Here is a 57,671-nt window from a genome sequence, read left to right as displayed (position 1 = left end):
CCGTCGGGGAGTTGATTGATGTGAGTTCATCGGGCTGTCCGGAACCACTGACGCCGCTTCGAGGTCGCTCCGCGTCACGTGTCTCCGGAGAGCGGCATCACGAGAGGACGGAGATGAACGCGGAGGCACTGCGGTTGCTCCTCACGGAGCGGCGAGCCTCAGTAGCGCCGGAATCCCATGGCCTCACGCGGCCCAGGGGAAAGGGCCGACGTGCCCCCGGTCTCGCCCAGCACCAGGTCGATCTCCTGCTCAACCGGGGCTGGGGGACCTATCAGCGTCTGGAGTCCGGCAAGTACCGGAATCCGCCCGTGGACTTTCTGCGGGATCTCGCCCTGCTGCTGCGGCTTTCCGAGCTGGAATGGGTGGCCCTGTGCCGCTACGCCGGCATCGGCGACCCGCCCAGGCCCCTCACGCCGCAGTCCGGGCAGGAGGTGCCCCAGGTGTGGCAGGAGGCTGTCGCCGGAATGACCCACGCCGCCTGTGTCATTGACGCGTCATGGAACATTCTTGCCCACAATCAGCCCTTCACCGATATTTTTCCGTACGGGAAACGCCCCACCAATACGATGCAGTGGATGCTCTTCGACGGTCGGCCCCTGCTCACCGACTGGGCCACCACCTGGGCACCGCACCTCCTGCCCCTCCTGCGGGCCGATCTGGCCGCCCGCCCCGACGACAACACGCTGCGCCGGTTCGAGGCGGCCGTACTGACGGATCCCTGCGCGGCGCCCCTCTACGAGACCGCCGGTGTGGCCGTCCACCCGGACGAGGACAGGCGTCCGCTGCAGCATGCGCGGAGCGGTCCGGGCTGGGTCAAGATGTGCATGGCACAGCCCACCACCTCACCCGGCACCCGCCTCATCATCCTGATCTTCACACCCTGCGCGGGAGGTCCGGCCGGTCCGGCGAGCGGCGTCTGCGGCTCGGCCACGTCGGTGGCCGGACGGATAGCCAGGCCGCCGTGTTGCGACAGCCGGCCCCAGCGGGACGCGCCGGCCCGAGCCGCGGAGAATCTCCGCGCGATACTCTCCGCCCACCGCTGAACCGTCGTTGCGGGCCGCCGCTCCCGAACGTGGTGGCTGGTGGCTGTCCGTCTCCCCTCCGTACCAGGGATCGAGTCGATGTCTGCTGCCCCGGAAGTGTCCGCCGCCCCGGACGGCCGTGCCCCACGGCGTGTGCTCTCCAGTTACCGGGACCTGATGGCGGTCCCGGGCTTCTGGAGGAACGCGCTCGTCGGAAGCATCTCCAAACTCCCGCCCAGCATGGTCGCATTGAGCCTGCTGCTGTTGGTCGGCCGGGACTACTCGTACGGCACCGCGGGCCTGATGGTGAGCGGTTCGGCGATCGGGCAGGGGGTGACGGCGCCGCTGCGCGGACGGCTGATCGACCGGTACGCGCCACGACCGGTCCTGCTGGGCTGCCTTACCGCCCATCTGACGGTGACCGCGCTGCTGCTGTTCATGGTGCGGAACGGGGGGCCCGCGCCGGTGATCCTGATCACCGCGGTCGGCCTGGGGGCCACCGCCCCGCCGGTCGCGGTCATGATGCGCGCGGTGTGGTGTTCGGCGGGCGAGGGGGCGACGCTGACGACGGCCATGGCCCTGGATTCGTCCATGATGGGTGCCGCGCTGATCACCGGCCCGGTGCTGGCCGGCTGGCTGAGCCTGTCGGTGTCGCCCGTCGCCCCGTTCTTCGTCACCGCGACGCTGACGGCGCTTTCGGTCCTCCTGCTGGTGGACGCCCCGCCCGCGCCGCGCTCCGCCGCCGGCGCCCGGGGGCACTGGCTGGGGCCGCTGGCCTCACGCCCCTTGCGGCGGCTGCTGGCCGCGAGCGGACTGTTCGTGACCGCCGTGACCGCCGTCGACGTGCTCCTGCCGCTGTACGCCAAGGAGCACGACGCCGGCGCGTACACCGGTCTCTATCTCGGCGCACTGTCCGTCGGCAGCGTGGTGGGGAGCTTCGGTCTGGGGGCCGTACCCGACCTGCTGGCCCGTGGGCCGAAGGCATTCGTCCTCCTGATCGTCTTCGTCCTCGGTACGGGAGTGCTGTGCCTGGGCACGCGGCTGTCACCGGAGATGGTGCTGCTGCTCTGCCCGGTGGCCGGGCTGGCCATCGGTTCCACGTTCGGGACGCTGCGGACGATCGGCGGCGAACTCGCGCCGCCCGGCCGGATGACCGAGACGATGTCCTGGCTCAGCAGCCTCGATCTGGCCGGGGGCGCGGTCGGCGCCGCGGTCTTCGCGCAGTTCGCAGCCGCCCGGGGAAGCGGGACGGCACTGCTCGTGGTGCCCGCGGTGGCTCTGCTGGCCGCGGTGTTCGGCTGGGGCGCGCGGACGCGTGCGGAGCCGCTGACGGCCGACGCGAACGGCTCCGGTGCCACGCGCGGTTGATGGCGCGGCTCCGGTGTCCGCGGGGGGGGGCCACGAGGCGTCGGCGGTGTGTTCGCGCGTGCGCGCCGCGAACTCCCCGACCTCATGAACGGTTGCAGAAAAAACCGTCCTTCACTGACCCGATAAATGGGACTATTGAGGCCGGGAAAGACGGGGAATGATAAATACAGAAAATTCTGTTTTATCGCTCTCCAGGAAACCTGTGCGCGGGCGCGGTAGGTGCGTCGGTAACAGCGCGCCCGGGCGGGCGTGCGCAGCGGGCTGTGAGGCAGCAGGGGGCGAGCCGCATCGGGCCGAGGCGCACCGCGGCGTCTGCCGGATGACATAACGAGCGTCCCACTGCCCCGCGGAGCTTGCACGCCCGGAGCTTCGGTGTCTTGTCATCGCAGTTCGAAACGACGGAGGTTGACTCCCCATGTCCAGCATCGTCGTCCTCAACCCGGTGAAATTCGGCCTCCATTACAAACGGGCGGTCCAGGCCAGAGGATACCGGCTCATTTCGCTTTACTCCTTCAGCAAGGAGTTGCTGGAAGAACGCTGGCCGTGCCATGCCGATGGTGACGATGTCTCCCTCTACAGCCGGGACCTCGATGGGATGCTGAAGGAACTGGAGCCGTACCGGGACGACATCCGCGCGGTGCTCTCCGGCAGCGATGCGTCCGTCGACTTCGCCGACCGTCTGGCCCACACGCTTCACCTCCCCGGCAACGGTGTGGAACTGGCCTATGCCAGGAACCACAAGGACGCGATGCGCCGGGTGGCCGGACAGGCGGGGCTGCGCATCCCCCGGTACCGGTCGGTCACATCGATCGCGGACATCCCCGCCGCCGCGCACGAGGTCGGCTTCCCCGCCATCGTGAAACACACCTATGGGGGCGGGTCCCACGGCGCCGTGCTGCTTGCCGACGATGCGGCGCTGGCCGGCCTGGGCCGCCTGGTGAAGTTCGACCACTTCCGTGATCCGGTCCGGAAGTGGCTGGTGGAACAGTACATCCGCGGCCGGGAGATCGCGGTGAACACCATGAGTTACGACGGGCAGCACCAGATCATCGACATGTGGTTCTACTCCCAGCCCGACGACTCGGACTACGACTTCCCCTACTGGAACAACGTCCAGATCAACCGCGAGGACCCGGACTGGGACCGGGTGGCCGCCTTTACGCACGAGGTACTGGATGTCTTCGGCGTACGTATCGGCCCCGGGCACACCGAGGTGAAGTGCAACGCGGACGGCGTGTACCTGATCGAGGTCGCCGCACGCCTGGCCGGCGGCCCCGTCACGGACATGTGGCTGGCGCACAGCGACTTCAACCCCTACTACGCCGATATCGACTGCCGCACCGGCCGGCGCCCGGAAGCGCTGGGGCAGCACATCACGTTCGACGCGGTCTTCGGCGCGATCGCCGTTCGCAACGAGGGCGCCCCGGGAGTCCTGCGGGAGATCAAAGGGCTGGACGCGTTCTCCACGGGCCCGGGTGTCGAAAAGGTACTGGTCGCCTATGCCCCCGGTGACTGGGTCCCCACCACGGACAGTACGACCAATATCCCGCTGGGCGCGTGGGTGTCCGGTGACACCGCGGCCCAAGTCCGTGAGCGAATGCACCGCTTGCGCGATCTCGTACAACTCGATATCGACCGGGAAGCGGACGGACCTTCTGATGCTTGACTTCCGCAGCGACACTTTCACCAGGCCCCACCCCGGGGTGACCGCGAGCAACCAGGTTGCTCCGCGGCGGTGCGCTCTGCCCACGCTGCTCGGCCTGCGGAAGACACCCCCGCGGGAAAGAGCGACGTACGGACACGAACGGAAAGGGAAAGGCCGATGACGTCGGCCAAGACGCTGGTCGTCCTGTCCGGCGGCATCGACTCCGTCGTGCTCGCCCACGCCTGCAAGGCCGAGGGAAGAGAACTATCCGCCATCGCGATCGACTACGGCCAGCGCCACCGCAAGGAACTGGAGTACGCGGGACGGGCCGCCGGAAAGCTGAACATCGACCTGACCATCGCCGATCTCGGCGGCTATTCCCGGCTGATGCGTGGCTTCTCCCTGACGGACGCCGACGTCACGGTTCCCGACGAGCACTACACCCGTACCGGAAGCGTCAATGTCGTCCCGAACCGCAACCCGGTCTTTATGACGGTCGCCTACGCCCATGCCGTACTGGCCGGAGCGCAGGAAATGTGTCTCGGGTTCCTCGCCGAGGACGCGGCCACCGCGCCGGACACTTCGCCCGCGTTTCTGACGGCGTTCAACGCGATGGAAGCCCGAGCCCTGGAAGGGCTCGCTGATCCACCACCCCGGGTGACCGCCCCGCTGCTCACCCTGCGCAAGGCCGACGTTCTGCTCCTGGGCGCGGAGCTCGGCGTCGACTGGCGCGAGACTTGGACGTGCTTCAAGGGCGAGCGGTTCCACTGCGGAAGCTGCGCGTCCTGCCACGACCGCCGGAACGCGTTCGCCGAAGCGGACCTCACCGACCCGACCCGATATCAGAGGTGAACTCCGCTTCCGGCGAGCCGAGAAGGACCAGGCGAAGCCGACCCCATGCCAGCCGAAACGGCCTGGCGAGTATCGAGTGACCAGAACGGACGGAGCTGCACCCATGTATGCGATCACCAAGGAATTTCACTTCTCCGCAAGCCACCAGCTCGGCGCCCTGCCGGCAGGACACCAGTGCGCCAGAATGCACGGCCACAACTACCTGGTGGTTCTCGAACTCCGCTGCGACGACACGGAACTCACCGAGACCGGTTTCGTACGCGACTTCGGGGAACTCGACGAGTTCAAGCACTGGCTCGACGCGACCTTCGACCATCAGCACCTCAACGACGCCGTCCCCGGAATGAATCCGTCCGCGGAAAATTTGGCCTGGTGGGTCTATCACCAGTGGGTCGAACGGCTGCCGGAACTGAGCTGTGTACGGGTATCGGAAACGCCCCGGACCTGGGCCACCTACCGTGGGAAGTAGGAGCGGTGCGATGAGCCGGCAGGAGACAACGCGCGGCCGGAAGATCGTCGTCAATGAAATCTTCGGTCCGACGATTCAGGGCGAGGGCCCCTCCATGGGGCGCATCTGTTCCTTCGTCCGGCTCGGCGGCTGCAATCTGACCTGTACCTGGTGCGATACGCCGTACACCTGGGACTGGACGGGGCAGAGCAACGAGGGCACGGCGTACGATCCGAAGGCCGAATTGCACGCGATGCACGTCCTCGACGTGGCGGACCTGCTCAGGGCCATGGATGTCCGGCTGGTCGTCATCTCCGGTGGTGAACCACTCCAGCAGCAGCAGACCGTGACGCTCCTGTGCCACATGCTGAAGGAGAGTGGGGTATCCGTCGAGATCGAAACCAACGGGACCATCGCGCCATCGCCCGCATTGACGGCGACGCAAGCCCGCTTCAACGTCTCGCCCAAATTGCGGCACAGCGGCATGGGGCCGGAACGGACGGTGGTACCGGTCGCGTTGCGGGCCCTGAACGCCACCGGTGGCGCGGCTTTCAAGTTCGTCTGCCGTGGCCCAGCCGATCTCGAAGAGGTCGACGCCATCGTCGCGCGCCACGGCCTGGAATCCGTCTGGATCATGCCGGAGGGACAGGACCAGGAGACGCTGACCCGCCATATGTCGTCGCTCGTTGACGCCGTCGTCGCCCGGCGGTGGAACATGTCGACCCGTATCCATGTGCAGGCGTGGGGGAACCGCAGGGGTGTGTGATGGTGAAAGCCGCCTGGGAAAGGCAGGAAGCGGTCGACGTATCCGTCGACGCCGCCCGGCTCGAAGAGCTGGCCCGGCAGATTCTGATCGAAATCGGGGAGGACCCGACCCGCGAGGGACTCCGCGAGACTCCGCGACGTTATGCCCAATGGTGGAAGGAGTTCGTGGAGTACGACGCCGGAAAGGTGGATACCCTGTTCGAGAGCAGTACCCTGGGCCAGACGGTCATGGTCTCGGGCATGGCCGTCTGGTCGTTGTGCGAACACCACTTGCTTCCGTTCAGCTGTGACCTGACTGTGGCCTACAAGTCCGGCGGGGTACTGCTCGGACTCTCGAAGTTCGCCCGTATCGCGCACAAGCACGCACACAAATTGCAGGTACAGGAACGACTCGTGGTCGACATCGCAGACGAGATCTCCGACATCACCGGGACGAATGACTTGGCCGTGATGGGGCGGGGTGAACATCTCTGCATGACCATGCGTGGTATCCGCACGCCTTCGACGATGTCGTCATCCATTTTCCGTGGGGTGTTCGACCAGTCGGAGCGTGCCCGGGCGGAACTCTTCGCCCAGCTCGGGGTGAAGTGACCGCGGCGGGCCGCGGGGCGATGGCCGGGGGCGCGGTCCCCGCACGTACGGGGCAGCCCCCTGTGGCCGCCGATTCCTGATCCGGATCGCCAGGGAGTGCACCACGAGGGCGGTCATGTCCTCGCCGGGGACGCTGGTGTGCTGGCCTTCGGCGGCTTGGACGGCCTTGGCGGCGAGTTCGTCGGCGTTGCGGGCCTTGCGGTTGCACAGCCAGGTGGCCATTCGTCGGCGGCCGGCCCGGCGGATGGCAGCCGGGGCCTGGTAGCCGGTTAGGAGAAGCAGGGGCCGACGCTCAGGTCGAGCTCGCGCTCCAGACCAGGGAAGATCTCGGTGAGGTGGCCGCGGAGCCGGTTGATGGTCCGGGTGTGCTCGTCGCTGAGGTCGCGGCGGTGCCGGGTGAGGACCTTCAGCTCGGACACCAGCTCGTCGCCTGACCGCAACACGGCGAGGTCGCGCCGGATGCGGGCCTGACCGGCGATCACCGCCGCGTCCTTCGCGTCGGTCTTGCCATCGCCGCGGTAGCCCTCAGAAGCTTTGTTGACCGCCCGACCGGGGATGCGGTCTCGTTGTTGGTGACGTGTCGGGACAGCGGCCGCTTACCGGTTTCATCGATCACCATGCAGTGGTGATGGGTCTCCCGGCGTCGATACCGGCCCAGATCGCTGTCACGTGCGGTCCACGGCTGTCTCGGCCGGAGACCGGACGGGCCCATCTCCCCAGATTCTTCCCAGCGGCCTGAAGGGGGCGCGCCGCGCGCACTCTGCGGCGTTCGACCCGCGGCACACCTGCGCTGACGCCGGTTGCTCAGAGCCAATCCCGGCGCTTGAAGATGACGTACAAACCAGTACATACGACCGCCATCAGGACGATGGCGAAGGGGTAGCCGAGCACCCAGTGCAACTCCGGCATGTGATCGAAGTTCATGCCGTAGATGGTGCCGACCAGGGTGGGGGCGAAGAGGATGGCCGCCCACGAGGAGATCTTCTTGATCTCCTCGTTCTGTTCGAAGCCCGCCTCTGCGAGGGCGCGCATCTCGGCGTTCTGTTGCTGGTTCACGAGGGTGGCGTTGACGGTGAGGATGTCCTGGAGGGCCTGGCGGAAGCCGTCCACGCGTTCGGTGGTGTGGGTGGCGTGGTCGGCGACATCGCGCAGGTAACGGCGGAGTTCCTCGTCGATGCCGTATTTCTCGAAGCCCGCGGTCAGGCTTTCCAGCATGCTGTTCAGGGGGCGGGTCGCGCGCTGGAATTCCACGATCTCGCGGGACAGTTCGTAGATACGGCGGGAAACGCGCGGGTCGCCGCCGAAGACCTCGGTCTCGATCTCGTCGATGTCGTTCTGGACACCGGCGATCACCGGAGCGTAATCGTCCACGACGGCGTCGAGAATCGCGTACAGGACCGCCTCGGGGCCGCGGTCGAGCAGTTCGGGGGCGGCTTCCATGCGGCGGCGTACGGCGGGCAGGTCGGGGGCGCCACCGTGCCGGACGGTGATCACGAAATCGGGGCCGACGAAGACGTGCAGTTCGCCGAAGTCGACCTCCTCGGGGTCGTCCAGGTAGCGCGCGGCGCGCAGGACGACGAAGAGGGTGTCGCCGTAACGCTCCAGTTTCGGCCGTTGATGGGCCTCCAGCGCGTCCTCGACGGCCAGCGGGTGAAGGTCGAATTCCGATGCCAGGGTGACCAATTCGGAGGACGACGGCCGGTGCAGGCCGATCCAGGCCATGGAGCCGGCCGTGGTGCGCAGGTGCCGGAAGGTGTCGGCGAGGGTTTCGTGGGTACTGAGGCGATGTCCGTCGCGGTAAAGAGTGGCATTGATGACACTGCCGGTGGACGGGGCTCCGGCGTCCGGCGCCGGCGACTCGTCCGTGGAGTCGGCTCGCGCCGCGGCGGCCGGCCGCTTCTTCGCCGGCTTGCGGAGCCCGCGCAGGCCGCGCAGCCCGCGGCCGGGAGGATCGACGCTCATGACGGGACCGACCTATGTAACAGAGGGAGTGAACAGGACCAAGGGATCTCGTCGCAGGATATATGTCCGGGGGGTCGGCGGTGATCAGTGGTCATGGTGCAGGATGGGAGCCGGGTGACGCCATCCGTGTGTCGCACCCGAAGACGTATATGTGTTTATCCCTACAATTACGCGATGCAGATAGCGAAGTTGTCCAGCCCCTCCGGGAGAGGTGATTCGGTGAACGGGCCCGACGCCACCGACGAACAGTGGGAAGGGCTCGCCGAGGTCGTTCCCCTTCGCAGCGGCAGTGAATGGCCCTCGTGGCCCGATCACCGTGCCCTGCCCGACGAGGAACCGGGCGAGGAGATGCGGCGGTTCGTCGTCATCCGGGTGCAGACCTTCGCCGACGCGCGTGAGGTCGCCGAGTACCTGATGGCGCAGATCCCCGTCCTGCTCGACCTCAGCAGCGCCGACGCCGACGTGGCCAAACGCATCCTGGACTTCTCCAGTGGTGTGGTCTTCGGGCTCGCCAGCGGGATGCACCGGGTCGACACCAACGTCTTCCTGCTCGCGCCCGTCGGCACCGAGGTCGCCGAGCCGCCGGCGGGTCTCGTACCCCGATCGTAGGAAGGCGTTGCAGCCGTAACGGTTTTGCTTTCGCCGGTTGCCTAGCGTCCTCGTATGGACACAGAAAGTGTGCGCCCGGCGGTCACCGAATTACGTCTGTCCGCCTTCAAGTCGCACCGTGGCGCGACCTTCCCGCTGGGCCCGTTGACCCTCCTGACCGGCGCGAGCGGCAGCGGGAAGTCCAGCGTGCTGCAGGCGTACGAGATCCTCGCGCGGCTCGGCAGCGGTGCCCGGCTCGGGCGGGCCGTGGCGGCGGCGCCGGGAGGCGCGGCCGGGTGCGTACCGGCCTGGGCGCGTCCCGACGGGCAGGGCAGACGCGGATTCCGCATCGGCTGCACGGTCGACGGCCCGGTCGGCCCGGTCCGGCTCGACGTCGCCGTACAGGCTGAGCCGGAACTGCGCATCGTCGGCGAACGACTGACGGGTGGTGGCGAGACCCTGCTGTCGACGGCCCTGACGGACCCTGCCCGGCGCGCGGTGCAGGCCGCCTGGTACACGGCCGGAGCGACACCCGTGACGCGCGCGCCGCTGCCCGACGACCGTCTGGGTACGGCGCTGCTGCCGTTACGGGTCGCGGGCAAGACGGCGGGGCAGCGGCTCGTGCTGGCGGCGGCGGAACAGGTGGTTGTGGCGCTGCGGTCGGTGTTCGCGTGCGATCCGCGGCCAGAAGTGATGCGCGGGGCGGGGCCGGGGAGCGGGTGCGGTGCGGGCGCGGCGGCGGGTACGGAGGCGGCGAGCGGACCGGGGCCCAGGGGGGCGACCAGATGCAGCTCCGGGAGCAGCGGGTACGGGACCGGGAGTGCGGCCGGCGCCGTGCCCGGAGCCCGCGCCGCCGGTGCCCGCGGTGCCGGCCGCGCAAGCCGCGAAAACGTCGGCGGCAGCTATGGCTCCCGTGCCGCCACCCCAGGACCGGTCGAGCCCGCCGGACCCGGACAGGGCGGGCCGGGTGGGCCGGGCGACCCGAGTGGGCCGCCGGACGGGCTGGGCGGTTCCATCGACCCGAGCGGCGCCGCTGAGCCCCGTGGAGTCCCAGGAAACCGTGGCACCACCGGGACTCGCGGCGCTGCCGGAACTCGTGGTGCCACTGGTTCCGGCAGCGCCTCCCGCCCTCCGTCCCGCGCCGGTTCATGCGCTGACGCGCGCACGGAGGGCGACCCGCCGGAAGGCTCTCCGGAAGCCTTCGCGGCCGCGTCCGGCGGTGCGGGGGTGGCGGACGACGGCGGCATGTTCGGCGGAAGCTGGGGATGGTCCGCCGGGGACGGGCGGCTGCGTACCGCCTGCGACAACCTACCCGCCGTACTGGGGCGGACGAGCAGGGAGTGCGCGCGGCGGCACGCGGTGCTGGTCGAGGCGGTGCGCGCCGGCTGCGTCGGGCCGGTCGCCGGTCTTCGGGCCGAACCGGTGGAACGCGGCGGCACGGTCGGCATACGGGCACTGGTCGAGCGCGGCGGGCTGCCGGCGACGCCGCTGGAGCAGCTCGGGGACGGCGAGCTGCGTTACGTCGCGCTCGCGCTGGTGCTCCTCACGGGCCCGGAGGTGCTGGCCATGGACCCGGCGGGCGAGGTGCTCGCCGCCCGCCAGGTGCTGGGGCTGATGGTGGACGGACTGGACCGGAGTCTCGACGGCCGGCAGGCGCGGGCGCTGCTGGAACTCGCCGTACGGATGGTCGGGCGCGGGCACGTCCGGCTGCTCGGGACGGTACGGGACGCGTCGGCCGCCGAAGGGCTGCCCGAGGTGCAGGTGCTACACCTAGGAGCATGAGTGAAGATCTCCATGCACTGCAGAAGCGGCTCGCCGAGTTCGCCGCGGCCCGCGACTGGAAGCAGTACCACACCCCCAAGAACCTGGCCGCGGCTCTCAGCGTCGAGGCCGCCGAACTCGTCGAGATTTTTCAGTGGTTGACACCGGAGGAGTCGGCACGGGTCATGAGCGACGCGACAGCCGCCGGGCGGGTCGAGGACGAGGTCGCCGACGTACTGGCGTACCTCCTGCAGTTCTGCGACGCCCTGGGCATCGATGTGCTGCAGGCGCTGGCCGCGAAGATCGAACGTAATGAGACACGATTTCCCGTGAAGGGGGCCGAACGAGCCAATCGTCACTCTATGGAGTGAAGGATCTTTCCACATCGTCTTGGTTGTCCACAGATTTGCGAATTCCTCTGGCCTTTTCGGCCTTTGAAGTTCACGCTGGGTAGTGGCAGGTAGGTGCGGCGAAGCTGACAGTGGTCTGAGGGAGGGGGTCGCGGATGGACGCGGTGCGCATCATCGCGGCCAGTCGGCGCGGTCTGGCGCAGGCGCAGACGGTCCAGGAGATCGTCGTCGAGGCGTGGCAGGCACAGGCATTGGCCGAGGCGGTGGGCAGCCATCTTGCGATATCCGGGCCGCACGAAGTGCGGTCCCGGGCGCGGGGATTGGGCGATGCGGGAGGGAGGACGAGCGCGGTACTGCTGATCTCCGCGCCGAGGATCGGTGGGCCACGGGCAGCCCAGCTCTCCGAAGTACGGGACACCCTGGCGGCCCTGCGAGGGCTGAACTGGCTGCTCGGCGAGGTGTGCGAGGCATTGGTGGGCGTGGTCTGCGCGGCGGACGAGGAGGGGATGTACTGGACCTGCGTGGAGGCGATGGACGTGGCCGACGAGTCCCGAGACCGGGTCACCGGCATACTCAAACACCTCGCCGTACGCTCCCCCGACACACCCTGACGGGCGCACGCACCGGCGCGAGCTACGAAGGGACCGACGCGAGCCGCCGGGCGCCGGCGGGAGCCGCTCCGGGCGTCCGTGGAAGCCGGCCCGGGGGTCGGCGGGGGCTGCTCCGGGCGTCCGCGGGAGCTGGTCCGGGTGCCGGCGGGGGCTGCTCATGGGTGCCGGTGGGGGCGCTCAGGGGTGTTGGCGGGAGTTGCTCCGGGTGCCGGCGGGAGGTGCTCAGGGGCGCCGGGGTGGGTGCTCCGGGTGTCGGCGGGAGTTGCTTCGCGGTGGCGGCGGGAGCTGCTCCGGGCGTCGGGGGAGCTGCTCCTGGGGAGCTGGGGCGGGTGTGTGCCGAGGGCGTGGGGTCCGGGGCGAGTGCGAGGTTGGTTGGGGCGTCGGCGGGGAGCTTGGCGCCTTGTGCCTGCCGCTTGTTTGCCTACGCTGCCGCCTGCCGCCTGCCCCCTGCCGTGTGTCGGATGCCCGCGCGCTTGCCTGGGAGCTGGATGGGGGCGACGGTGCGCGAGCTTGAGCGTGGGGAGTGCTTGAGTCTGTTGTCAGGTTGATGGGCGTGCAGTTCCTGCCTCGGGCTCCGGCCGGGAGCGGGAGCGGAAGTGGGGGTGGGGCCGGGGCGGGGGGAGGGGGGCCGCCCCATGCGGGGGCGCGATTTGGCCGGAGGTAGTTCCGGTCAGGCTGCCCTATGTGGGCGGCAGTTCGTCGGAGCTCAGAGCTGAGGGCTGAGGGGGCAGAGCTGAGGGCTGAGGGCTGACCTCTGAGAGGTCAGAGGCGGGGGGGAAGTCAGAGGCAAGACGTGGGAGGTCAGAGGGGAAGGAGGGGGCTGGGCCGGTGGGGGCGGTGTGGTGTGGGCGGGGGTTATCGGGTGCGTTGGTTGATGAGGGCAGCCAGGCCGTCCAGGATGCGCTGTAGGCCGAACTCCCATGCTTGATCTTGCCCGTCGGACTGGGCTGCTGAGGCGAGTGCCGAAGTGAGTGCGGGGAATTGGTCGCCGCGCGTCTGCATCAGGTCGGCGAGGATGGCTCCGAGCTGAGCCTCGGGGTTGCCCGCTGAGCCGGCCGCGCGGGCTTGCTGGGTGATGCCGCGTACGTGACCGACCAGCAGGACGGCCGCGTCCATCCGTTCGGCGCCGGTCAGTCCCGTACCGTCCAGTGCGTCGACGGCGCGCTCCAGCCAGGACAGCTCCCCGGGCCCCATGACCCGTGGCCCGATGGTGGCCTCCAGCGCCCAGGAGTGTCGGCGGAAGACGGCGAGCAACTGGCAGGCCCAGTCCTCCATCTGCTCCCGCCAGCCGGCACGTGCCCTCTTTGCCGCCGGGCAGGGGCCGATCGCGGCGTCGACCATCAGCGCGACCAGCTCGGCCTTGCCCGGCACGTAGCGGTACAGCGCCATCTTGGTGACGCCGAGTTGCGCGGCGACCCGCTGCATGGAGACATCGGACAGCCCGTCCGAGTCGGCGATCTGGATGCCGGCCTGGGCGATGCGATTCAGGTCGAGTGTCGGCCTCGGGCCCCGTGCGGGCTTGGGGTGCGGCCCCCACAGCAGTCGCACCGTCTCGGCGTGCTCGTTGCCCACGCTCCGCTCCCGCCCTGTCCGGTCGCACTCATTCGCGCACTCACGTACTCACGCACTCACGCACTCACGCACTCACGCACTCACGCACTCACGCACTCACGCACTTAACTGTGTCTATGGTACACAGTAGTAACAGTGTCCGCCGGACACGGTTTTTGCGGAAGAGGGGCCCATGAACAGGAACGTCCTCATATCCGGCGCGAGCGTGGCCGGTCCGGCGCTGGCCTACTGGCTGGGGCGCCACGGCTTCAACCCCACCGTCGTCGAACTGGCCCCGGCCCTGCGCGAGGGCGGGCAGGCCGTCGACTTCCGTGGCGAGACGCATCTGACGGTGCTGGAGCGCATGGGCCTGCTTCCTGAACTGCGCCGCATCCAGACCGGCGGCAGCCCGATGTGCTTCGTCGACGAAGACGGCCGAACGCTGCTGCGGCTGCCCGCCGAGTTCGCCGGCGGCGAGGTGGAGGTCCTGCGGGGAGACCTGGCCCGGGTGCTGTACGAGCGCAGTGCCCGGTACACCGAGTACCTCTTCGGCGACTCGATCAGCAGCCTCGACGAGACCCCCTCCGGCGTACGGGTCGACTTCCGCAGCGGCGCCTCACGCGACTTCGACCTGGTGATCGGAGCGGACGGGTTGCACTCCAACGTCCGCCGTCTCGCCTTCGGTCCGGAGGAGCGCTACGTCAGCCATCTTGGCTACTACGCCGCCACATGGCAGTTGCCCGATGGCGGCTGTCCGGGGCTCGAAAAGGGATCGGTCGGCTACAACGTGCCGGGGCGGCTCGCCTCCATCGGTGTGGACCACCAGGACGCGGCGCGGGCAGGGGCGTTCCTGGTCTTCGCCTCGCCGGCGTTGACGTACGACCGGCACGACCCCGAGCAGCAGAAGAAGTTGATCGGCGACGCCTTCTCCGGTCTCGGCTGGGAAGTGCCCCGCCTGCTCGCCTCCCTTCAGCAGGCGCCCGACCTGTACTTCGATTCGATCAGCCGGGCGGACGTGGACTCCTGGTCCACCGGGCGCGTATGCCTCGTCGGCGACGCCGCCTGCGGGGCCACCATCGGCGGTATGGGTACGGGAACCGCGATGGTCGCCGCTTACGTGCTGGCCGGCGAACTCGCGCGCGCTCAGGGCGAGTACCGGGCGGCCTTCACCCGGTACGAGAACAGACTCCGCAAGTACGCCAGGGGCTGCCAGGTGGGCGGCGACCGTACCGGAAAGTTCCTCGCCCCCGGCACCGCCATCGGCATACGCCTCCGCAATGCCCTGCTGTCCCGACGCCTGTTCCTGAACGGAATGCTCAAGCTGGGCGAGAAAGTCAGCAGCACCGTGGCTCTGCCCGACTATCCCGCCGCCTCCCGTACCCGCGGGTGACGGGTGTCGGGGTAGTGGATGGGGGTCAGGGGTTCAGCGCATGTCCACGGCGACGGAATTGTGGGTGGCGAAGGGGGCGTACCGGGTGTTGCCGTCGAAGCTGGTGTCATAACCCCCGGTCAGCAGTTTGACGGCGGATGCGAGGAACGGGGGGAGGCGGGATTTCTTGCACTCGGCGTAACCGTCGGTGTCCGTGATGGCCTCGCAGAGGAGAGCCTTTTCACCGGCCACGGTGAACTTGACCGGCAGACCCGCCACCGGTGTGCCGTCGAGTTCGCTGATCTTCGCCTTCAGGCCGCTGGTCTGGCGTGCCAGTACGTCGAACGACGCGTCATAGGCCCGTGCGTTGAGGCGCTTGAGGGGCGCGGGCCGGTCGTTGTGGTCGAGCGCGGACGCCACGGTGACGGTGAGGGCGCTGGCCAGGGTCAGTGCCGTGGTGGAGATCGCGGCTGCACGGGAGGTGGGACAGGGCACGTCATACCTCTTTCAGTAAGTCCTATCTCCGACTTACTGATCAACGTTCTGCGGCGCGGGAGGGGTGCGGGGGCGCCCGTTGTTGAGCCGAAAGGGTGAGGCGGGGGAATGCGGGAGATGGGGCGGGGAGCCCGGCTGACGTCGACTTCGGTGGCGGTCGCGCCAGATTGTGCAGGTGACGGGTGGGGGAGGGGTGGCGGGAAGGGCGGGGTCCGGGTGAGGAGAAGGGTGAGGAGAAGGTAGGGGGAGGGGTAGAGGTGGGGGTAGAGGTAGGAAGGATAGGGGCGTGTTATCGCACGATCCGATTGTCGTTTCGTGTGGGCCGTGGAATCGGTGGTTCGCGGAATCGGTGGGCTGTGCAACCGAGAGGGCGGCCTTTCCCGGCGCGGGGCCCGGGCGGGGAATGGGCGACCAGCGGCGGAAAACGCGGGGGATCGTGACCGCCCCGGTTCGCCCGGTTTCCCGGCTGTCTGTCGTCAGGTGGTCGGGGTCGGTCCCCAGGGGGTTTCCAGGGCTGCGCGGAGGGCATTGACCGCGTCGTGGCCGATGCGCTCGGCGAGTTGGCGTTCCAGGTCCTGGAGGAGGCGTTCGGCCTGGTGGTGTGCGCGCTCGCCCGCCGGGGTGCGGCGGATCAGCCGTTGCCGTGCGGAGGCGGGATCCGGTGCCTGCTCCAACAGCCCGGCCGACACCAGGCCGTGTACGGCTTGGTGTGCGGTCTGCCGGGTCACGCCCATGCGGCGGGCGAGTGCGGCGACCGTGGTGCCCTCCGCGTCCAGGACTGCGAAGAGCTGGACCTGGGTCGAGGTCACCGGAGGGCCGCCGGCCGCGTTCATGGCCGCCAGGAGGGCTTCCTCGAACCAGCGCCGGGCGTCGCCGAGCAGTTGGGGGAGGTTGCGGCGGGGAGAGGGCTGGGGCGAAGGCGCGGATGGCTGTGTGGATGGAGGCGTGGACGTGGGCATGGCCGGGCCTTGAGTGAGGGGAGGAAGGGGATGGGGGCGGTGGGACGGAAGGAGTTGCTTCCCGGACGGTCGAGGTGTCAGGGTACCTGACATGATGAACGTCAGGCTGCCTGACGTCGGGTGTCTCTTCCAGGAGGGTCCATGACCATCGAGTTCGCCACGCGCTACCGCCGGACCTCACGTATCCCGGCGGAACCGGGCCGGCCGTACTTCGTAGAGAAGGGCGAGGGGGACCGTGCCCACCTGTTCGGCGACCTGATCACCGTCTACGCCGGCGGTGAGCAGACCGGGAACGCCTTCAACTTCTTCACCGTCGAGGGCCCCAAGGGCGACCTCATCCCGGCCCATCTGCACACCGACACGTACGAGATCTTCTACGTCACTCAGGGCGCCGTCCGGCTGTTCGTCGAGGACACCGAGGGCGACCAGCAGGAGAAGCTGCTCACCCCCGGCGATTTCGGCTTCGTCCCCATGAACTGCCCGCACGCCTACCGCATGGAACGTCACCACAGCCAGGTCGTGGGCGTCGCCGCAGGTCCCGGCGGTACGTTCGAGCGGTTCTTCGAGAACCTCGGCGTCCCCACCGAGCAGCTCGGCCTGCCGCGGGAGCCGGTCGTCCCGGAGGCCGGCACATTCGAGACGGTTCCCGGGCAGTACGACGTGCGCTTCCTGCCGGGGCACGAGTGGCGTACGCGCTGAGGCGTACGGGGCGGCCGCAGGGGCCCGCGACCCGAGTGGGGGAACGACGGGCGCCGCCGGGTCGCCCGGACGGCGGGGGTTCGGGCGCGGTGCGAGACTGCGGTAGGAGGTGATCACGATGGCCGGCGAAGCCTTTGCGGATGCCTATCCGGGCGCCGAGGGCTACGGGATGCTCGAAGCGTTGCTGGAGCAAGCCCAGCGCGCGGCCCCCACGGACCTGCCCGACCTGGTGAACCGGCACGCCGCGGCCCTCGGCCTGCGGCACGTCGGCCTCTACCTGGTGGACATCCAGCAGCGGCAACTGTGCCCGATGGGTGTGGGGCAGCGTTCACTCTCCGTGGACGCCTCCCTCGCCGGATGGACGTACCGCACGCTGGCCATGCGGGTGGAGGACGTCGACGATCCGGAGGACGGCATCCGGGTCTGGCTGCCGCTGGTCGACGGGGTGGAGCGGCTGGGCGTACTGGAGGTACGCACCGACCTGCTGGACGGCGGGCGGATGCGCCGCTGCCGCGCTCTGGCCGCCCTGCTGGCCCCCGTCATCACCTCGAAACGGGCCTACAGCGACACGTTCGTACGGCAGGCGCGTACACAGCCGATGCAACTGCCCGCGGAAATGGTGCGCGCCTTCCTGCCGCCGCGCACGATCGGCAACGAGCAGGCGGTGTCCACGGCGGTGCTGGAACCCGCCTACGAGCTGGGCGGCGACGCGTTCGACCACTCCATGACGCAGGACACGCTGCACGCCGCCATCATCGACTCGATGGGCCACGACCTGGCCGCCGGCCTGGCCACGTCCGTCGCCCTGGCCGGCTGCCGCAGCGGCCGCCGGGCCGGCGCGGACCTGAGGGAGACGGTGGACACCGTCGACCAGGCGCTCTGCCAGTGGCTGCCCGACCGGTTCGCCACCGGCGTCTTCCTCCAGCTGGACCTCGCCGACGGCCGGCTGCGCTGGGTCAACGCCGGCCACCCGCCGCCGCTGCTCATCCGCCGCCACGCCGTCCTCGACCGGGCGCTGGAGCGGCCCGGCCAACTGCCGCTGGGCCTCCCCGCCGCGCTGAGCCCGGAGCCGCGCACCGTCCACGTCGCGGACCTGGAGCCCGGCGACCGGGTGCTGCTCTACACGGATGGTGTGACCGAGGCGCGGGACTCCAACGGCGCGCTGTTCGGGCTGGAACGGTTCACCGACACGATCATCCGGGCCACGGCCGGTGGCGAGCTGGCCTTCGAGACGCTGCGCCGCCTGATCCACTTCATCGTCGACGACCAGGGCAACGAGCTGCGGGACGATGCCACGCTGCTGCTCGTGGAGTGGCGCCCGGGGCCGTGGGGCCCGGGCGGGGAGGCGCCGGTGGTGTGAGGCCGGGCGGCGAGGCCGCGGTCGTACGGACCCCGCGGCCCCCGCACCCCGTCCCCGCACCACATCCCCACCCCCCGTCCCCGGGGACCTGCGCTCAGGCACCCCGCTCCCCAGCGCCCCGCTCAGGCACCCCCGCTCAAGCCACCTGCGGCATGACCTCGGAGGCGATCAGTTCCATTTGATCGAGGTCGGTCAGGTCGAGCATCTGGAGGTAGACGCGCTGCGAGCCGACGGCCGCGAAGCGGCCGAGGCGCTCGACGACCTCGGCGGGGGAGCCCGCCAGACCGTTGGCCTTCAACTCGTCGACCTCGCGGCCGATGGCGTCGGCCCGGCGCTTGACCTCCGCGTCGTTCCGGCCGACGCAGGCGACCAGGGCGTTGGAGTACACCAGGTCGTCGGCGTCGCGGCCGCGGTGCTCGGCTGCCGCCCGTACCCGCTTGAACTGCTGCTCGGTGTCGTCCACCGAGGCGAAGGGGATGTTGAACTCGTCCGCGTACTCGGCGGCGAGCGCGGGGGTGCGCTTCGCGCCGTGCCCGCCGATGAGGACCGGCACCTTCGGCTGCGCCGGCTTGGGCAGCGCGGGCGAGTCCGTCAACTGGTAGAACTTCCCGTCGAAAGCGAAGCGTTCGCCGGTGGGCGTCTTCCACAGTCCGGTGATGATCGCCAGTTGTTCCTCCAGCCGGCCGAACTTCTCCTTCGGGAAGGGGATGCCGTACGCCTTGTGCTCGTCCTCGTACCAGCCGGAGCCCAGGCCGAAGTCGATCCGGCCGCCCGACATCTGGTCGACCTGGGCGACCTGGATGGCCAGCACGCCGGGGAGACGGAAGGTCCCCGCGGTCATCAGGGTGCCGAGCCGGATGCTCTTGGTCTCCCGGGCCAGGCCGGCCAGGGTGATCCAGGCGTCCGTCGGGCCGGGCAGCCCGTCGGTGCTGCCCATGTGGAGGTAGTGGTCGGAACGGAAGAAGGCGCCGTAGTTCAAGTCCTCGGCGGCTCGCGCGACGCGGAGAAGGGTGTCGTAGGTGGCCCCCTGCTGGGGCTCGGTGAAGATCCGGAGTTCCATGCCGCCCATCTTGCCCTGCGGGTGCGGAGAGCCGGGAACAGGCACGGCAGCGTACGGGGGCGACCGGTGTGCCGAGGGGGCGGGACAGCGGCCGCCCCGCCGCCCATTTCTGTTCCCACCTGCAAAAACCGGTTCGTCAAACGGGTCGGTACCGGGCGATACTCGTACGCGTGTTCCTGACGATGACCACCACCGGAAGCGCTGAGCGCCCCGCGACCGATCTCGGATTCCTGCTGCACAAGCACCCCGGGAAGGCGCAGGCGTTCTCGACGGCGCACGGCACGGCCCATGTGTTCTACCCCGAAGCGGACGACAGCCGGTGCACGGCCGCGCTGCTTCTGGAGGTGGACCCGGTCGCGCTGGTGCGGCGCGCCCGGGGCAAGGGCCGGGGCGGCGCCCCCGACTCGGCGCTCGCACAGTACGTCAACGACCGCCCGTACGCGGCGTCCTCGCTGCTGGCCGTGGCCCTGAGCACGGTCTTCGCGAGCGCGATGAAGGGGCAGTGCAAGGCGCGCCCCGAGCTGCCCGCGCAGCCACTGCCGCTGCACATGGCGCTGCCCGCCGTGCCCGCGCGCGGCGGTGCCGACCTGGTGCGCCGGCTGTTCGAGCCGCTGGGGTGGACGGTACGGGCCGAGCCGGTGCCGCTGGACGAGACGTTCCCGGAGTGGGGCGACTCGCGGTACGTACGCCTCGGTCTGGAGGGCGAGCGTACGGTCGCCGACGCGCTGCGGCACCTGTACGTGCTGCTGCCGGTACTGGACGACGCCAAGCACTACTGGGTCTCGCCCGACGAGGTCGACAAGCTGCTGCGGGCCGGCGAGGGCTGGCTGGAGGACCACCCCGAGCAGAAGCTGATCGCCGGCCGCTACCTCGCCCGCCGCCGGACGCTGACCCGCGACGCGCTGGAGCGGCTGGAGCTGGCGCGGCTCGCCGAGGCGGACGACACCGCCGCCGAGGAGATCGACAACGCGGTGGAGGAGTCGGCCGACACCGAGGAGCGGCCGGTGCCGCTCGCCGTGCGGCGGCGGGAGGCGATCCTCGGCGTGCTGCGGGAGGCGAAGGCGGCACGGGTCCTGGACCTCGGGTGCGGGCCGGGGCAGTTGCTGGGCGAGCTGCTCAAGGAAGGGCAGTTCACCGACATCGTCGGCATGGACGTGTCGATGCGCGCGCTCCAGGAGGCGCGGCGCCGGCTGCGGCTGGACCGGATGCCCGAGCGGCAGTCCGAGCGGCTGCGGCTGGTGCAGGGTTCGCTGGCGTACACCGATGCCCGTCTCAAGGGGTACGACGCCGCCGTGCTGAGCGAGGTCGTCGAGCACGTGGACCCGTCGCGGCTGTCCGCGCTGGAGTACGCGGTGTTCGGCGCGGCCCGGCCGCGCACGGTCGTGGTGACCACGCCGAACGTCGAGTACAACGTGCGCTGGGAGTCGCTGCCCGCCGGGCACGTACGGCACGGCGACCACCGCTTCGAGTGGACGCGTACGGAGTTCCGGGCGTGGGCCCGGGAGGTCGCGGGGCGGCACGGGTACGAGGTGGAGTTCCGGCCGGTGGGACCGGAGGACCCCGAGGTCGGGCCGCCCACCCAGCTCGCGTACTTCCGCCAGGCGGCGCCGAACTCGGCCCGTACGCACGACACGCCAGCCACATCACCCAAACCAGCCACGTCCGCCGCTCCCACCCCCACCGATCCCCCCGCAAAGGAGGCCCAGGCATGACCGGTGCCACCCCCACCCCCACCCGCCGCCCCCTGGGCGTCCCCGACCTGTGCCTGGTGGTGCTCGTCGGCGCCACCGGCTCCGGCAAGTCCACTTTCGCCGCGCGTCACTTCAAGTCCACGGAGGTGCTCTCCTCGGACTTCTGCCGCGGGCTGGTCAGCGACGACGAGAACGACCAGAGCGCGAGCGGCGACGCCTTCGACGTCCTGCACTACATCGCGGCCAAGCGCCTCGCGGCCGGCCGGCGGACCGTCGTCGACGCCACGAACGTGCAGCCGGAGGCGCGCGCCCAGTGGGTGAAGCTGGCCCGGGAGCACGACGTGCTGCCGGTGGCCGTCGTCCTGGACCTGCCCGAGGAGGTGTGCGCCGAGCGCAACGCGGCGCGCGCCGACCGGGCCTCGATGCCGCGCCGCGTCATCCAGCGTCACCAGCGCGAACTCCGCCGCTCGCTACGGCACTTGGAGCGCGAGGGGTTCCGCAAGGTGCACCTGCTCAAGGGGGTGGAGCAGGTCGAGGCGGCGGAGATCGTCACCGAGCGGCGCTTCAACGACCTGCGGCACCTGACCGGACCGTTCGACATCGTCGGTGACGTCCACGGCTGCCGCTCCGAGCTGGAGACGCTGCTCGCACGGCTGGGGTACGAGGTCGAGCACGACGCGCTCGGCCGTGCCGTGGACGCCCGGCACCCGCAGGGCCGTACCGCGGTCTTCGTCGGCGACCTGGTGGACCGCGGCCCGGACAGTCCCGGCGTGCTGCGCCTGGTGATGGGCATGGTCGCCGTCGGGCACGCCCTGTGCGTACCGGGCAACCACGAGAACAAGCTCGGCCGCTACCTCAAGGGCCGCAAGGTGCGGCACAGTCACGGGCTCGCCGAGACCGTCGCGCAGCTGGAAGGGGAGGACGAGGCGTTCCGCGGTGAGGTCACCGCGTTCATCGAGGGCCTGGTCAGCCACTATGTGCTCGACGGCGGGGCGCTGGTGGTCTGCCACGCGGGACTGCCGGAGAAGTACCACGGCCGGACGTCCGGGCGGGTGCGGTCCTTCGCGCTGTACGGCGACACGACCGGCGAGACGGACGAGTTCGGGCTGCCGGTGCGCTACCCGTGGGCCGAGGAGTACCGGGGCCGCGCCGCCGTGGTCTACGGGCACACCCCGGCGCCGCGCGCGAGCTGGCTGAACAACACCATCTGCCTGGACACCGGCTGTGTCTTCGGCGGCCGGATGACGGCGCTGCGCTGGCCGGAGCGGGAACTGGTCGACGTACCGGCTGAGCGGGTCTGGTACGAGCCGGCCAAGCCGCTGGCCAGTGAGGCGCCGGGCGGGGCGGACGGGCGTCCGCTGGACCTGGGGGACGTCGCCGGGCGGCGGGTCGTGGAGACGCGCCACATGGGCCGGGTCGCGGTCAAGGAGGAGAACGCGGCGGCGGCGCTGGAAGTGATGAGCCGCTTCGCGGTCGACCCGCGGCTGCTGCCGTACCTGCCGCCGACGATGGCGCCCTGCGCGACGTCCAGGGAGGACGGTTACCTGGAGCACCCGGCAGAGGCGTTCGCGTCGTACCGTGCGGACGGCGTACGGCAGGTCGTGTGCGAGGAGAAGCACATGGGCTCGCGGGCCGTGGTCCTGGTGTGCCGGGACGAGGGGGCGGCGCGGGAACGGTTCGGCGCGGCGGCGGGCGTGAGCGGCGCGGTCTGCACGCGGACCGGGCGGCCGTTCTTCGACGACCCGGCCGCCACCGAGCAGGTGCTGAAGTCCGTACGGGAGGCCGTGGAGGGCGCGGGCCTGTGGGAGGAACTGGCGGACCCCGCCGCGGCCGGTTCCGGACACTGGCTGCTGCTGGACGCCGAGTTGCTGCCCTGGTCGCTGAAGGCGTCCGGGCTGCTGCGCGGTCAGTACGCGGCGGTCGGCGCGGCGTCCGGTGCCGCGTTCCCCGGGGCGCTGGACGCGCTGGAGGCGGCTGCCGCGCGGGGCGTGGAGGTGCCGGACCTGCTGGCGCGACAGCGCGAACGGGCGGTCGAAGCGGCCGCGTTCACCGAGGCGTACCGGCGCTACTGCTGGCCGGTCGACGGCCTGGACGGCGTACGGCTGGCACCGTTCCAGATCCTGGCCGCACCGGGCCGCAGCCTGGCCGCCGTACCGCACGACGAGCAGTTGGCGTGGCTGGACCGGCTCGTCGAGCACGACGGAACGGGACTGTTGCGTCGTACCGGCCGTCTGGTGGTCGACACGGAGGACGAGGCGTCGGTCGCGGCGGGCGTGCGGTGGTGGCTCGACCTGACCGCCGCGGGCGGCGAGGGCATGGTCGTCAAGCCGCTGGGCGCGCTGGTGCGCAAGGGCGACGGGCGGCTGGTGCAGCCGGGCGTCAAGTGCCGCGGCCGGGAGTACCTGCGGATCATCTACGGTCCGGAGTACACCCGCCCGGAGAACCTGGAACGGCTGCGCGTACGCCACCTGGGCCACAAGCGCTCCCTCGCGCTGCGCGAGTACGCCCTCGGCCTGGAGGCGCTGGACCGCCTGGCCGACGGCGAGCCGCTGTGGCGGGTGCACGAGGCGGTCTTCGCGGTACTGGCGCTGGAGTCGGAGCCGGTGGATCCGCGGCTGTAGCCGGTATCGGGTCCGGGGCCGGGGGCGGCAGCGGTCCGGGGCCCGTGCCGGTCCGGGGGCCCAGCGGCAAGGCCGTGCCCGCCCTCGTCACGGCCAGCCGCCGCTGTCACCACCGAGCCAGGCCCACGCCTGGTGGGAGTACTCAGCGGCGGCTGCTGCCGCGTCGCGGAGTTTCTTCGGGGCCGTGGCGCACTGGGCCGCTTCCTCAAGCGTGGCGTCCGCTTTCGCTACCGAGCCCGCCAGCCATGCGGCCACTTCCGCGATGTCCATGTCGTTCGCTCGCCACCGCAAGGTGAGCGAGCCTTCGCGCACCGCCGGCAGATCGCAGGCACGGGCGGCACTGCCGTACTTCTCGATCAGATGCTCTCCGAGGTATCCGGCGAGCACGGCACCGGCGCCGCCGCAGCACCGTGCAGCGCTCAGCAAGTTCTCCGCTCCCGGAGTCGCGCTCTCGCAGAGCCGGCCGCAGAGAGTGCTCACCACCGCGACGAGGCGCTGAGCGCAGGCCATCCGTACCGGCGCGGGCAGGCCGGCGGAGGCCGTCTTGCCCAGTGCGGCTTCGGCTGCCCGGACCTGTTGCCGGACCGATGCGGGCACCACCTCGTCGAGTCGCCCGTCCATCGTGTGTCCGCCCTCCACGGCGAGCGCTCCCCCCTCGGAGCGCCGTGCGCAGTCGGAGAGTGACGGCCCGGCGTGTGGCGCGTCAAGTGGCCGCCCCGGTTCCCAGGGGTGCGGCGAGCCATGATCGCATCCGGGCCGAGTGAGGCACACGTGTTCGGGGATGTCAAATCCCTTGTATGTTGCGGCAGTTGGGGTCTGAGAAAGCGTTGACGGGGCCCGATCACGACCCTAACCTTCTGTAACTCAACCGAGCGCAGCTCGATCAATTTGCGCAAGAACCCCGCCTGTAACGAAAGAAATTCAGAGACGAGCCCATTTCTCGGCCAGGCTGAGGAACCGGGCCGGGGCCCTGGGGCGACCAGATGCACAGAGGCGGCACGCCCGCCGTGCCGACGGGTGCCGGGGCCGGGGTGAGCGAGACCAGCGGGGGGAGGAGGCGGATGAGTCTCTTCGAGGACGGCAGGCCCTTCTTTACGGCGCTGCCGGCACAGGACCGGCGGGCGCTGCTCGCGCTCGGCCGGGGCCGGAGTTATGCGCCGGGCGAGGTCGTCCTCAGGGAGAACGACACCAGCACCTTCGTGGTGGCGATCGTCAACGGCTGGGCCAGTGTCTCCCTGGAGACGGAGCGCGGCGTGCGACTCATCCTCGCGCTGCGCGGCAGCGGCGAGGTCGTCGGTGACCAGGCCGCCGTCGACCACCGGCCGCGCAGCGCCACCGTCACCGCGCTCGGCCCGGTGGACGGGGTCGTCGTCCCCGGCGACCGGTTCCGCGGCTATCTGGCGGCGCGGCCCGTGGCGACCGTACTGATCATGCGGCAGTTCAGTTCCCGGCTGCGCAGCTCGGACGGCGAACGGCGGTCCCTGGCCTCGGAGAAGGTGCTGCAACGGCTCGCCGCGCGGCTGACCGAACTGGCCGAGCGCACCGGAACCCCCGGATCGGGCGGCGTGGACGTCGACCTGCCGCTGCCGCAGCACGACCTGGCCGCGGCCGTCGGCTCCACCCGCGAAGCGGTGGCCAAGGCGCTGCGCCTGCTGCGTGAGCAGGGCGTCGTGCAGACCGGCCCCCGGCGGCTGGCCGTGCTCGACCTCGCGCTGCTGCGGCTGCTCGCCGAGGGGCGCGCGGTCGGCGGCCGTACGCCGGCCGGCCCCGTCCCCATACGTCCCGAGCAATCCCCGCCGGCTGTGTAAACGGCTACAGCCCCGCCTTCCCGCCCCGGCCATGCTGCTTCATGTCGGCACGAACCTGGAGGTCCAGTGAGCACGGAAGCCTTGCACCGACTCGTCGTCAACGGAGATGTCTGCGGATCCGGACTGCTCGGCTGGCGGGCGAAGCTGCGGATGCGCGAGGCGATGTACGAGGTCTTCGAGGCCGGGTTCACCGCCGCCGGGATCACCGAGGGGGCCTACCACATGGAGGACCGCGGCGACGGCGTACTGGTCGCGCTGGCCCCCGACGTCCCGTCCGCGCAGTTGGTGGGGCCCTGGCTCGAAGGCGTCTACCAGAAGCTGCGCCAGGTCAACGAAGGGCGTCTGGAGCCGCTGCGGATGCGTGTGGCCATGCACGCGGGCCCGGTCGCCCAGGACACCAAGGGGCTGGCCGGGCGCGCCGTGGACCTCACCTGCCGGCTGTGCGACAGCGAGACCGCCCGCGGCGTCATGCGGCTGGCCGAACGGTCGCCGCTGCTCTTCGTCGTGTCCGGCTCGCTCTACGACGACGTCGTGACGGAAGGCGGCACCTGCATCGAGCCCGAGCACTACCGCCGGGCGCGGGTGTCGGAGAAGGAGACGGACGTCGAGGCGTGGTTCCACGTCCCCCGGCTGCCGTTCCCGCCCCTACCGGCGCAGACGTCGCACGAGGCACCGCCGTCACCGGGGGTGCCGGCGCGGGACCGGCCGTGCGCGACGGGGGTGCGCGCGGTCCAGGACCCGCCGCCGGAGCAGGGCGGCGGGGCGGGGCATGGGGGTACGGTCCCGCCGCCCGTTTCCGGCCCGAAGGGGGCGGGGGCAGCCGTCGGTACGGCTCCGGCGCCCGCCCCGTACGCGAACAAGTACACCTTCGAGTACGTAGGCGGCGACCAGCAGACCTTCCGGGACAACACCATCCGGACCAACGGGGACTTCGTCGCCATCAACAAGGCCCCCGCCCCGCCCCGTACGCCCGCCCCCGAACCGCCCGCCGACGACGCCCCGCACACCGGAGCCGCACCGGAAGGCGGCGACAGGTGACCGATGGGGACGAGGGGGCGCCGCCGGCCGGTGAGCGGCCCCCGCCGCAGCCCGACGGCCGGCCGGGCGGCCGGGACGACGACGCGCGGGCGGCCAGGGACGGCCGGGCGGCCGACGGTGACGGGCCGCCCGAGGAGAAGCCGCGCCTGGACGCCCCCAAGGGCAGCCCGCTGGGCGGCGCGGGAGAGGCGGGCGGTGCCCGTACCGCCCGTGAGGCCCGCACCAGCCTGCACATCGAGGGCGACGGCCAGGTCTTCGACGGCAACACCTTCTACCAGACGCAGGTCCGGATCGGCACCGACGACGTGTTCGTCGACGGGCCGGTGCCGGCCGAGGAACTGGAGCGCCTGGAGCGGGTCTACTGCCCGCCCCCCGGCTACGACGCGATGGAGATCCGGCTGCGGCGCACTCACCTGCTGGCACTCTGCGGCGAGCACGGCACCGGCCGTACCTCCACGGGACTCGCCCTCCTCCGGGACGTCGCCACCGAGGTGTCCCGCCTGGACCCCGCCACCGCGCTCGACAGCGTCGGCCAGGAGAAGTTCGCGACCGGCCGCGGTTACCTGCTCGAACTGCCCGCCGAGGACGCCGGCGCGGTACCGGCCGCTTCCGGGGGCAGCGGCCGGGGCGCCGGCCACGGCCCGGGGAAGGACGCCGGACCACAACCTTCCGACCTGCACCTGGACCGGCTCAGTGCGCTGCTCGCCCGGCGCGGGGCGTACGGCGTCCTGGTCGTGGGCGCCGGTGACTTCGCCGACCGCCTGGTGCGCGGCCGCTACGGCGCGCAGTGCACGCCCCCGCCCGCCGGCGACGTACTGGAACAGCATGTGAAGGACCAGCTCTCCGACGTCGGTCCGGAGCTGTGCCGACTGGCCCTGGACGTCGCCGAGCGCCCCGACGTGAAACAGGCGCTGGGCCTGGACGCCCTGCGGCCGGGCGAGGCGGCGCGGCTGGCCGACCACCTCGCGGCGTACGCCAGGGGCGAGGCCGACGACGCCCAACTGCTCGCCCAGTGCGCCACGTTCGCCCCACGCCAGGCGCGCGAGTGGCTCGCCGGGGCCGACCGTCCCGGCACCCTGCCCGAGGCGCTGCCCGCCCTGCGCGCCGCGGCCCTGCGGCTCTCGCTCGCGGCCTTCAACGGCTCCGCCGAGAGCCTGGTGACCGAGGCGGCCGAACTGCTCGCCTGGGAGCTGGCGGTCACCCTCGACCCCCAGTACGCACCGGGCCGCCCGCTGTTCACCGCGAAGACCGAGGCCCGGCTGGCCGCCGCGCGCGCCGTACCGGAGCAGGTCGTCGAGGATCTGGGCGACGCCGCCCTTCCCGTACGGGCGATGCGCTTCCAGGGGCGCAAGCTGGCCACCGCCGTCCTGTACGAGGCCTGGGACGGTTACCACAACGTCCGCGGCCCGCTGACCCGCTGGCTGCGCTCCCTGTGCGACGATCAGCGCCCCCAGATGTGGGTGCGCGCCGCGGTGGCCGCGGGCACGCTGTGCGCACGGGACTACCTGTACGGCCTCTCCGAACTGCTGCTGCCGCTCGCCCGCGCCGACCGCCCGGTGCAGCAGATGGCCGCGGCCACCGCGCTGGCCGAGACGTCCCGCGACCCGCAGGTGCGGCCCGCCGTACGCGGCCTGCTGCGCGAATGGGCACGCGGCGACGACCGGTCCGCCTGCGAGACCGCGGCGTTCACGCACGGCTACGGCATGGCGGCGGGCTCGGTCGCCGAGTCCCTGGACGAACTGGCGCGCATCGGCTGCCGGGAGGACGGCGGCAAGCCGGCCGACGCCGCCTCGTACAGCGTGGTGCGGCTGCTGGCCGGGTCCGAACCCGAGGTGGTGCTCAGGCGGCTGGCTCGCTGGCTCGGCGACCCTCGGCAGAACCGGCAGAACCTCGCGCTGATGGTGGTGCTGCGCGCGCTGTCCACCCGGACCTCCCACCTGTGGGGGCTCCGGGGCGACAGTCCCGTCCAGGAGTCCTACGGCTCCTGGCCGCTGGCGGCGGCCCTGGTCGCGGCCCACCCCGACCGGGCGCCGTGGCTGGCGGACCTGGTGCACAGCACGTTGAACACGGCGCGGGCGGGCGTCGCGGCACAGGAGCAGTTGGGCGGCTGGATGCGGCGGGCGGCCAAGGACCCGCGGCAGCTCGACGTGCTGTGCGGGTTCCTGCCGCGACTGGTGGAGGGGCGGCGCGACCGGGACCGGTTGCTGCTGCTGGTCGCCCGGCTGGAGCGGGACAGTGACGAACCGCTCGCCCCCCGGGCGGCCGCGCGGATGCGGGCGGTGCTGGAAGGAGAGGGACGACGATGACGCAAGACGGCCGGAACGGCGCGCGGCACGGCCACGGGCAGGGTCCGGGGCCCGGTGCGGCCGGGGGGCACGGCCAGGGGCCCGGAGGGGCGGTGCCGGGGCCGCTGGTGCAGGAGTACGAGTCGTCCGGCCGGTTCCGGCGGCCCAGTGTGCAGGTGGCCGCGGTGCTCATGTACGAGAACGGCGGCCACAGCGTGGTGTGGCCGGACCACCGTGAGGACGTCAACAAGCCGCTCTTCAGGGGCTCGTTCAAGGTGATGGAGGTGCGGGTCGGCCGCCATCTGACCGAGTTCCGCACCGAACTGCCCGCGGCCGGCGACGCGGAGTCCTTCCGCGCGGAGGTGCAGGTGCGCTGGCGCGTCGTGGACGCGTACGCGGCGGTCCGCGCCAACGTCTGGGACCTGGCCCAGTACTTCTCGCCGGTCCTGCTCCGGGGGCTGCGCGGGGTGACCAGGCGCTACCGCATCAGCGAGGCGGAACGGGCCGACCGGGCGGTGGAGAACGAACTGGCGGACCTGCGCCTCGGCCACGAACTCGGCCTGGAGACCGAGGTGTTCGTACGGATCGACCTGAGTGAACGCGGGATCAGCGCGGAGCGGCAGCGCACCGAGATCGACCACGAGGGCGACCTCGCGCGCCGGCAGCACGTGGAGGCACTGAGGAAGGAACGGCAGGAACAGGAATTGATCCGGATGAGGGCCGCCGAGCTGCAGGAGATGCTCAGTGGCGGCGACGACCGGCAGCTCGCGTACTTCATGGCGCGCGACTCCGCCCACGAGTGGGACATCCAGCAGGCGTTCCGCCGGGAGCGCCGGGAGGAACGGGTCCTGTCGATCGACACGGTGTTCCGCCTCGTCGACGGCGGCCTGATCGAGCGCCACGATCTCAACGACCAGACCCTGGCCGCCATCGACCTCATGCGGTCGTCGACGCGCGGCCTGGTGGGACGTGCGGCCGACACCTTCCTGGAGCAGCCGCCGCAGCGGCGCGCGCTGGAGAGCGGCGGGCCCCGCGGCGAACAGGAGCGGGTCCGCGGACGACAGCGGATGGACTGGGCGCACGAGCCCGATCCGGACGCCGGACCGGACTTCGAAGCGGGCCCCGGGCCCGACTCCGGACGGGATGTCGGACGGGACTCCGGACAGTACTCGGGACGGAGCCCCGGACGGGACTCCGGACGGGACTTCGGACGGGGCTCCGAGCCGGAACGGGACCGTGATTCGGGCCCCGGACCCGGCCGGGAGGCGGCGTACGACAGGCACGAGCCGAGGCGGCGCGGCCGTCCGGACGGTGACGCGTACGGCGGCGACGGGCGTCACGACGACGGCTACGGCGGCGACGGGCAGGGCGGCGTCGGGCAGGACGGCGGGCAGGCCGACGACCGGTACGGCGACCGCCACGGCGAGCCGTACGAGGACAGGCCGTATGAGGACGAGCCGTACGAGACGGACGACCGCGGCCGCGTCTACGAGCCCGACCGCGTCCAGTCGGCCGCCGAGCGCGACGACTACCGCACAGGCCGGCACGGGGACTTCCCCGACGACCGGTACGGGGAGCGGTACGACGGCCGGTACGACGGCCGCCGGGACGACCGGCGCGACGAACGGGACGACGACCACCGCGACGACGACCGGGAACGCCCCGCGCCGCGCCGCGGCCGCGGCGAAGGTCTGGATTGGGGAAAATGATGGCCACCAGCGCTCCGCCCGCGCCCACCCGGGGCACCGGCCGCGGCCCCGACCCCGGCCCCTGCCGCTGTTCCAGGGCCTGCCCCTGTACCGGCACCACCGCGGCCCCCGCCCCGGCCCCCGGCACCGGCAGCGACTTCGTCGCCGAACGCCTGCTGAAGGTCGTACGGGAAGAGATCAACCGCGCCGACACCAAGGCGTCCGTCATGATGACCGGCGCCACCGCGGCGCTGGTCCTGCTCCTCGGCCGCGACGGGCAGCTCCCGGCGATGCCCGCCACCCGCGCCGCCCTGCTGCTCGCCGGGGCCGCGCTGTGGACCCTGGGCATAGCCATGTTCGTGGTGGCGGTGCTGCCCCGCACCCGTACCGCGGCCGACGGTCACCTGACCTTCTTCCCGCAGCTTACCGGCGGGGCCACCGCCGAAGTCCTGCTGCCCCGGGTGGCCCTCGCGGGCCGGGACACCGGGCAGTGGGCCGTCGAGCAGGCGTGCGCGCTCGGCCGCATCCTCGGCGCCAAGTACCGCTGGCTGCGCTGGGGAGTCGGCTGCCTGGCGGCCGGCGGCTGCTGCGCCCTGACCGGAGGGCTGTGGTGAACATGCCGCACCGGACCGAACCGGCGACCGCGCGGACGCGGCGCAGAGTGCGCCGCGCCACCGTCGCCGCCCTCACCGCGCTCTGCGCGACCGTGCCGCTCGGGCCGCCGCCCGCATGGGCCGCGCCCGCCCCCGCCGCACCGTCCGTGGGCCCCACGCCCGTCGGCTTCTCCGTCGTCGTGGACGCCTCGGCCAGCATCGGCGAGGAGGCGCTGGCCCGCGAGGCGGAAGCGGCCGCGCTGATCGGCCAGGGCGAGATCTCCGACCGGTCCCGGGCGAGCGTCATCGGGTTCGGCAGCGCGGAGAAGGAGGGGCAGCAGCCCGTACGGGAAGTGTGCCCGCCCACCGTCGTCGACGCCGCCGGACGGCAGCGCATCAGCGAATGCGCCCGCCGGCTCACCGACCGCGAGGGCGCCGGTCTCGGCCCCGGAACGGACTTCCCGGCCGCCCTCACCCAGGCCCTGACCCGGCTGAAGGAGACCAGCAGGGAGGGCACGCCCAAGGTCGTCTTCCTGCTCACCGACGGCAGGCTGAACGTCGAGGACAGTCCCGCCTACGGAGCCGACCCCGCCGCCCGGAAGCAGGAGGGCGAGAAGCGGCTGCGCGAGGTCCTCGACCGGGCGCGCCGCGAACAGGTGCAGATCTGGCCGCTGGGCTTCGGCAAGGGCATCGACGAGAAGGCCCTCCGGCAGATGGCCGACGGCGGCTACCGCAACGGCTGTGCCGACGTGCCCGGCTCCCGCCCGCGGCCGGAGGTCGTCGACGGCGCCGCGGACGTGGACAAGGCGCTCCAGAGCGCGTTCGCCGCCGCCCGCTGCGCCCGCGTGGAGGAGGGCACCAGCAGCAAGCCGCCGGGCGAGCTGACGGTGGACATCCCGCCCATCGCGACCGACGGCTCGATCACCGTCACCAAGCGCGACCCGCGGGTGACGGCCACCTACTACGACCCCAAGGGCCGCAAGGTGCCCCTGCAAGGGGACTTCGACGGTTCCCGCTTCGAAGTCAGCGGCCAGGACGGGCCGGTCGAGGCGCTGCGGGTCAAGGACCCGCTGCCCGGCACCTGGCGCGTACGGCTGTCGGCGCCGCCGGGGCACCGGGACCAGCCCGCCACCGTACGGGCCATCTGGCAGGGCGTGCTGCGCTCTTCGGTCACCCTGGAGCCGTCCGCGCCCAGGCCCGGCGAGGACGTCGTCGTACGGATGCGGCTGCAGACCCGGCGCGGCGTGGTGATCACCGACCCCGGACAACTGGCCGGGGTACGGGCCGCCGCCCAGTTGTCCGGTGACGGCTTCGAGCCGGTGGACGTCCCGCTGCGCGACGACGGCGAGGGCCCCGACGACCGGGCGGGCGACGTGCTGTACGGGGCGTCGGTGACGGTGCCGAAGACGGCCACCGGCGCGCTGCGGCTGACCGGCGCGATCGCGGCACCCGGCGTGGTCGGGGACCGGCGGCCCTACGACACCCGGGTGTCCTCGGGTGCCGCGCCCGTGGCGGCCGGAGTGACACTGGAGGGCCACGACGTGCACCCGGGCGGCTCGGTCACCGGCAAGCTGGTCGCGCGGAACAACGACAGCCGTCCGCACACCCTGCGCCTCGGCCTGGCCGACCAGTCCACGGCGGCGGCACTGCGGATCAGCCCGGCCACCGTCACCGTCGCGCCCGGCGCGCAGGAGCCGGTGCCGTTCACCGTGTCCTTCGGCGCGGGCGCGCCGCCGGGGGACGCCGGCGGCCGGATCACCGTCACCGACCGGACCGACGGAGGCCGCGAGATCGGCTCCGCCTTCCTGACCGTCACCGTCACCCCGGCGCCCACCTGGTGGGACCGGTGGTGGTGGGCGGTCATCGGGGGCGCCGGGCTGCTGCTCGCCCTCGCCGCCGTCGTCGCGATCCGCGTCTGGTACGGGGGTGTCCGCAGCTCGCTGGGGGGACTGACGCTGGAACTCCGGCGCGGCGGCCATGTGCTGGACGAACTGGAGGTGCGCGGTCAGCGCACGAAGAAGTTCTGGTTCGCGGTGGAGGAGCCTTCCTCGGACCGCCCCGGCCTGCAGCTCCGCAACAAGCGCGCGGCGCAGGTGTACCGGCTCCGGCGCAAGGGCGAAGGGCTGCGGCTGCGCGGCCCCGACGGCAAGGAACGGACCGTGTCGCGCGGCGCGCCCGCCCGGCTCGCCCACGACCTGGAACTGTCCGTACGCGGCGGAAGCCGGGCGGACCGGGCACCCACGGGCCGGGGGCGTACCGGCCAGGGACGCCGCCCGGGCACGGCGGCCGGCTCCCGCGGTACGGCCGGCCTGTTCGGCGGCCGCACCGGCCGGGGCGGCACCGCGGCACCCGGCGGAGTGAACGGGCGGGGCGGGCGCGGCGCCCCGGCCGACGGCACCGGCCGACCGGCCGGGACGAGCGGCCCGGGCGGCTCGGGCGGCGGTCCAGGCGGAGCGGGCGGATCGTCCGGCTATGACTCCGCGTTCTGAGGCGCCCGCGCCACGGCGCCGAGGCCCGGGCGGCCGCCCGCCCGGACCACCGGCGGCACCACATCTCGCAGCACAGGCCGCCCACGACGGGCGGACGAGGGGAGCGACCACATGAAGATCTACCAGCCCATGCTGTTCGTGGGGCTGGGCGGCACCGGCGCCCGCATCGGCGCCGAACTGGAGCGGAACCTGCGCCGCGAACTGTGCGGCCCGGACGGTACCGACCTGGTCGGCCGCGGCAAGCAACGGGTCCCCTTCCAACTGCCGGACTGCCTGCAGTTCGTCTACGCGGACTTCAGCGAGGCCGAACTGGACCGGCTGCCGCACCTGAGCGCCCGCGGTCCGGAGGCGGCGGCGTACGCCCGTACCTCCCGCGCCGTGCACAACCTGCTGCCCACCTACGACAACTCACCCGAGATGACCCGGATGCTGCGCATCGCGCAGCACGACGAGACCGTGGGCTGGCTGCCGCCACGGGTCGACGAGCCCCGGGTCTCCCCGCTGCACACCGGCGCGGGCCAGCTGCCCACCGTCGGCCGGGCCGCGCTGTTCGCCACCCTGCGCAACGGCCCCGACCAGGTGCTCGGCCCGCTGCGGGCGGCGATCGACGCGCTCAGCAAGTCGGCGGGCGACCTCCAGGAGCTGGGCGGCGGCCAGATCCGCGGCTACGACGTGTTCGTGGCGTTCTCCGTCGCGGGCGGCACCGGCGCCGGCATCTTCTACGACTTCCTGCACCTGCTCGGGCACGCCTTCCACTCGGTGAACCTGCCCGGCGCCAAGATCTACCCGCTGGTCGTGATGCCGTCGGCGTTCCCGCCGGAGGCCGGCGGTGGCCGGGAGGCCGAACTGAACGCCGCACGCGCCCTGGTGGACCTCTCGCACCTGGTCGACGACCAGAACGCGGCGGACGCCACCCCCGACCTCGGCGACGTGGAGCAGCGCGGCTCGCTGAGCGTGAAGTACCCCGACATGGTGCCGGTCAGCCTGCGCACCTCCACCGTCCAGACGGCGTTCCTCTTCAGCCGTACCGCCGGTATGCGCCCCGACGACCTGCGCCGCTCCATCACCGCCATGGTGACCTCGCTGATCGGTACCGACCTGGGCGAGGAGAACGGCCGTGGGCGCGCCGACGACGCCTACCAGTCCTTCGCCGCCAGCTTCGTCAACCGCGGGGCCAGCCGGTCGGCGGCCGCCGCCACCGGCATCGGCCTGCAGGGCATGTCCACCAGCCTCGCGGCCTCCATGACCGTCCCCGTCGACGAACTCGCCGAGATCGTCGCCGCCCGGATGCTGGCCTGCGCCGTCCGCGGTCTGCTGGACCGCGCCCGGCAGGGCGGCGAGGACCACCGCGCCCTCGTCGTCGAGGCGTTCAAGGAGTCCGGCATCGAGGACGTGTGGGTCCGCGAGCCGCGGCCGGTGCGGGCGCCCGAGCAGGTGCCCAAGGGCGTGCGGGCGATCAGCCAGGAGCTGAATCACCGGCGTGCCAACATGGAGCAGCAGTTGCGCGCGCTCGACAAGGATCTCGCCCGCCGCACGGTGGAGAGCGCGGAGCGCTTCAACCCGCGCCGCGGACTGCTGCATCTGCTCAAGGAGCACGACCCGTTCCGGCTGGAGCGGGTGTTCACCGGCAACCCCGGCGACCGCGACCGGGTGGCCCGGGAGGGCTTCTCGGGGATGCTCGACAACCGGCGCAACCGTCCCGAGCGCCCCGAAGGGGTGGAGAACGACGCGCCGCAGGTGCCGAGGATCGGCCGCCGGATGGCCGGCGTGGTGCCCGCGCGCTGGGGCGACCCCGAGGTGGAGAACGCCATCCAGGAGCAGGACGCCTGGTACCGCTGGGCGACCAACCGGACGTGGCACGAGCGGTGGAAGGCGCAGGAGCCCCGCTGGCGGCCGATCGCCGACCGGACCATGAAGGAACTCTCCGCGCTGGTACGCGCCTTCCGCGACCACGAGGAGGGGGAGAACGGCCTGTTCCGCGAGCGGCGCCGGGAGCTGTACCGCGAGGACCGTACGGGCGTGTCGTACCTCCTGCCGCCGCAGAACTCCCTCGACGCGTTCTACGACGACGTCCTGACCCGCCTCCTCCAGCGCGAGGGCATCCCGGACAGCCAGGACGAGGCCACGCTGCTCGTCCGCATCGTCGAACCGCGGCACTGGGAACGCGCCCTGGAAGCCGTCCAGCGCTCGCCGCGCGCCGTCGTCAAGGAGGTCAAGCAGGTCCTGGAGGGCCGGATCAAGAAGCTGTTCGGCGAGGCCGGCGTGCACCACGAGCGGCCGCTGCTGCCCTCCCTCGGCGACCTCCTCGCGGCGGCCTCCGGGGACGAGGAGGCCGCCGACGCGGTCGACGAGAAGTGGCTGGAGCAGTTCCGCTCCCAGCTCGCCGGGCTGCTGCCGGCCGGTTTCACCCCGGACGGCACCGGCAAGCTCAAGACGCTCATCGTCCGCCCGCAGACCAAGGCCAAGGGCAGCGTGGACCGCTTCCTGGAGCAGTCGCTGCTGCTGCCGCGCGACGAGAACCGGCTGCCGCCCGAATTCCGCGCCGTGGTCACCGAGTCGATCACCGTCGTACTGTTCCGCAGCGAGATGAGCCTGACCGACATCTCCGAGGTACGGCAGGTGCTGCGCCTGTGGGGCCGGGCCAGGGACCGGGAGGGCCGCGAGGACCACCTCCAGTGGCGGCAGCGCACCGGCTACCGCGACTCCTGGCTCGCCAGCACGGAGAGCGACCGGCAGCGGGTGCTGCAACGCATGCTGAGCGCCATGTGGAACGGGCGCGTCGAGGTCACCGGCGACCCGCTCTCCCCGGAGTCCGTCTGCTTCCGGCTGCGCGGCGGCGACTCGGCCACCATGACCCTCGCCCTCCAGCCGTACGACCGGGACGTCTCCAGTTGGTCCGACCTGCTGCGGGCGTACGAGCGCTGGGCGCTGCTGGACGCCGGATCGGCGGTCAAGGACTTCTGCTCGGTGCTGATGGAGTCCCTGCCGGAAGGGCTGAGCACCACACCGAGGGAGCCGGACCGGCTGTTCTGGACCTTCCTGCGCCGGGTGGCACCGGCGGAGGCGGCACGGCTGCGGCAACGCGCCCACGACCTGAACGAGGACGAGCAGGACTGGATCGAGCCGCTGTCCCACTTCTGGACCACGACCCTGGACGGCGCCCTGGACCTGCGCTTCCCCAGGAGCCTGCGGGCCAACCGGCCCTCGCTGCGCGCCCTGGCCCAGGCCCAGGCCCAGCTCCGGGAGACCGGCACCGCCGCGTCGCGCCTGCACCGGGCCAACGGCCACGATCCGGCCGGTGACACGCGTACGCGGCACACCCAGCCGTACGAACCGGAACCGCACGAGCCCCCGCCCCCGCGGGCGAAGGACCCGCACGAGCCGCACGAACCGCACACCAAGGAACTGCACGGGTCGCCGGCGAAGCCCGCCGACGCGGACCGCCCGGGAGACGCGGCCGAGCACGACCTGTGGGCCGACCCGTGGGACGAGGAGCCGAGGGAGGAGGACCTGCTGTGAGCGCCCGCACCGCCGCACCGGTCGTCACCCTCGACCTGCGGGGCGACCACGCCGGCCTGGACGGTGCGGACGGCCTGCACAGAGCCGTCCGCACCGCGCTGGGCGGCGCCCCCGCCCAGGAGGCCGAACGCTTCCTGCTCGTGGACACCGCCACCGGACTCACCCGTCACCAGCACGTCTACGAACAGGTCCTCGCCTACGGCACCGGCCACGCGCTGTGCGTCGCCGTCGGCGTCCCGCCCGCGGAACCGGGCGACGGCGTCGCGGTACCGCCCGCGCCGACGCCCTGGGCCCTGGACCGCCCCTCACCGCTGCGCCCACCCGCCGTCGGCGTGCTGTGGATCCTCGACCCGCACGGCGGCACGGCGACCGCCCCCACCCCGGAGGAGGACGACGGCGCGCTGCGCCCGCTCCTCGAAATCCTCGCCGCCCCCGCGGTGTTCGACGCCGTCCTGAACGCGGTGTCGGGGCTGCCCGACGGCGTGGCCGTACCCGCCCTGCGCGTCCTGGAGCACGACCTCTCGCACCCGGCCCGCGACCGGGTCCGGCGGCAGGCGCTGGCCGGCCTGGTCGGCCAGGACGACCCCGGCGGCCGGATCGCGGTCACCGACCCGGAGGCGGGCGGGGTGCCCGCCGTCCTGGCACCCCTGGTCGGCGCCGGGACGACCGAGCCCGTGCACAGCGAGGAATGGCGACGGCCGGGCGGTGAGGCCGACGAGCGCTACTGGGCCTGCGAGTCGGCGCTGCTGAAGGCCGAGGACGCGTACGGGCGGCAGCGCGGCGCGGGCGGTCTGCTGCGCGGCGCGGCCGGGGACGTGGACCTCGCCGAGCGCCTCGACGCGGCCGCGGCGGAACTGACCGCGTACCGCGAGACCGTCGCCGAGACCCTGCGCGACGGGGACGGCGTCGGCCTCCCCCCGGAACAGCGCCGACGGCTGTACGAGCGCGGCATCGACCTGCCCCGCGTGCCGGAGGCCGACCGCGAACGCATCGGCCCCGGCCTGCGCGACTACACCCAGGGCCTGCTGGCGCAGCGGCTGCCGCTGCGCTCGACGGCGGCCCGGCTCGGCGCGGTGGCCGACCTGGCCACGCCCACCGGCAGCGCGGCCCGCCTCGGCCGGCTCGACGAGCTGTGCCCGCCCGGCCTGCCGCGGCGGATGGCCGGGCCCCGGCCGTTCGAGGTGCCCGGCGCGGCCGTCACGGAACTGGCGGGCGGCTGCGCCGTCGCCGCCGCAGCCGGTCTGTGGCCGGGTCCCGGCTGGGTGCTGGGACCGCTGGCGGCGCTGGCCGCCGCCGGGCTGACCACGCTCGCCCTGGCCCGCCGTCCCGGGCGCACCGGGGACGGGCACCTCGACGGCGGCGGACGGTCGGGCGCCCTGGCGCAGGCGGGCGCCGGGCTGCTCGGCGCGGCCGCCGGCATCACCCTGGGCCAGGTGCTCGCGGTGCCGGCGTGGCTCGGACTGAGCACCCTGCTGGTGGCGTTGATCGTGCTGCCGCTGCTGGCGGTGCGCCGCTGGACCGAGGCCCTGGACGTGTGGTGGGCGGCGGGCGGCGGCTCCGAGGGGCGGGACGTCCTGGACTCCCTCGACGGGCTGCTGGCCGACGCCGTCACCCACGACTGGCTGCTCGCGGACGCCCGCCTGTACTGCGCCGACGGCGCGCGGGCGGTGGCCGGGATGATCCGCCGCGCGGCGGCCGCCGCGGAGGGCCGCGATCCCGTACCCGTGGCGGACCGCGACGGCGGCCCGGCGGCCGGCCCGCCGGCCGACGACCTGCTGGACGACGACTGGTTCGGCCCGCCGTACGACCGGAGCGCCGCCGCGCCGGGCGCGTACGACTCCTTCGAGGACGCCGGCCCCCGGTACGACGACTCCACGGCCCAGGGGTGGGACGACTGGGACGACTGGGACGGGGATCCGGAGCCCGGCGGCGGACCGGCCGCCGGCCGCGGCGCCCCCTGGCGCGACCCGCTCGCCGACACGGTGCCGCCGCCCCGGCCGCCGGACAGCGCCGCGGCGTCCGGCCCCGCCGCCCCGGCCGCACCGCCGCCCCACGACATCCCCGTGCCCTGGCTGGAGCGCGAAGCGGGCGACGGCGGGCCCGAACTGGTCGCCACCCTCGTCGGCGACCTCGCCGACGGCGTCGCCGGGCTCCTGGACCCGTACTGGGGCGCCATCGAGCGGGACCCGGGTGCCGCCACCGCCCTGCCCCTCGACCGGGAGGTACGGGCGCTGATCGACGACGAGACCGCACGGCTGGCCCGGGACGGCGTCGCCGCCGCCCCGGCGTTCGCCCGCGACCCCGCGTCCCGGCCGGACCCGGCCGTCCTGCTCGGCCTGGCACCCGACCGGGTCGCCCGGATCCTCCGGGAACACGGCGACGGCACCGGCACGGTGCCGCTCTGCGCGGCCGAACACCGCCGGCTGCTCTCCCGCGACCGGTACGCGGGACGCGGGGTGTGCTTCGCCCCCGACGCGACCCGGCACGCCGAGGACCCCCTCGGCACCGACGACATGGTGTGGACCCCGGCCGGCCGGTACGCGGGCGTCTTCCGGCTGCTGCCGCTGCGTACCGGCTCGGTGCGCACGGTCCGGCTGCGCGACGGCGGCACCACCGGGCCGGAACTGCCCGCGAACGCGAACGAATGAGGGGACGTCATGGACGAGTGGGCGGACCGGCAGGACGCGCCGCGGGCGCCTGACCGCGGGCCGGACGGCGGCACCGAGCCCGAGGACGAGGTGCCCGGGGCGGCCGCCGCGCGGGGCGGCGGCCGCCCGGCCCGCGACCGCGTGGAACTGGCCTTCTTCACGGATGAAGGCTCGCTCGCCCGGCTCCCGGCGGCCTACTGGGGAGACCTGCCGCCCGGACAGCAGCGGCACGGGCTGCGCACCCGGCCGATGACCCTGGGCGAGGACTGGCGGGTGATGCAGTACCGCCTCGCGCACACCGTGCGCGGCGACCACCGGGCCCGCGACCGGCTGGAGGCGGAGGTGGGCGTCGGCCTCGCCGTACGCCGGGCGTTCGGCGACGCCCCGTACCACCGGCTGTTCGCCCGGCTCGGCGGCTACCACCTGGACGTACGGGAGCCGTTCGTCTTCTACGAACCCGCGCGCGGGCGCCCGCTGGCGGCGCTCGCGGGCCGCACCACGGTCAAGGAGCAGGAGCGCATCCGCAGCGAACTGGTGCTGGCCGTACGGCTGCTGGAGGCCGTGGGTGTCGTGCACCGCGGGCTGACCCCGCACTCCGTACGGTGGGACGGCCGCCACGTCCGGCTGCCCGAGCCCGGTCTGGCCACCCGCGCCGGGCACCCCCGCGAGGCGCTGGGCGAGGCACCCTGGGCCTCGCCGGAGCAGCGTGCCGGGCACGGCGCCGCGGACCCGCGCGACGACCTGTGGAGCGTGGCCCAGATGATGTACCACCTGGTCACCGGCCGCGAAGGGGAGCCGGACGGGCCGCCGCGCGACCTGGCGCGGCTGCCCGCGCTCGGCGTGCTGTCCACCGCCTTCGCGCCCAGGGCGGCGGAGCGCGGTCACCCCGTCGAGGTGCTGCGGATGCTCAACCGGCAGGACCCGCTCCAGAGCCGCCCCCTGCCGGCCGACCCCCTGGAGCCGGGGCGCCGCGCCTTCGACGAAGAACTGTCGCGCAAAAGAACGGAGTTGAGACTGAACGGCGACCAGGAGGCGGCGGCGGGAAACGGCGCCCGGGCGCCGGGCCGCGGGCTGCGCGCCGCCCTGTTCGGCACCGGCCGTACGGGCACGGGAGGGCGCCGGTGAGCACGTGGGAAGAAGAGTCCGGCGCCCGGCGCGTGGTGTGTCCGCACTGCCTCGACACGATCCATTACGACAGGACGCGGCTGTTCGTGCGGGATCACGAGAACAACTTCGTCTCCCGTGACATCGAGAACGACGACAACGAGCTGCGTCGCGAGGACGCCCTGCGCGAGGCCTTCCAGGAGTGCTCCAACTCGGGCGGCATGCAGCGTCACTTCCTGCCTGCGCCCTACCTCCGCAACGGCGAACCCCTGACCGTGGCCCTGGTCGGCAGCTCCCGCGCCGGCAAGACCCATCTGCTCGCCTCGATGATCGGCGAGGTGGAGCGCGGCGCGCTGGACGCCCACGGCCTCAAGGCCACTGCGCTGCACACCGATTCGCACCGCTCCTACCTCGACGAGCGGGTGCTCAAGCTGCGGGCCGGCGAGCTGCTGGCGCACACCGAGCAGACGGACTTCGCGGAGTTCGCCGACGGGTTGCTGGTCAGCGGGGGCGGCACGGACCGACCCCGGCCCGTGGTCTTCTTCGACCTGTCGGGCGAGGACCTGGAACGCACCGGCCGGGTGACCCGGTTCCTCGCCGCCGTCGACGCGTTCCTCTTCGTGGTCGACCCGCTGCGCGCGCTGCCGCTGCCGTACCTGGACGCCGTACGCGAACGCACCAAGCAGCGCACCGACGACCTCGGCGACCGCTCGTTCGGCACCGTGCTGGACCGGTTGCCGCGCCACGGGCGGCCGTACGTGGACAAGGCGGCCGCGGTCGTCGTGGGCAAGAGCGACCTGATCCGCTTCGAGCCGGCCGTGGCGCGCTGGCTGACCGCACCCGAGAGCGCCCGGCCGACGGCCCGGGCCCTGCGCGAGGAGAGCCGTGACGTGTACGCCTTCCTGCGCCACCACGGCGGGCCCGCCTGGCTCAAACCGTTCAGCGACTGCGCGCGGTGCACCCTGCACTTCGCGTCGGCCACCGGCGGCCAGGAGGACGCGGGCGGCTTCCCCCAGGGCGTACGGCCGAGGCGGGTGCTCGCCCCGCTGCTGTCGATCTTCGCGATGTGCGGGCTCCTGCCGGGAGCCGATTCCCAGGAGGTGGGACTGTGAGCGGGACCGACGCGCCGGTGCACCAGATCGTCTTCCGCTGGGACGCGGACCTCGCCGTCGGCGGCGCGGGCGTCGGCCCGGTCGCCTGGTCGGGCAACCGGGACGGGCTGGGGCCCATCTACCGCAAGGTCGCCACGCTGCTGAGCGTGCCCGGCGACGGGGCCCGCGAGAGCCTGGCCCGGGTGGAGCTGCGGGGGGAGCGGGGAGCCGAGAGTTCGGTCCTGCTGATTCGCCGCATCCCCGGCCAGGATCACGGCGGCCGTCCCACCACCTGTTCCCACGCGCTGCTGGGCAGCCCGTCCGTGCTGACGCCCGGCCGCTGCCTGGGCCTGCACTCCTGGCGCTGGGAGGGCAGCGGCATCGACCTGCTGGAGGCCGAGGGGCGGTCCCTGGAGTGCGTACCGGCCCAGGCCCTGCGGGCGGCCACCGAGCGGGCGGCGCCGGAACTCACCGAGCGGGCCCGTCTGTTCGACGCGGAACTGACGACGGTGCTCGCCGGGCGCCTGCGCGAACCGCGGCAGCGGCTCTCCGTGCGGGACCACACCGGCGGTGACGGCCCGGTCCACGTTCTGTGGGCGTTGTGGAACCTGACCGGCCGGGCGCTGCCCGGCTGGTCGTTCGCCACCCACGACACCCGGGACGGCGGACCGTTCCGTTACGTCTTCGTCCCGCGCTGGCCCGTGTCGGCCACTCAGGACCAGCAGTTGACCCGCCTGGACCCCGCCCGTCCGGACCACGGTGACCCGGCCGGAGAGGCCGCCGCCGGGCTGGCCGAGCACTACATGGAGATCCGCCACGACCCCGGCGCGCTGCGCGAGACCCGTCGCGCTCTGGCCGAGCTGCACGTCTTCGAGAAGGAACGCCTCGACGAGCGGGTACGCCTGGTGCACGAGGCACTGAAGTGGCTCAGTCACGCCGGGGACCACCGCCGCACCCGCACCGGCCGGACGGCCGAGCCACGTGAACCGCTGTACGACCGGGCCCGGGAGGAGCAGCGGTACGACAGCGCGGCGTACGGCGGCCAGCCGTACGACGCCACGGTGTTCGACAACATGCGGCAGGATCAGGACCAGGAGCGGCCGACGCGCCGCCGCACACCGGACCAGGGCCGGGACCAGGACTGGGACAGGGATCGCGGTCAGGATCGGGATCAGGGTCAGGACCGGGACCGGGGCCGGGGCCGAGATCGCGGCCAGGACCGAGGCCACGATCGGGACCATGACCGCCAGGCGTACGAACGGTCCCGCGACGGAGGGGACGGCCGGTCCTACGACCGGCCCGCCTCACCGGCCGTCCGGGCCGACGCCGGGCTCGCCCGCGGGGTGAGCGCCCAGGTGCTCGACGACGTCCTGCGCCGCGACGGCACGGAGGCCGGGGAGTACCTGGCCAACAGTGCGGACCGGGTGCTCCTGGAGGTGCTCGGCGGCGGCCTCCCCGCCCAGCAGGCCGACCGCGTGGCCCGGGTGCTGATCCTCCGGGCTCCGCACCGCTCCGCCGCCGACGCCCACGAGCTCGGCGAACGGCTGCTCCGGGCCCGGCTGTTCCTCGGCCCGCACGGGGACCGCCGTGCCGAGTACCCGGTCACCGGGCCGGCCGACCAGGGGCGGGTGCACACCGCCGTGCGCCTGTACGACGGGCTGGTGCGTCCGTACGGCGACCAGGGCCAGATCCCTGCCCTGCTGCGCCAGGTCCTGCCGGACCTGTGGAACGGCGACCAAGGACTGGGCCGTGAGGCGCTGGGGCACCTGCTCGACGACGGCAGGCCCACCGGTTTCGGTGAGCAGGGCTGGCGGGCGCTGTTCGGGGCCGCGACACACACCGTCCCGGAGACGACGGCGGCCTCCTCGGTGCGGGAAGAGCCGCGGCGAGGCGTCCGCGGGTTCGCCGGCCGGAGCGCCGGACGCGGCCTCCGGTCCTGGGTACCGCGCTCCCGCGGCGGCCGCGCGCCGGGCGGCGCACGGGACCCGGACCCGGACCGGGACGAGGCTCCGGCCGGCCGGATATGGGTCGGCGCGCTCCTCATGGTGGTGGCCGTAGCCGTGATCATGATCGCCGTCATCGCCCTGACGGGTTCCTAGGCGGCCTGCCCGCCCGGTACGCCCCGCGCCGGGGCCCGGACCACGGTCGTACGGCGGACGCGGAAACCCGTGGCGCGGCCGTTCCGTGACCCTCCGTCGGGGCCTTCAGCGGCGAAGATGGGGACATGGGATTCCATGTCGACTCCGAGGCCGGGCGGCTGCGCCGCGTCATCCTGCACCGCCCCGATCTGGAGCTGAAGCGACTCACCCCGACCAACAAGGACGCCCTGCTCTTCGACGACGTGCTGTGGGTGCGCCGGGCGCGTGCCGAGCACGACGCCTTCGCGGACATCCTCCGGGACCGGGGGGTCGAGGTGCACCTGTTCGCGGATCTGCTGGCCGAGACCCTTCAGGTTCCCGAGGCCCGGACGCTCGTCCTGGACCGGGTCTTCCACGAGAAGGAGTACGGACCGCTGGCCACCGACCACCTGCGGGCCGTCTTCGACGCGATGGCCGTCCCCGAGCTGGTGGAGGCGCTGGTCGGCGGGATGACCAAGCGGGAGTACCTGGCGGCGCACCCGGAGCCCACCTCGGTCCGCTTCCATGTGATGGACCTCGACGACTTCGTACTGCGCCCGCTGCCCAACCACCTCTTCACCCGCGACACCTCGGCGTGGGTCTACGACGGGGTGTCCATCAACGCCATGCGCTGGCCGGCCCGGCAGCGCGAGACCGTGCACTACGAGGCGATCTACCGGCACCACAAGCTGTTCCGCGGCGGCGGCTTCAACGTCTGGTCGGAGGGCCAGGCGGCCTATCCGTCGACCATCGAGGGCGGCGACGTGCTGGTGCTCGGCAACGGGGCCGTGCTGATCGGGATGAGCGAGCGGACCACCCCGCAGGCGGTCGAGATGCTGGCGCGCGGTCTGTTCGCGGCGGGGTCGGCCCGGACGATCGTGGCGCTGGACATGCCCAAGCGGCGGGCGTTCATGCACCTGGACACGGTCATGACGATGGTGGACGGCGGAACGTTCACGCAGTACGCGGGGCTGGGGATGCTGCGCTCCTACACGATCGAGCCGGGCGCCGGTGACCAGGAGCTGAAGGTCACCGACCACCCGCCGGAGCACATGCACCGGGCCATGGCGGCGGCGCTGGGCCTGGACGACATCCGGGTGCTGACCGCGACGCAGGACGTGCACGCGGCCGAGCGTGAGCAGTGGGACGACGGCTGCAACGTGCTGGCCGTCGAGCCGGGCGTGGTGGTGGCGTACGAGCGCAACGTCACCACCAACACCTTCCTGCGCAAGCGCGGCATCGAGGTCATTACCATTCCGGGCAGCGAGCTGGGGCGCGGCCGGGGCGGACCGCGCTGCATGAGCTGCCCGGTGGAACGCGACCCCGTGTAGGGGAGGAGCGGCCCGCGGCGGGGAAGAACAGCGGGAGGGTGCGGCGCCCTTACGGGCCGGGACCGGCGGCCTCTCTGTATAGAGATACGGGCTGTCGTATACACTTCCAACGTCCCGATCGCCGCGACCTAGGAGCCCACCCCATGGCGACAGACCTCAAGGGCCGCCACTTCCTCAAGGAGCTGGACTTCGGCGCCGAGGAGTTCCACGGCCTCGTCGACCTGGCCGCCGAGCTGAAGGCCGCCAAGCGCGCGGGCGAGGAGGTCGCGCGCCTGCGGGGCCGCAACATCGCCCTGATCTTCGAGAAGACCTCCACCCGCACCCGCTGCGCCTTCGAGGTCGCCGCCGCGGACCAGGGTGCCTCGACCACCTATCTGGACCCCGCCGGGTCGCAGATCGGGCACAAGGAGTCGGTGCGGGACACCGCCCGGGTCCTCGGCCGGATGTTCGACGCCATCGAGTACCGGGGCAGCTCGCAGTCGGTCGTCGAGGAGCTGGCCGCGTACGCCGGCGTCCCGGTCTTCAACGGCCTGACCGACGAGTGGCACCCCACCCAGATGCTCGCCGACGTGCTCACGATCAAGGAGCACGTGCCCGGCCGCCCGCTGACCGAGGTCACCCTCGCCTACCTGGGCGACGCCCGCTACAACATGGGCAACTCCTACCTGATCACCGGCGCGCTGCTCGGCATGGACGTACGCATCGTCGCGCCCGAGGGCCTGTGGCCGGACGAGGAGGTCGTCACCCGGGCCAAGGAGCTGGCCGCGCACAGCGGTGCCCGCGTCACCATCACCGCGGACGTGACCGAGGGCGTGCGCGGCGCGGACTTCGTCGCGACCGACGTATGGGTCTCGATGGGTGAACCCAAGGAGGTCTGGGACGAGCGGATCGCGCTGCTCGGTGCCTACGCCGTCACGATGGACGTGCTGCGCGCCACCGGCAACCCGGACGTGAAGTTCCTGCACTGCCTGCCCGCCTTCCACGACCTGGGCACCGCCGTGGGCCGGGAGATCTTCGAGCGGCACGGTCTGACCTCCCTGGAGGTCACCGACGAGGTCTTCGAGTCGGCGCACTCCGTCGTCTTCGACGAGGCGGAGAACCGGCTGCACACGATCAAGGCGGTCCTGGTCGCCACCATGGCCTGAGAGCCGTCGCCACGGCCGCGCGGCCCGGCGTCGCGCGGCCCCGCGCGCCCGTATTGCATGGCTATACGACCCCATGGGCGATCATGCAGGCATACGGGCTACCATCGAACGGACGCACGGGAACGGGCCCACCGGCCCCGGCCCCGCCCGGTACGCGGCCCACCCCGCCGCGCACCGCACCAGGCACCACGCACCACGCTCCACCAGAGATGAGAACCACCCCCATGCCTCCGTCAGGTCCGTCCGGACTGCGCATCAAGTCCCCCGACGTCCTCGTCGCCGAATCCGGCGCGGATCTCGAAGGCCACGGCCTCAAGCGCACCATGGGGCTCTTCCAGCTCGTGTGCTTCGGCATCGGCGCCATCGTCGGCACCGGCATCTTCGTCGGCCTGTCCGACACCGTCGCCCGGTCCGGCCCCGCCGTCCTCGTCTCCTTCGTGCTCGCCGCCGTCACCTGCGTCTTCACCGCCTTCTCCTTCGCGGAGCTGGGCGGCGCGATCCCGGTGTCCGGCAGTTCCTACTCCTACGCGTACGCCACGCTCGGCGAGCGCACCGCGTTCCTCGTCGGCTGGTGCCTGCTGCTGGAGTACGGCGTCTCCGTCTCGGCCGTCGCCGTCGGCTGGGGGCAGTACCTGAACGAGCTGCTGAACAGCCTCGTCGGCTGGCAGCTGCCCGCCGCCCTGTCCAGCCCGCCCGGCGACGGCGGCATCGTCAACATCCCGGCCGTCGTGGTGATGCTGCTGGCCGCGGTGCTGCTGGTGCGCGGCATCCGCGAGAGCGCCCGTGCGACCGCCGCGATGGCCGTGCTGAAGCTGGGCGTCCTCGTCCTGTTCTGCGCCATCGCCTTCACGGCCTTCCAGGACGGCAACCTCACGCCGTTCGCCCCCGAGGGGATCGCCGGCGTCACCTCCGGCGCTTCGGTCGCCTTCTTCTCCTACATCGGCTTCGACGCGATCACCACGGCGGGCGAAGAGGTGAAGAACCCGCGCCGGAACATTCCCACCGCGATCATGATCTGCATCGGTCTGGTGACCGTCCTGTACTGCGTGGTCGCGCTCTCCGCCATCGGCGCGCTCTCCGCCGACGAGGTCGGCGACAAGCCCGCGGCCCTGTCACTCGTCGTCAACCAGGTCACCGGCTCCGCCGTCGGCGGGGGCGTCATCGCCTTCGGCGCGGTCGTCGCCATCGCCTCCGTCGTCCTGGCCGTCATGTACGGACAGACCCGCATCCTGATGTCGATGTCCCGTGACGGGCTCGTCCCGCGGGTCTTCGAACGGATCTCGCCGAAGACCTCCACCCCTGTGGCGGGCACCTGGATCGTGGCCGTGCTCTTCGCGGTACCGGCCGCGGTGGTCCCGCTGGACGTCGTCATGAATCTGACGACCATCGGCACGCTCGCCGTGATGGCCGTGGTCAACGTCAGCGTCATGGTGCTCCGCCGCACCCGCCCCGGCCTGCCGCGCCGCTTCCGGGTGCCGCTCTTCCCGCTCAGCCCGGTGCTGGGCATCGCCTTCTGCGGCTACCTGATCTACGGGACGGGTCCGGCGACCTGGCTCCAGTTCGCCGGGTTCCTGGTGGTCGGCGCGCTCGTCTACGCGCTGTACGGGCGGCGGAACTCCCGGCTGGGGCGGAGCGGTGCGGAACCCGCCGGCGACGGCCGGGAAACCGCCGCCGCGGGCCACCGCGGCACGGTCGGCTGACGGGAGCGCCGCACCACTGCGGCAGCCGGGCGAGCAGGCCCCGCAGCGCGCAGGCGCTCATTCCGCTTCCGCCGCGCCCGCCTCCGACGCCACCGGCCGGTTATCGCGCACTCGTGACGACAGTCACGTAACGGTGATAGCTTCGAAGCGCGATTGCGTGTCTGCACCAGCCGTCCGGCTGAAGGGGGCAGTTGCCCGATGAGCCCGTTCACAGGTTCCGCCCGTACCACCGACGCATGGCAGCACATCCGCGTGACCAGGGAAGACGGCATCGTCACCGTCACCCTCGCGCGCCCGGACAAGCTCAACGCGCTCACCTTTGAAGCCTATGCCGACCTGCGGGACCTGCTCACCGAGCTGTCCAGGGAACGGTCCGCGCGCGCCCTCGTCCTCGGCGGCGAAGGCCGCGGCTTCTGCTCCGGCGGCGACGTCGACGAGATCATCGGCGCCACGCTCGCCATGGACACCGCACAGTTGCTCGACTTCAACCGGATGACCGGCCAGGTCGTCCGGGCCGTACGGGAGTGCCCGTTCCCCGTGATCGCCGCGGTGCACGGGGTCGCGGCGGGCGCCGGTGCCGTGCTCGCCCTGGCCGCCGACTTCCGTGTCGCCGACCCCTCGGCCCGCTTCGCCTTCCTCTTCACCAAGGTCGGCCTCTCCGGCGGCGACATGGGCGCCGCCTACCTGCTGCCGCGCGTGGTCGGCCTCGGCCACGCGACCCGGCTGCTGATGCTCGGCGAACCGGTCCGCGCCCCCGAGGCCGAGCGCATCGGCCTGCTCAGCGAACTGGCCGAGGAGGGCCGCGCGGACACCGCCGCGCACCTCCTCGCCCAGCGGCTCGCCGAAGGGCCCGCGCTCGCCCACGCCCAGACCAAGGCGCTGCTCACCGCCGAACTGGACATGCCGCTGGGCGCCGCCGTCGAGATGGACGCCGCCACCCAGGCGCTGCTGATGAACAGCGCCGACTACGCCGAGTTCCACGCCGCCTTCACCGAGAAGCGGCCCCCGAAGTGGCAGGGGAAGTAGGGGTGGCCGCCCGGAAGGTGGCCGTCATCGGGGGCGGCCCGGGCGGCCTGTACGCCGCCGCCCTCCTCAAGCGCCTGGACCCGGACCGCGACATCACCGTCTGGGAGCGCAACGCCCCCGACGACACCTTCGGCTTCGGCGTCGTGCTGTCCGACGAGACCCTCGGCGGCATCGAACACGCCGACCCGCAGGTTCACCGCGCGCTCCAGCGCGAGTTCGTCCGCTGGGACGACATCGACATCGTGCACCGCGGGCACGCTCTGACCTCCGGCGGGCACGGCTTCGCCGCCCTCGGCCGCCGTACGCTGCTGCGCATCCTCCACGAGCGCTGCCGAGCCCTCGGCGTACGGCTGAACTTCCGTACCCAGGCCCCGCCCGCCGCCGAACTCGCCGCCACGCACGATCTGGTGATCGCGGCCGACGGCGTGCACAGCCTCACCCGCGCCGCCCACGCCGACGTCTTCCGGCCCCGCGTCACCACCCACCGCTGCCGCTACATCTGGCTCGCCGCCGACTTCGCCCTCGACGCGTTCCGCTTCGAGATCGCTGAGACCGAGCACGGCGTCGTCCAACTGCACGGCTACCCGTACGCCCGGGCGAGCACCGAGCCCCCGTACGGCGCCAGCACCGTGATCGTCGAGCTGCGCGAGGAGGTCTGGCGCCGGGCCGGCCTGGACCGCTGCGACGAACGGGAGTCCGCCGAATGGTGCGCCAAGGTCTTCGCCGACGCGCTGAGCGGCCGCCCGCTGCGCTCCAACAACTCCGCCTGGACCGCGTTCCGTACCGTCGTCAACGAGCGCTGGTCGCACGGCCGTACGGTCCTGCTGGGTGACGCCGCGCACACCGCGCACTTCTCCATCGGCTCCGGCACCAAACTGGCCGTCGAGGACGCCCTGGCCCTGGCCGCCTGCCTGGAGGAGCACGCCGGTCTCCCCGAGGCGCTGGCCGCGTACGAGGCCGAGCGGCAACCGGTCGTCGCCTCCACCCAGCGGGCCGCCCGCGCCAGCCTCGCCTGGTTCGAGGAACTGGCGGAGTACGTCGGCCAGCCGCCCCGCCGGTTCGCCTTCAACCTGCTCACCCGCAGCCGCCGCGTCACCCACGACAACCTGCGGCTGCGCGACCCGGCCTTCGTCGCGGCGGTCGAGGAGGAGGCCGGCGTCCCGGACGGCACGCCGCCCATGTTCACCCCCTTCGAGCTGGGCGGCCTGACCCTGCGCAACCGGGTCGTCGTCTCCCCGATGGACATGTACTCCGCCGACGGCGACGGCACGCCGGGCGACTTCCATCTCGTCCACCTCGGCGCCCGCGCGCTCGGCGGCGCCGGACTGGTGATGACCGAGATGGTCTGCGTCAGCCCCGAGGGCCGCATCACGCCCGGCTGCACGGGCCTGTACGCACCGGAACACGAGACGGCCTGGCGCCGGGTCACCGACTTCGTGCACGCGCAGTCGCCCGGCACCGCCATCGGCGTCCAGCTCGGCCACTCCGGCCGCAAGGGCTCCACCCGCCTCATGTGGGACGGCATCGACCAGCCGCTGCCCGACGGCAACTGGCCGCTCGTGGCGCCCTCCGCGCTGCCGTACCGCCCCGGCGTCAACCAGATACCGCACGCCCTGACCGCACCCGAGTTGGCCGGCGTCCGCGAGCAGTTCGTACGGTCCGCACGCTCCGCCGCCCGCGCCGGCTTCGACCTCCTCGAACTGCACTGCGCCCACGGCTACCTGCTCTCCGGCTTCCTCTCCCCGCTCACCAACCGGCGCGCCGACGCGTACGGCGGCGACCTCACCGCCCGGCTGCGCTTCCCGCTGGAGGTCTTCGACGCGGTACGCGCCGTCTGGCCAGCCGAGCGGCCCATGACCGTACGGATCTCCGCCACCGACTGGGCCGAGGGCGGCACCACCGCCGAGGACTCGGTGGAGATCGCCCGCGCCTTCGCCGCCCACGGCGCCGCCGCCATCGACGTCTCGACCGGCCAGGTCGTCCCCGACGAGCAGCCCGAGTACGGCCGCTCCTACCAGACCCCGTTCGCCGACCGCATCCGCAACCGCCTGGGCGTCCCGGTGATCGCGGTGGGCGCCGTCTCCTCCTGGGACGACGTCAATTCCCTGGTCCTGGCCGGCCGCGCCGATCTGTGCGCCTTGGCCCGCCCCCATCTGTACGACCCGCACTGGACCCTGCACGCGGCCGCCGAACAGGGCTACACCGGGCCGGGAGCGCCGTGGCCCCTGCCGTACCGCGCCGGCAGCCGCACCCCGCCCACCGGCCGTACGGACGCGCCGAAGCCGCGGCTGACGCTGGGGTGAGCGGTCAGCCGGTGGGGGTGGGCCGGCCGGGGGCGGACCGGCTCGCGGTGCGGGCCGTGAAGACGGACCGGCCGTTCTGCTGGATGTCGATGTCGAGGAGGCGGCGGCCCCGTCCGTCGTGGCCGGGGGTCACCTCGACCCAGCACGGGGCGTCCAGTTCGCCGTAGCGGTGGAAGGAGCACTCCATGTCGGCGGGCAGCGAGAAGCCGGGGCCGGCGGCGGCGTGCGCGGCCTGCCGGGCGGCCTCCACCATCAGCATGCCCGGGGCGTGGTCCACGGGGTGGTCGAAGAGCACCGGGTGCGCGGTGTTCACCCGCAACTGCCAGCGGTTGGCGTGGCCGGTGGGGGAGAGGACCACGTCGTGGGTGCGGTCGCGTGCCACGAGGCGGGGCGCGACCGGCTCGGCCAGGTCCAGGGTGCGGGCGTTGGCCCGCTGGAGGTCGCTGTACTCGCCGCGCAGCCGGCGGTAGACGGCGGGGGTCTGACAGGCGAAGTGCAACTCGGCGGTGGCCAGCTCGGCGCCGTCCCGCAGGACGTGGTACCGCAGTCGCGCGCCCGCCAGCCGCCTGCCGCGGTACAGCAGGGCGTGGTCGGTGATGTGCAGTTCTATCTCGGCGGGAGCGCCGGTGACGCGCAGCGCCTCGGGATGGACGGAGTACCGCAGGTCCTGCCAGATGATCGGGTGGTCGAGCGGTACGCCGTGTGCCACGTGGGCCAGCAGGATGCTCGCCTGCCGCATCGTCTCCACCAGCAGCATCGGGTCGTGCAGACCGTCGACGGGGCCGTAGAAACTGTGCGCCCGCGGCCACTGGGCGCTCACCACCCAGGCCCCGGACCCCGCCCGGCGCCAGTCGGTCAGGAACACCTCGGACACGGCGGTCCGGTGCACGTACTGCCGGGGCACGGTCGTCGTCAGCGGCGGCAGGTCCGAGAGGCTGCGGTGCTCCCGTCCGGCGGACGGACGGTGGTCTGCTGCGGTGGACGGCGCGGTGAGCGTGGCGCTGGCCATGCGGATTCCTTCCCTGGTAGCGGCTCACTCCGCTCGGACGGAGTGGGCCTCGGTGGCGGACCGACGCGGCCTAAGATACAAACCGGATGGTTTGTTTTCTAGTGCTTCCACCGGCTTTCTTACCAAGAGTGGCGGCCGGTGCGGGAGGGGGTGACGGGGAGGGGCGGGACGGCGGCCGGTGTGGGGGGTGCGGCCCGAGGGGCCGTCAGGCCGCGGTCCGTACCGAGCGGCCGTGCGGGTCGAGATGGCTCAGCGCGCCCGGCGAGGCCAGCCCGGGGAGGATGTGCTTCCACAGTGCCGTGACGCGTTCGGGCAGGTCGTGGCGGTTGGAGGCGGCGTGCGAGAAGAGCTGCACCCCCATGTAGGCGGAGACGAAGAACTCCGCCGCCCGGTCCGGCGCGATCGCCGGGAGCAGTTCGCCCTTCTCCTTGGCGTCGGCGAACATCGTCGTCACGATGTCGATCCATGCCTGGTAGGGGACCAGCGGCTCGTCGGTGAACGTGGTCTCGACGGCGATCCGGGTGCCGGCCTGGAGCAGCGGGTCGTCCCGCAGGCCCACCGCCACCTGGTGCGTGAAGTCGATGGCGTCCTGCAGCCGGGAGTCGGTGACCTGCGGAATGAAGGGGTCGGTCTGTTCCGCGATGACGGCGCGGGCGAGGGCGTCCTTGGAGGCGAAGTGGAAGTACAGGGCGCCCTTCGTCACGCCGGCCCGCTGGATGATCTCCGCCATCGTGGCCGCTTCGTACCCGCGCGTGCCGATGACCTGGGCCGCCGCTTCGAGGACGGCACGTCGTGTGCGCACTGCGCGTTCCTGCTTGACCACCGATCGTCCTCCGTATGCTTTTCGAGTGCTCTTCGAGGGGGGTGTCGTGCTTGGGGGCAACCTTACGAGTCCGGTCCGTCAGTCTATTTTCGGCACGTTAAAAAAGCCAACCATGCGGTATTGAAACCGGCTGGTCGGGCGGTCCTCCGCCGGAGGCCGCCGGAAGCCGCCGACCCACAGGAGTTCTGTCGTGACCACACCGAACGCCGTACCCGAACCCCTCGCCCCCGGCGACCCGTCGGGCCCGTCCGCCCGGTTAGCCCCATCCGTCTCCCCGGCCCCGGCCGTTCCCGCCACCCACCGGGAGGTCCGGCTCGCCGCCCGCCTCCGGGGAGCCCTCGGGCCGGAGCACTTCACGCTCGCCGAGGCGCCGGTACCCACCGCGGGACCGGGCCGGCTGCTCGTCCGCAACCGGATCATGACGGTGACGGCGGCCATGTGCACGAAAATGACCGACGCCGAGCTGCCGATGCCGTCCTTCGTTCCGGGACAGGCGCTGTGGGGGCCGGCGCTGGGCGAGGTCGTACGGGCGTCCGACGGTGGATTCGCGCCGGGCGACCTGGTGGTGCACCCGTACGGCTGGCGGGAGTTCGCGGCGGTGGAGGAGGACCGGGCCCGGCGCGTCGGACCGGGGGAGCTGCCCGATCCCGCCGCGCATCTGTCCCAAGGCGCGACCGCCTGGGGCGCGTTGACCCGCGCCGCGCGGGTCGGGGCGGGCGACACCGTGTTCGTGACGGGAGCGGCGGGCGGCGTCGGGAGCATGGCGGGACTGCTCGCCAAACGGCTGGGCGCGGCCCGGGTCATCGGGAGCACGGGGTCCGCGCACAAGGTCCCGTACCTCCGGGAGACGCTCGGCTACGACGACGTGGTGCTCCGCGGTGCGGGCCCGGTCGAGGAGCAGTTGCGCCGGGCGGCGCCGGACGGCATCGACGTCCTGCTGGATCTCGTCGGCGGCGAACAACTGCGCGCGGCGCTCTCCGTGGCCCGTACCGGCGCGCGGTTCGCTCTGGTGGGCGCGCTCTCCGGGCAGTTGGGCGGCGGCGCGGGAATGGCGGCGCCGGTCGAGGTGGACTCCGTACTCATGGTGACGCGCCGGGTCGCGATGCGGGGCTTCTCGATGGTCGACCACCCCGATCTGGTCCGGGAGTGGACGACGGAGTTCGGGCGCGGGCTGCGGGACGGCTCCCTGGTCTTCGCCCACACCCGGGTACGGGGTCTCGACCAGGCACCGCGGGCCCTGTGCGAACTGACGCGGGGCTGTCATACGGGCGCGGTGCTGGTCGAGTGGTGAAAGAGCCGGTACCGGCCGGGTGGTGAGCTGCTGCGGACCGGTCAGTGGGCCGGTTCGGGGACGGGCTCGGCCACCGTCTCCGCCCCGCCGGGCAGTAACTGTGCCCACAGGTCCGTGACGACGTCCTTCTCCCACCAGGTACGGTCTTCCTGGCCCAGGTGCAGCAGGCCGACGACGAGTGCGGTGAGCAGTCGCGCGGAGCGCCGCGGGTCGTCGCCGGGCGGCAGCTTCCCGGCTGCCTGATCGGCCGTGATCTTCTCCAGAAAGAGGGCGAACCATCGCTGTTGGAGCTCCGGTTCGGCGATGCCCGGCGCGGTTTCCGGGCGCAGTTGGAGTCCGGCCCGTACGACGACGTCGGTGTCCACCCGGCCGAGCAGCCCGACGGCGAAGTCCCGTACGGCGGCGGGGGCCGGGTGCGGAGTGCGGGCCAGTTCGTCCTCCAGGATCCGCAGGGCGCCGAGGGCCTCGTCCCGTACCGCGAACGTGAGGTCTTCCTTGGACGCGAAGTGGAAGTAGAGGGCTCCTTTGCTCAGCCGGGCGCGTCGGCTGATGTCGACCATGCCCGAGGCGGGCACGCCCTTCTCGGTGAAGGCCTCGGCGGCCGATCGGAGGAGAGCCTGGCGGCTTTGTATCGCTCGATGCTGCGTCGGCACAGTGTCCGTCCTGTCTCTAGTCCGGCTGTGAGCGCACCGCATTCTACATACTAAACCAACCATGCGGTTCGGAAACTGGACCAGAGAGTGGCTGTTGTGGTCTCGGTGACCTTCTGATTCTGGTGGTGTGAACGTGTTTGCTGTTTGTGTCAATCGGTATCAGTTCCGCTGCCACCGGGGCGACATGGGTCGTTGTCGCCGGGGGCGGTGGGTACCGCAGGGTGCATTGACAAACAGCGCAGACGGTTTTTAAATCTGGCGGAGGCGAGGCAGGGGAGGGGCTCTGCCGGAGCGGACCGCTCCGGCGCGGGCGCGCCGCTCCTGGACACCGGTGTGCACCGGCGCGTCCGCCGCTTGCCGGGTGGGCGCCGTCGGCACGTCTTCCCGCGTCCGGCGCCGTCGTCGAAGACGGCGACCGGACCCACAGATGCACAAGGCTCACAGGAAATCGGAAGGTGTCGAGCAATGCGTGATTCAGCGGGAGCCGTGCCACGTCCCGGGGGTGCCGCGCGGGCCGCGGTCGGCGAAACCATCAGGGCCGCCGTCTTCGATCTCGACGGGACCCTCGCCAACACCCTGCCGGCGATCAGCAGGCTGCTGGTCAAGGTCGCCTCCGAACAGGGCCGTTCGGTCACGTCCCGGCAGGCCGCCGCCGCGATCGGCAAGCCGCCGGGACCGGCCTTCGGCAAGCTGCTGGGCATGCCGGAGGACCACGACGCGGTAGCGGCCGCCATCGGCCGCTACCGCGAACTGTTCGCGTGCGAAGTGCTGCGCGAGGGGCCCCGGTTGCTCTTCCCCGGAGTGGCCGCCGGACTGTCCGCGCTGCGCGCGCACGGCATCGAGCTGGCCGTGGCGACCTCGAAGGGGACCCGCGGCGCCGAGGCCCTGCTGGACGTGCTGGGCATCCGGGACCTGCTGGGCCCCGTCGTCAGCCAGGAGATGGTCCGGCGCGGCAAGCCGCACCCGGAGATGGTGCTGCGGGCCGCCGCGGACCTGGGCGTGGCGCCGTGGGAGAGCGCGTACGTCGGTGACACGGTCAGCGACATGCGGATGGCGGTGACGGCCCGCATGGAACCGGTCGCGGTCACCTACGGAGTGGGCAGTTTCGGTGAGTTGGCCGCGGTGGCCGGCACTCGCATGTGCGGCTCGTTCAAGGAGGTCGTCTCCACCATCGCCGCCGCCCGGCCGCGGCCGATGGCCGCCACCGCCTCCCACCAGAGAAGGCGCTGACCGCGCGCGGGCGTCAGGCGGTGGCCGCCGCCCGGCCCGGTCCGTCCAGCGCCGTCCGCACGAACCGGGCGCCCGCCGCCCGCAGCCGGGTGTGCAGTCGGCCGAAGACGTCCGCCGCGTGGCCGCCCGGCCAGTCCTCGGGCAGGAGGGGAGAGGGCAGGCCGGGGTCCGCGTAGGGGAGGCGGCGCCAGGCGTCGAGCGCCGTCAGGTAGTCGCGGTACGCCGCCTCGGGGGGGACGGGGCGGCGGCTGGACCAGTGGCGCAGCACCGGCTCGTGGGCCGCGAGGAAGGCCCGGTGCCGGCCGGCCAGGGACTCCAGGTCCCACCAGCGCGCCACCGCGTCCGCGGTCGGCTCGAAGCCCGCGTGCGCGCCCGTGAACAGGTCGACGTACGACGAAAGGTGGAGCCGGTCCAGGGTGTGCCGGGTCTCGTCGTACAGATGGGACGGCGCGATCCACACCCCCGGTGCCGCCGTGCCGAAGCCGAGCCGGGCCAGCCGCGAGCGCAGCAAGTGCCGCTTGTGCCGCTCCTGTTCGGGAACCGAGAAGACGGCCAGGACCCAGCCGTCCGACGGCGCGGGGGACGGCCGGCCGTAGATCCGCCGGTCACCGTCGTCCAGGAGCTGGTGCGCCGCGTCCGAGAGCCCGTACGCGGCGGCTCCCGACTCCGTACGGGCGGCGACCAGCAGACCGCGGCGTTTGAGGCGGGAGACCGCCGAGCGCACCGACGGCGGGTCGACGCCGAGCACTCCGAGCAGCCTGATCAGCGCGGCGACCGGCACCGGGCCCGGCGGGCCGCCCGGATCGTCCGAGCTGCCCGAGCCGCCCGGACCACCGGGACCGTCCGGCCGGCCGCGCCCGTACGCACCGTAGAAGGTGACGATCAGGGACCCCGGCGTGCCATGCGCGTACAGGTCGCTCACGTGGTCGTTTCCCGCCTTGTCGTGCTCCGGCCCGCGGCCCCGGGACGCAGGGGTGCGCGCGAACGGCAGCCGGACCGTGGCCGCTCAGGG

The 57,671-nt window shown here is 72.5% G+C and carries 43 protein-coding genes and 2 pseudogenes; 34 read left to right on the top strand and 11 right to left on the bottom strand.

Going from position 1 to position 57,671, the window contains the following annotated elements; translation table 11 throughout:
- The first annotated feature begins 308 nt into the window (after positions 1–308).
- From ACZ4QV_RS24170 to folE, 7 genes are all read left to right on the top strand, one after another.
- On the top strand, positions 309–1,043 hold the full coding sequence (locus ACZ4QV_RS24170) for an MmyB family transcriptional regulator (protein ID WP_361160934.1): 735 nt from the start codon (positions 309–311) through the stop codon (positions 1,041–1,043).
- Between the two features lie 78 nt (positions 1,044–1,121).
- Positions 1,122–2,390: an MFS transporter gene (locus ACZ4QV_RS24165; RefSeq protein ID WP_361616333.1), complete on the top strand. Its 1,269-nt coding sequence runs from the start codon at positions 1,122–1,124 to the stop codon at positions 2,388–2,390.
- A gap of 415 nt (positions 2,391–2,805) precedes the next feature.
- A complete protein-coding gene (locus tag ACZ4QV_RS24160; protein WP_361588855.1) occupies positions 2,806–4,056 on the top strand; it encodes an ATP-grasp domain-containing protein in 1,251 nt (416 codons plus the stop codon).
- 156 nt (positions 4,057–4,212) lie between these two features.
- On the top strand, positions 4,213–4,887 hold the full coding sequence (locus ACZ4QV_RS24155; protein ID WP_361160941.1) for a 7-cyano-7-deazaguanine synthase: 675 nt from the start codon (positions 4,213–4,215) through the stop codon (positions 4,885–4,887).
- Between the two features lie 103 nt (positions 4,888–4,990).
- A complete protein-coding gene (locus tag ACZ4QV_RS24150) occupies positions 4,991–5,356 on the top strand; it encodes a 6-pyruvoyl trahydropterin synthase family protein (protein ID WP_361160944.1) in 366 nt (121 codons plus the stop codon).
- A 10-nt stretch (positions 5,357–5,366) separates the two neighbouring features.
- Positions 5,367–6,101: a 7-carboxy-7-deazaguanine synthase QueE gene (locus ACZ4QV_RS24145; RefSeq protein WP_361588862.1), complete on the top strand. Its 735-nt coding sequence runs from the start codon at positions 5,367–5,369 to the stop codon at positions 6,099–6,101.
- Positions 6,101–6,691 (top strand): GTP cyclohydrolase I, encoded by a 591-nt coding sequence (gene folE / locus ACZ4QV_RS24140; RefSeq protein ID WP_361616336.1) that lies wholly within the window; start codon positions 6,101–6,103, stop codon positions 6,689–6,691. Before ACZ4QV_RS24145 ends, folE begins: the two co-directional genes overlap by 1 nt.
- A gap of 87 nt (positions 6,692–6,778) precedes the next feature.
- Here folE and ACZ4QV_RS24135 read toward each other — a convergent pair.
- Both ACZ4QV_RS24135 and ACZ4QV_RS24130 read right to left on the bottom strand, forming a co-directional pair.
- A pseudogene (locus ACZ4QV_RS24135) lies at positions 6,779–7,360 on the bottom strand (IS110 family transposase); the annotation flags it as partial.
- Positions 7,361–7,495: 135 nt separating this feature from the next.
- Positions 7,496–8,653 (bottom strand): magnesium and cobalt transport protein CorA, encoded by a 1,158-nt coding sequence (locus tag ACZ4QV_RS24130; protein WP_361616338.1) that lies wholly within the window; start codon positions 8,651–8,653, stop codon positions 7,496–7,498.
- Positions 8,654–8,827: 174 nt separating this feature from the next.
- Here ACZ4QV_RS24130 and ACZ4QV_RS24125 point away from each other — a divergent pair, with 174 nt between their 5' ends.
- The 4 genes and pseudogenes from ACZ4QV_RS24125 (at position 8,828) to ACZ4QV_RS24110 (ending at position 11,963) form a co-directional block, all read left to right on the top strand.
- Positions 8,828–9,262, top strand: a complete 435-nt coding sequence (locus tag ACZ4QV_RS24125) for a cell division protein SepF (RefSeq protein ID WP_241268080.1) — start codon at positions 8,828–8,830, stop codon at positions 9,260–9,262.
- Positions 9,263–9,316: 54 nt separating this feature from the next.
- Positions 9,317–9,961 (top strand): annotated as a pseudogene (locus tag ACZ4QV_RS24120) (AAA family ATPase); the annotation flags it as partial.
- 1,058 nt (positions 9,962–11,019) lie between these two features.
- Positions 11,020–11,373 (top strand): nucleotide pyrophosphohydrolase, encoded by a 354-nt coding sequence (locus tag ACZ4QV_RS24115; RefSeq protein WP_030021704.1) that lies wholly within the window; start codon positions 11,020–11,022, stop codon positions 11,371–11,373.
- 134 nt (positions 11,374–11,507) lie between these two features.
- A complete protein-coding gene (locus ACZ4QV_RS24110; RefSeq protein WP_361616339.1) occupies positions 11,508–11,963 on the top strand; it encodes a DUF6099 family protein in 456 nt (151 codons plus the stop codon).
- An 855-nt stretch (positions 11,964–12,818) separates the two neighbouring features.
- Here ACZ4QV_RS24110 and ACZ4QV_RS24105 read toward each other — a convergent pair.
- Positions 12,819–13,535 (bottom strand): TetR/AcrR family transcriptional regulator, encoded by a 717-nt coding sequence (locus ACZ4QV_RS24105; RefSeq protein ID WP_361151127.1) that lies wholly within the window; start codon positions 13,533–13,535, stop codon positions 12,819–12,821.
- A 172-nt stretch (positions 13,536–13,707) separates the two neighbouring features.
- Between ACZ4QV_RS24105 and ACZ4QV_RS24100 the strand changes: the two genes are divergently transcribed.
- Positions 13,708–14,904, top strand: coding sequence for an FAD-dependent monooxygenase (locus ACZ4QV_RS24100; RefSeq protein WP_361151130.1), 1,197 nt, complete (start codon positions 13,708–13,710; stop codon positions 14,902–14,904).
- Between the two features lie 33 nt (positions 14,905–14,937).
- On the opposite strand, the gene ACZ4QV_RS24095 is transcribed toward ACZ4QV_RS24100, so the two are convergent.
- Both ACZ4QV_RS24095 and ACZ4QV_RS24090 read right to left on the bottom strand, forming a co-directional pair.
- The gene (locus ACZ4QV_RS24095; protein WP_361151133.1) at positions 14,938–15,378 is read right to left on the bottom strand and encodes a hypothetical protein; all 441 of its coding nucleotides are present in this window, start codon (positions 15,376–15,378) and stop codon (positions 14,938–14,940) included.
- Between the two features lie 476 nt (positions 15,379–15,854).
- Complete coding sequence (locus ACZ4QV_RS24090; RefSeq protein WP_361151136.1) at positions 15,855–16,337, bottom strand: MarR family winged helix-turn-helix transcriptional regulator; 483 nt, start codon at positions 16,335–16,337, stop codon at positions 15,855–15,857.
- A gap of 141 nt (positions 16,338–16,478) precedes the next feature.
- Here ACZ4QV_RS24090 and ACZ4QV_RS24085 point away from each other — a divergent pair, with 141 nt between their 5' ends.
- Both ACZ4QV_RS24085 and ACZ4QV_RS24080 read left to right on the top strand, forming a co-directional pair.
- Positions 16,479–17,036 (top strand): quercetin 2,3-dioxygenase, encoded by a 558-nt coding sequence (locus ACZ4QV_RS24085; RefSeq protein ID WP_361588873.1) that lies wholly within the window; start codon positions 16,479–16,481, stop codon positions 17,034–17,036.
- A gap of 118 nt (positions 17,037–17,154) precedes the next feature.
- Positions 17,155–18,396 (top strand): PP2C family protein-serine/threonine phosphatase, encoded by a 1,242-nt coding sequence (locus tag ACZ4QV_RS24080; protein ID WP_467763396.1) that lies wholly within the window; start codon positions 17,155–17,157, stop codon positions 18,394–18,396.
- A 136-nt stretch (positions 18,397–18,532) separates the two neighbouring features.
- Here ACZ4QV_RS24080 and ACZ4QV_RS24075 read toward each other — a convergent pair whose 3' ends face one another.
- Positions 18,533–19,456 (bottom strand): LLM class F420-dependent oxidoreductase, encoded by a 924-nt coding sequence (locus tag ACZ4QV_RS24075; RefSeq protein WP_361588879.1) that lies wholly within the window; start codon positions 19,454–19,456, stop codon positions 18,533–18,535.
- 170 nt (positions 19,457–19,626) lie between these two features.
- Here ACZ4QV_RS24075 and ACZ4QV_RS24070 point away from each other — a divergent pair, with 170 nt between their 5' ends.
- Both ACZ4QV_RS24070 and ACZ4QV_RS24065 read left to right on the top strand, forming a co-directional pair.
- Positions 19,627–21,168, top strand: a complete 1,542-nt coding sequence (locus tag ACZ4QV_RS24070; protein WP_467763395.1) for a 3' terminal RNA ribose 2'-O-methyltransferase Hen1 — start codon at positions 19,627–19,629, stop codon at positions 21,166–21,168.
- Positions 21,165–23,768 (top strand): polynucleotide kinase-phosphatase, encoded by a 2,604-nt coding sequence (locus tag ACZ4QV_RS24065; protein ID WP_467763394.1) that lies wholly within the window; start codon positions 21,165–21,167, stop codon positions 23,766–23,768. Before ACZ4QV_RS24070 ends, ACZ4QV_RS24065 begins: the two co-directional genes overlap by 4 nt.
- Positions 23,769–23,855: 87 nt before the next feature.
- Here the strand turns inward: ACZ4QV_RS24065 and ACZ4QV_RS24060 are convergent, their stop codons facing one another.
- On the bottom strand, positions 23,856–24,407 hold the full coding sequence (locus ACZ4QV_RS24060; RefSeq protein ID WP_361588883.1) for a hypothetical protein: 552 nt from the start codon (positions 24,405–24,407) through the stop codon (positions 23,856–23,858).
- 422 nt (positions 24,408–24,829) lie between these two features.
- Between ACZ4QV_RS24060 and ACZ4QV_RS24055 the strand changes: the two genes are divergently transcribed.
- The 16 genes from ACZ4QV_RS24055 to ACZ4QV_RS23980 all read left to right on the top strand — a co-directional run bounded on the left by ACZ4QV_RS24055 (position 24,830) and on the right by ACZ4QV_RS23980 (position 51,653).
- Positions 24,830–25,576, top strand: a complete 747-nt coding sequence (locus tag ACZ4QV_RS24055; protein ID WP_467763393.1) for a Crp/Fnr family transcriptional regulator — start codon at positions 24,830–24,832, stop codon at positions 25,574–25,576.
- A gap of 66 nt (positions 25,577–25,642) precedes the next feature.
- Complete coding sequence (locus ACZ4QV_RS24050) at positions 25,643–26,614, top strand: nucleotidyl cyclase domain-containing protein (protein ID WP_361151158.1); 972 nt, start codon at positions 25,643–25,645, stop codon at positions 26,612–26,614.
- The gene (locus ACZ4QV_RS24045) at positions 26,611–28,920 is read left to right on the top strand and encodes a hypothetical protein (RefSeq protein WP_467763392.1); all 2,310 of its coding nucleotides are present in this window, start codon (positions 26,611–26,613) and stop codon (positions 28,918–28,920) included. Before ACZ4QV_RS24050 ends, ACZ4QV_RS24045 begins: the two co-directional genes overlap by 4 nt.
- A complete protein-coding gene (locus ACZ4QV_RS24040; protein ID WP_467763391.1) occupies positions 28,917–30,608 on the top strand; it encodes a hypothetical protein in 1,692 nt (563 codons plus the stop codon). The genes ACZ4QV_RS24045 and ACZ4QV_RS24040 overlap by 4 nt, the downstream gene beginning before the upstream one ends.
- Positions 30,605–31,201, top strand: a complete 597-nt coding sequence (locus ACZ4QV_RS24035) for a Pycsar system effector family protein (protein WP_361151167.1) — start codon at positions 30,605–30,607, stop codon at positions 31,199–31,201. The genes ACZ4QV_RS24040 and ACZ4QV_RS24035 overlap by 4 nt, the downstream gene beginning before the upstream one ends.
- Positions 31,202–31,203: 2 nt before the next feature.
- On the top strand, positions 31,204–33,669 hold the full coding sequence (locus ACZ4QV_RS24030; RefSeq protein ID WP_467763403.1) for a VWA domain-containing protein: 2,466 nt from the start codon (positions 31,204–31,206) through the stop codon (positions 33,667–33,669).
- A 111-nt stretch (positions 33,670–33,780) separates the two neighbouring features.
- Entirely contained in the window at positions 33,781–37,188 is a 3,408-nt protein-coding gene (locus ACZ4QV_RS24025; protein WP_361588896.1) for a tubulin-like doman-containing protein, read from the top strand.
- Positions 37,185–39,836 carry a hypothetical protein gene (locus ACZ4QV_RS24020; protein WP_467763390.1) on the top strand — a complete coding sequence of 884 codons (2,652 nt, stop codon included), beginning with the start codon at positions 37,185–37,187 and terminating at the stop codon, positions 39,834–39,836. The genes ACZ4QV_RS24025 and ACZ4QV_RS24020 overlap by 4 nt, the downstream gene beginning before the upstream one ends.
- 9 nt (positions 39,837–39,845) lie before the next feature.
- Positions 39,846–40,961 (top strand): protein kinase family protein, encoded by a 1,116-nt coding sequence (locus ACZ4QV_RS24015; protein WP_361616355.1) that lies wholly within the window; start codon positions 39,846–39,848, stop codon positions 40,959–40,961.
- Complete coding sequence (locus tag ACZ4QV_RS24010) at positions 40,958–42,052, top strand: TRAFAC clade GTPase domain-containing protein (protein ID WP_361151177.1); 1,095 nt, start codon at positions 40,958–40,960, stop codon at positions 42,050–42,052. The genes ACZ4QV_RS24015 and ACZ4QV_RS24010 overlap by 4 nt, the downstream gene beginning before the upstream one ends.
- Entirely contained in the window at positions 42,049–44,130 is a 2,082-nt protein-coding gene (locus tag ACZ4QV_RS24005) for a hypothetical protein (protein WP_361588905.1), read from the top strand. Before ACZ4QV_RS24010 ends, ACZ4QV_RS24005 begins: the two co-directional genes overlap by 4 nt.
- Positions 44,131–44,255: 125 nt before the next feature.
- The gene (locus ACZ4QV_RS24000; protein ID WP_361151183.1) at positions 44,256–45,479 is read left to right on the top strand and encodes an arginine deiminase; all 1,224 of its coding nucleotides are present in this window, start codon (positions 44,256–44,258) and stop codon (positions 45,477–45,479) included.
- A gap of 143 nt (positions 45,480–45,622) precedes the next feature.
- Complete coding sequence (argF, locus tag ACZ4QV_RS23995) at positions 45,623–46,624, top strand: ornithine carbamoyltransferase (protein WP_361151186.1); 1,002 nt, start codon at positions 45,623–45,625, stop codon at positions 46,622–46,624.
- A gap of 224 nt (positions 46,625–46,848) precedes the next feature.
- A complete protein-coding gene (locus tag ACZ4QV_RS23990) occupies positions 46,849–48,324 on the top strand; it encodes an amino acid permease (RefSeq protein WP_361588908.1) in 1,476 nt (491 codons plus the stop codon).
- Positions 48,325–48,522: 198 nt separating this feature from the next.
- On the top strand, positions 48,523–49,350 hold the full coding sequence (locus ACZ4QV_RS23985) for an enoyl-CoA hydratase family protein (RefSeq protein ID WP_361151192.1): 828 nt from the start codon (positions 48,523–48,525) through the stop codon (positions 49,348–49,350).
- Between the two features lie 2 nt (positions 49,351–49,352).
- Positions 49,353–51,653: a bifunctional salicylyl-CoA 5-hydroxylase/oxidoreductase gene (locus ACZ4QV_RS23980; RefSeq protein ID WP_361588911.1), complete on the top strand. Its 2,301-nt coding sequence runs from the start codon at positions 49,353–49,355 to the stop codon at positions 51,651–51,653.
- Positions 51,654–51,657: 4 nt separating this feature from the next.
- On the opposite strand, the gene ACZ4QV_RS23975 is transcribed toward ACZ4QV_RS23980, so the two are convergent.
- Together ACZ4QV_RS23975 and ACZ4QV_RS23970 are read right to left on the bottom strand one after the other, a co-directional pair.
- Positions 51,658–52,662, bottom strand: a complete 1,005-nt coding sequence (locus ACZ4QV_RS23975) for a ScbA/BarX family gamma-butyrolactone biosynthesis protein (RefSeq protein WP_361151198.1) — start codon at positions 52,660–52,662, stop codon at positions 51,658–51,660.
- Between the two features lie 205 nt (positions 52,663–52,867).
- The gene (locus ACZ4QV_RS23970) at positions 52,868–53,464 is read right to left on the bottom strand and encodes a ScbR family autoregulator-binding transcription factor (protein ID WP_361151201.1); all 597 of its coding nucleotides are present in this window, start codon (positions 53,462–53,464) and stop codon (positions 52,868–52,870) included.
- 211 nt (positions 53,465–53,675) lie between these two features.
- On the opposite strand from ACZ4QV_RS23970, the gene ACZ4QV_RS23965 reads away from it, so the two are divergent.
- Positions 53,676–54,776 carry an MDR family NADP-dependent oxidoreductase gene (locus ACZ4QV_RS23965; RefSeq protein ID WP_467763389.1) on the top strand — a complete coding sequence of 367 codons (1,101 nt, stop codon included), beginning with the start codon at positions 53,676–53,678 and terminating at the stop codon, positions 54,774–54,776.
- A 41-nt stretch (positions 54,777–54,817) separates the two neighbouring features.
- On the opposite strand, the gene ACZ4QV_RS23960 is transcribed toward ACZ4QV_RS23965, so the two are convergent.
- Positions 54,818–55,471, bottom strand: coding sequence for a TetR/AcrR family transcriptional regulator (locus ACZ4QV_RS23960; RefSeq protein WP_361151207.1), 654 nt, complete (start codon positions 55,469–55,471; stop codon positions 54,818–54,820).
- A gap of 423 nt (positions 55,472–55,894) precedes the next feature.
- Between ACZ4QV_RS23960 and ACZ4QV_RS23955 the strand changes: the two genes are divergently transcribed.
- Positions 55,895–56,659 carry an HAD family hydrolase gene (locus ACZ4QV_RS23955; protein WP_361151210.1) on the top strand — a complete coding sequence of 255 codons (765 nt, stop codon included), beginning with the start codon at positions 55,895–55,897 and terminating at the stop codon, positions 56,657–56,659.
- Between the two features lie 13 nt (positions 56,660–56,672).
- On the opposite strand, the gene ACZ4QV_RS23950 is transcribed toward ACZ4QV_RS23955, so the two are convergent.
- On the bottom strand, positions 56,673–57,581 hold the full coding sequence (locus ACZ4QV_RS23950; RefSeq protein WP_361151213.1) for a PaaX family transcriptional regulator: 909 nt from the start codon (positions 57,579–57,581) through the stop codon (positions 56,673–56,675).
- Between the last annotated feature and the right edge of the window lie 90 nt (positions 57,582–57,671).

The organism is Streptomyces sp. NPDC026394, from assembly GCF_055567735.1.
Note: the sequence above shows the minus strand (reverse complement) of the source record. Positions and strands in the feature narration are given on the sequence as shown.

Bases quoted from the DNA above. Each gene is read 5' to 3' on its own strand.
- ACZ4QV_RS24040 (WP_467763391.1), top strand. From the start codon at position 28,917: ATGACGCAAGACGGCCGGAACGGCGCGCGGCACGGCCACGGGCAGGGT.
- ACZ4QV_RS23990 (WP_361588908.1), top strand. From the start codon at position 46,849: ATGCCTCCGTCAGGTCCGTCCGGACTGCGCATCAAGTCCCCCGACGTC.
- ACZ4QV_RS24130 (WP_361616338.1), bottom strand. From the start codon at position 8,653: ATGAGCGTCGATCCTCCCGGCCGCGGGCTGCGCGGCCTGCGCGGGCTC.
- ACZ4QV_RS23960 (WP_361151207.1), bottom strand. From the start codon at position 55,471: ATGCGGTGCGCTCACAGCCGGACTAGAGACAGGACGGACACTGTGCCG.
- ACZ4QV_RS24085 (WP_361588873.1), top strand. From the start codon at position 16,479: ATGACCATCGAGTTCGCCACGCGCTACCGCCGGACCTCACGTATCCCG.
- ACZ4QV_RS24125 (WP_241268080.1), top strand. From the start codon at position 8,828: ATGCAGATAGCGAAGTTGTCCAGCCCCTCCGGGAGAGGTGATTCGGTG.
- ACZ4QV_RS24160 (WP_361588855.1), top strand. From the start codon at position 2,806: ATGTCCAGCATCGTCGTCCTCAACCCGGTGAAATTCGGCCTCCATTAC.
- ACZ4QV_RS24035 (WP_361151167.1), top strand. From the start codon at position 30,605: ATGATGGCCACCAGCGCTCCGCCCGCGCCCACCCGGGGCACCGGCCGC.
- ACZ4QV_RS23955 (WP_361151210.1), top strand. From the start codon at position 55,895: ATGCGTGATTCAGCGGGAGCCGTGCCACGTCCCGGGGGTGCCGCGCGG.
- ACZ4QV_RS23985 (WP_361151192.1), top strand. From the start codon at position 48,523: ATGAGCCCGTTCACAGGTTCCGCCCGTACCACCGACGCATGGCAGCAC.
- ACZ4QV_RS24030 (WP_467763403.1), top strand. From the start codon at position 31,204: ATGCCGCACCGGACCGAACCGGCGACCGCGCGGACGCGGCGCAGAGTG.
- ACZ4QV_RS24100 (WP_361151130.1), top strand. From the start codon at position 13,708: ATGAACAGGAACGTCCTCATATCCGGCGCGAGCGTGGCCGGTCCGGCG.
- ACZ4QV_RS24015 (WP_361616355.1), top strand. From the start codon at position 39,846: ATGGACGAGTGGGCGGACCGGCAGGACGCGCCGCGGGCGCCTGACCGC.
- ACZ4QV_RS24025 (WP_361588896.1), top strand. From the start codon at position 33,781: ATGAAGATCTACCAGCCCATGCTGTTCGTGGGGCTGGGCGGCACCGGC.
- ACZ4QV_RS24165 (WP_361616333.1), top strand. From the start codon at position 1,122: ATGTCTGCTGCCCCGGAAGTGTCCGCCGCCCCGGACGGCCGTGCCCCA.
- argF (WP_361151186.1), top strand. From the start codon at position 45,623: ATGGCGACAGACCTCAAGGGCCGCCACTTCCTCAAGGAGCTGGACTTC.
- ACZ4QV_RS24155 (WP_361160941.1), top strand. From the start codon at position 4,213: ATGACGTCGGCCAAGACGCTGGTCGTCCTGTCCGGCGGCATCGACTCC.
- ACZ4QV_RS24055 (WP_467763393.1), top strand. From the start codon at position 24,830: ATGAGTCTCTTCGAGGACGGCAGGCCCTTCTTTACGGCGCTGCCGGCA.
- ACZ4QV_RS24110 (WP_361616339.1), top strand. From the start codon at position 11,508: ATGGACGCGGTGCGCATCATCGCGGCCAGTCGGCGCGGTCTGGCGCAG.
- ACZ4QV_RS24065 (WP_467763394.1), top strand. From the start codon at position 21,165: ATGACCGGTGCCACCCCCACCCCCACCCGCCGCCCCCTGGGCGTCCCC.
- ACZ4QV_RS24150 (WP_361160944.1), top strand. From the start codon at position 4,991: ATGTATGCGATCACCAAGGAATTTCACTTCTCCGCAAGCCACCAGCTC.
- ACZ4QV_RS23975 (WP_361151198.1), bottom strand. From the start codon at position 52,662: ATGGCCAGCGCCACGCTCACCGCGCCGTCCACCGCAGCAGACCACCGT.
- ACZ4QV_RS24145 (WP_361588862.1), top strand. From the start codon at position 5,367: ATGAGCCGGCAGGAGACAACGCGCGGCCGGAAGATCGTCGTCAATGAA.
- ACZ4QV_RS24000 (WP_361151183.1), top strand. From the start codon at position 44,256: ATGGGATTCCATGTCGACTCCGAGGCCGGGCGGCTGCGCCGCGTCATC.
- ACZ4QV_RS24115 (WP_030021704.1), top strand. From the start codon at position 11,020: ATGAGTGAAGATCTCCATGCACTGCAGAAGCGGCTCGCCGAGTTCGCC.
- ACZ4QV_RS24090 (WP_361151136.1), bottom strand. From the start codon at position 16,337: ATGCCCACGTCCACGCCTCCATCCACACAGCCATCCGCGCCTTCGCCC.
- folE (WP_361616336.1), top strand. From the start codon at position 6,101: ATGGTGAAAGCCGCCTGGGAAAGGCAGGAAGCGGTCGACGTATCCGTC.
- ACZ4QV_RS24075 (WP_361588879.1), bottom strand. From the start codon at position 19,456: ATGGAACTCCGGATCTTCACCGAGCCCCAGCAGGGGGCCACCTACGAC.
- ACZ4QV_RS24080 (WP_467763396.1), top strand. From the start codon at position 17,155: ATGGCCGGCGAAGCCTTTGCGGATGCCTATCCGGGCGCCGAGGGCTAC.